The 55,194-nt window shown below is 68.0% G+C and carries 61 protein-coding genes (1 of these 61 only partly in view); 30 read left to right on the forward strand and 31 right to left on the reverse strand.

The features are described from left to right. Positions 1 to 35 precede the first annotated feature (35 nt). Positions 36 to 401 (reverse strand): hypothetical protein, encoded by a 366-nt coding sequence (locus CF15_RS07850; RefSeq protein WP_058371457.1) that lies wholly within the window; start codon positions 399 to 401, stop codon positions 36 to 38. A 163-nt stretch (positions 402 to 564) separates the two neighbouring features. Between CF15_RS07850 and CF15_RS08645 the strand changes: the two genes are divergently transcribed. Next, a complete protein-coding gene (locus tag CF15_RS08645) occupies positions 565 to 738 on the forward strand; it encodes an aCcr1 family cell cycle regulator (RefSeq protein ID WP_083494613.1) in 174 nt (57 codons plus the stop codon). A gap of 83 nt (positions 739 to 821) precedes the next feature. Here CF15_RS08645 and CF15_RS07855 read toward each other — a convergent pair whose 3' ends face one another. The 3 genes from CF15_RS07855 to CF15_RS07865 all read right to left on the reverse strand — a co-directional run bounded on the left by CF15_RS07855 (position 822) and on the right by CF15_RS07865 (position 2,371). Continuing rightward, on the reverse strand, positions 822 to 1,286 hold the full coding sequence (locus tag CF15_RS07855; protein ID WP_058371458.1) for a PD-(D/E)XK nuclease family protein: 465 nt from the start codon (positions 1,284 to 1,286) through the stop codon (positions 822 to 824). 35 nt (positions 1,287 to 1,321) lie between these two features. Next, positions 1,322 to 1,711, reverse strand: coding sequence for a hypothetical protein (locus tag CF15_RS07860; RefSeq protein WP_058371459.1), 390 nt, complete (start codon positions 1,709 to 1,711; stop codon positions 1,322 to 1,324). A gap of 198 nt (positions 1,712 to 1,909) precedes the next feature. After that, the gene (locus CF15_RS07865; protein WP_058371460.1) at positions 1,910 to 2,371 is read right to left on the reverse strand and encodes a universal stress protein; all 462 of its coding nucleotides are present in this window, start codon (positions 2,369 to 2,371) and stop codon (positions 1,910 to 1,912) included. A gap of 84 nt (positions 2,372 to 2,455) precedes the next feature. Between CF15_RS07865 and CF15_RS07870 the strand changes: the two genes are divergently transcribed. Beyond that, positions 2,456 to 3,418: a DHH family phosphoesterase gene (locus tag CF15_RS07870; RefSeq protein WP_058371461.1), complete on the forward strand. Its 963-nt coding sequence runs from the start codon at positions 2,456 to 2,458 to the stop codon at positions 3,416 to 3,418. 53 nt (positions 3,419 to 3,471) lie between these two features. Beyond that, on the forward strand, positions 3,472 to 3,990 hold the full coding sequence (locus CF15_RS07875) for a type 1 glutamine amidotransferase domain-containing protein (protein ID WP_058371462.1): 519 nt from the start codon (positions 3,472 to 3,474) through the stop codon (positions 3,988 to 3,990). Between the two features lie 8 nt (positions 3,991 to 3,998). On the opposite strand, the gene CF15_RS07880 is transcribed toward CF15_RS07875, so the two are convergent. Genes CF15_RS07880 through CF15_RS07900 form a run of 5 tightly spaced genes read right to left on the reverse strand, consistent with a single transcriptional unit; the run spans position 3,999 to position 9,584 of the window. Then, a complete protein-coding gene (locus tag CF15_RS07880) occupies positions 3,999 to 4,754 on the reverse strand; it encodes a hypothetical protein (protein WP_058371463.1) in 756 nt (251 codons plus the stop codon). A gap of 56 nt (positions 4,755 to 4,810) precedes the next feature. Further along, complete coding sequence (locus CF15_RS07885) at positions 4,811 to 5,926, reverse strand: ABC transporter ATP-binding protein (protein WP_058371464.1); 1,116 nt, start codon at positions 5,924 to 5,926, stop codon at positions 4,811 to 4,813. Continuing rightward, positions 5,927 to 6,874 carry a carbohydrate ABC transporter permease gene (locus CF15_RS07890; protein ID WP_201783117.1) on the reverse strand — a complete coding sequence of 316 codons (948 nt, stop codon included), beginning with the start codon at positions 6,872 to 6,874 and terminating at the stop codon, positions 5,927 to 5,929. A 2-nt stretch (positions 6,875 to 6,876) separates the two neighbouring features. Further along, positions 6,877 to 7,815, reverse strand: coding sequence for a carbohydrate ABC transporter permease (locus CF15_RS07895; RefSeq protein ID WP_236698207.1), 939 nt, complete (start codon positions 7,813 to 7,815; stop codon positions 6,877 to 6,879). 23 nt (positions 7,816 to 7,838) lie between these two features. Then, positions 7,839 to 9,584 (reverse strand): ABC transporter substrate-binding protein, encoded by a 1,746-nt coding sequence (locus tag CF15_RS07900; protein WP_058371465.1) that lies wholly within the window; start codon positions 9,582 to 9,584, stop codon positions 7,839 to 7,841. Positions 9,585 to 9,764: 180 nt separating this feature from the next. On the opposite strand from CF15_RS07900, the gene thrC reads away from it, so the two are divergent. Then, positions 9,765 to 11,039 (forward strand): threonine synthase, encoded by a 1,275-nt coding sequence (thrC, locus tag CF15_RS07905; protein WP_236698208.1) that lies wholly within the window; start codon positions 9,765 to 9,767, stop codon positions 11,037 to 11,039. Here the strand turns inward: thrC and CF15_RS07910 are convergent. Continuing rightward, entirely contained in the window at positions 11,036 to 11,863 is an 828-nt protein-coding gene (locus CF15_RS07910) for a tRNA (adenine-N1)-methyltransferase (RefSeq protein ID WP_058371466.1), read from the reverse strand. The two genes, thrC and CF15_RS07910, sit on opposite strands and share 4 nt — an antisense overlap. A 327-nt stretch (positions 11,864 to 12,190) precedes the next feature. Here CF15_RS07910 and CF15_RS07915 point away from each other — a divergent pair, with 327 nt between their 5' ends. Further along, positions 12,191 to 12,589: a hypothetical protein gene (locus CF15_RS07915; protein ID WP_058371467.1), complete on the forward strand. Its 399-nt coding sequence runs from the start codon at positions 12,191 to 12,193 to the stop codon at positions 12,587 to 12,589. Here the strand turns inward: CF15_RS07915 and CF15_RS07920 are convergent. Next, positions 12,569 to 13,438 (reverse strand): M48 family metalloprotease, encoded by an 870-nt coding sequence (locus CF15_RS07920; RefSeq protein WP_058371468.1) that lies wholly within the window; start codon positions 13,436 to 13,438, stop codon positions 12,569 to 12,571. The genes CF15_RS07915 and CF15_RS07920 overlap by 21 nt on opposite strands. A 122-nt stretch (positions 13,439 to 13,560) precedes the next feature. Here CF15_RS07920 and CF15_RS07925 point away from each other — a divergent pair, with 122 nt between their 5' ends. Further along, a complete protein-coding gene (locus CF15_RS07925) occupies positions 13,561 to 14,121 on the forward strand; it encodes a hypothetical protein (RefSeq protein ID WP_058371469.1) in 561 nt (186 codons plus the stop codon). Here the strand turns inward: CF15_RS07925 and CF15_RS07930 are convergent. After that, positions 14,118 to 14,972 (reverse strand): TIM barrel protein, encoded by an 855-nt coding sequence (locus tag CF15_RS07930; protein WP_058371470.1) that lies wholly within the window; start codon positions 14,970 to 14,972, stop codon positions 14,118 to 14,120. The two genes, CF15_RS07925 and CF15_RS07930, sit on opposite strands and share 4 nt — an antisense overlap. Positions 14,973 to 15,151: 179 nt before the next feature. After that, positions 15,152 to 16,732 carry a magnesium transporter gene (mgtE, locus tag CF15_RS07935; protein WP_058371471.1) on the reverse strand — a complete coding sequence of 527 codons (1,581 nt, stop codon included), beginning with the start codon at positions 16,730 to 16,732 and terminating at the stop codon, positions 15,152 to 15,154. Positions 16,733 to 17,029: 297 nt separating this feature from the next. Here mgtE and pyrH point away from each other — a divergent pair, with 297 nt between their 5' ends. Next, positions 17,030 to 17,710: a UMP kinase gene (gene pyrH, locus CF15_RS07940; protein WP_058371472.1), complete on the forward strand. Its 681-nt coding sequence runs from the start codon at positions 17,030 to 17,032 to the stop codon at positions 17,708 to 17,710. A gap of 381 nt (positions 17,711 to 18,091) precedes the next feature. On the opposite strand, the gene glmU is transcribed toward pyrH, so the two are convergent. Continuing rightward, positions 18,092 to 19,417 carry a bifunctional sugar-1-phosphate nucleotidylyltransferase/acetyltransferase gene (gene glmU / locus CF15_RS07945; RefSeq protein WP_058371473.1) on the reverse strand — a complete coding sequence of 442 codons (1,326 nt, stop codon included), beginning with the start codon at positions 19,415 to 19,417 and terminating at the stop codon, positions 18,092 to 18,094. 80 nt (positions 19,418 to 19,497) lie between these two features. Here glmU and CF15_RS07950 point away from each other — a divergent pair, with 80 nt between their 5' ends. Together CF15_RS07950 and CF15_RS07955 are read left to right on the forward strand one after the other, a co-directional pair. Then, a complete protein-coding gene (locus tag CF15_RS07950) occupies positions 19,498 to 19,731 on the forward strand; it encodes a hypothetical protein (protein ID WP_058371474.1) in 234 nt (77 codons plus the stop codon). Next, positions 19,686 to 20,339, forward strand: coding sequence for a hypothetical protein (locus CF15_RS07955; RefSeq protein ID WP_201783118.1), 654 nt, complete (start codon positions 19,686 to 19,688; stop codon positions 20,337 to 20,339). Before CF15_RS07950 ends, CF15_RS07955 begins: the two co-directional genes overlap by 46 nt. Here CF15_RS07955 and CF15_RS07960 read toward each other — a convergent pair. Further along, complete coding sequence (locus CF15_RS07960; RefSeq protein ID WP_058371475.1) at positions 20,317 to 20,979, reverse strand: hypothetical protein; 663 nt, start codon at positions 20,977 to 20,979, stop codon at positions 20,317 to 20,319. The two genes, CF15_RS07955 and CF15_RS07960, sit on opposite strands and share 23 nt — an antisense overlap. Positions 20,980 to 21,104: 125 nt before the next feature. Between CF15_RS07960 and CF15_RS07965 the strand changes: the two genes are divergently transcribed. Next, positions 21,105 to 21,785, forward strand: coding sequence for a Snf7 family protein (locus tag CF15_RS07965; RefSeq protein ID WP_058371476.1), 681 nt, complete (start codon positions 21,105 to 21,107; stop codon positions 21,783 to 21,785). An 82-nt stretch (positions 21,786 to 21,867) separates the two neighbouring features. Here the strand turns inward: CF15_RS07965 and CF15_RS07970 are convergent, their stop codons facing one another. From CF15_RS07970 to CF15_RS07980, 3 genes are all read right to left on the reverse strand, one after another. After that, the gene (locus tag CF15_RS07970) at positions 21,868 to 22,854 is read right to left on the reverse strand and encodes an ArsA family ATPase (protein ID WP_058371477.1); all 987 of its coding nucleotides are present in this window, start codon (positions 22,852 to 22,854) and stop codon (positions 21,868 to 21,870) included. Positions 22,855 to 22,858: 4 nt separating this feature from the next. Next, positions 22,859 to 23,152: a DUF7990 family protein gene (locus CF15_RS07975; protein WP_058371478.1), complete on the reverse strand. Its 294-nt coding sequence runs from the start codon at positions 23,150 to 23,152 to the stop codon at positions 22,859 to 22,861. An 87-nt stretch (positions 23,153 to 23,239) separates the two neighbouring features. Then, a complete protein-coding gene (locus CF15_RS07980) occupies positions 23,240 to 23,425 on the reverse strand; it encodes a hypothetical protein (protein WP_168371370.1) in 186 nt (61 codons plus the stop codon). Between the two features lie 40 nt (positions 23,426 to 23,465). Between CF15_RS07980 and CF15_RS07985 the strand changes: the two genes are divergently transcribed. After that, positions 23,466 to 24,839, forward strand: coding sequence for a M20 family metallopeptidase (locus tag CF15_RS07985; RefSeq protein ID WP_236698209.1), 1,374 nt, complete (start codon positions 23,466 to 23,468; stop codon positions 24,837 to 24,839). Positions 24,840 to 24,897: 58 nt separating this feature from the next. Here the strand turns inward: CF15_RS07985 and CF15_RS07990 are convergent, their stop codons facing one another. The 4 genes from CF15_RS07990 to CF15_RS08005 form a co-directional block, all read right to left on the reverse strand. Further along, positions 24,898 to 26,904, reverse strand: coding sequence for an MMPL family transporter (locus tag CF15_RS07990; RefSeq protein WP_058371480.1), 2,007 nt, complete (start codon positions 26,902 to 26,904; stop codon positions 24,898 to 24,900). A gap of 77 nt (positions 26,905 to 26,981) precedes the next feature. Next, positions 26,982 to 27,281, reverse strand: a complete 300-nt coding sequence (locus tag CF15_RS07995; protein WP_058371481.1) for a hypothetical protein — start codon at positions 27,279 to 27,281, stop codon at positions 26,982 to 26,984. A gap of 44 nt (positions 27,282 to 27,325) precedes the next feature. Beyond that, the gene (locus tag CF15_RS08000; RefSeq protein ID WP_058371482.1) at positions 27,326 to 28,114 is read right to left on the reverse strand and encodes a hypothetical protein; all 789 of its coding nucleotides are present in this window, start codon (positions 28,112 to 28,114) and stop codon (positions 27,326 to 27,328) included. After that, positions 28,107 to 29,060: a hypothetical protein gene (locus CF15_RS08005; protein ID WP_058371483.1), complete on the reverse strand. Its 954-nt coding sequence runs from the start codon at positions 29,058 to 29,060 to the stop codon at positions 28,107 to 28,109. The genes CF15_RS08000 and CF15_RS08005 overlap by 8 nt, the downstream gene beginning before the upstream one ends. Positions 29,061 to 29,201: 141 nt before the next feature. Between CF15_RS08005 and CF15_RS08010 the strand changes: the two genes are divergently transcribed. The 4 genes from CF15_RS08010 to CF15_RS08025 all read left to right on the forward strand — a co-directional run bounded on the left by CF15_RS08010 (position 29,202) and on the right by CF15_RS08025 (position 31,349). Next, complete coding sequence (locus CF15_RS08010; protein WP_058371484.1) at positions 29,202 to 29,669, forward strand: PadR family transcriptional regulator; 468 nt, start codon at positions 29,202 to 29,204, stop codon at positions 29,667 to 29,669. Between the two features lie 56 nt (positions 29,670 to 29,725). Further along, positions 29,726 to 30,166 carry a hydrogenase maturation nickel metallochaperone HypA/HybF gene (locus CF15_RS08015; protein ID WP_236698217.1) on the forward strand — a complete coding sequence of 147 codons (441 nt, stop codon included), beginning with the start codon at positions 29,726 to 29,728 and terminating at the stop codon, positions 30,164 to 30,166. A gap of 63 nt (positions 30,167 to 30,229) precedes the next feature. Next, on the forward strand, positions 30,230 to 30,508 hold the full coding sequence (locus CF15_RS08020) for a hypothetical protein (protein WP_058371486.1): 279 nt from the start codon (positions 30,230 to 30,232) through the stop codon (positions 30,506 to 30,508). A 277-nt stretch (positions 30,509 to 30,785) separates the two neighbouring features. Further along, the gene (locus CF15_RS08025) at positions 30,786 to 31,349 is read left to right on the forward strand and encodes an SIR2 family protein (protein WP_058371487.1); all 564 of its coding nucleotides are present in this window, start codon (positions 30,786 to 30,788) and stop codon (positions 31,347 to 31,349) included. Between the two features lie 13 nt (positions 31,350 to 31,362). On the opposite strand, the gene CF15_RS08030 is transcribed toward CF15_RS08025, so the two are convergent. After that, positions 31,363 to 33,006: a hypothetical protein gene (locus tag CF15_RS08030; RefSeq protein WP_168371371.1), complete on the reverse strand. Its 1,644-nt coding sequence runs from the start codon at positions 33,004 to 33,006 to the stop codon at positions 31,363 to 31,365. Between the two features lie 395 nt (positions 33,007 to 33,401). On the opposite strand from CF15_RS08030, the gene CF15_RS08035 reads away from it, so the two are divergent. The 3 genes from CF15_RS08035 to CF15_RS08045 all read left to right on the forward strand — a co-directional run bounded on the left by CF15_RS08035 (position 33,402) and on the right by CF15_RS08045 (position 36,834). Beyond that, complete coding sequence (locus tag CF15_RS08035) at positions 33,402 to 34,775, forward strand: serine hydrolase domain-containing protein (protein WP_058371489.1); 1,374 nt, start codon at positions 33,402 to 33,404, stop codon at positions 34,773 to 34,775. Between the two features lie 112 nt (positions 34,776 to 34,887). Further along, the gene (locus CF15_RS08040) at positions 34,888 to 35,613 is read left to right on the forward strand and encodes an ATP-binding cassette domain-containing protein (RefSeq protein WP_058371490.1); all 726 of its coding nucleotides are present in this window, start codon (positions 34,888 to 34,890) and stop codon (positions 35,611 to 35,613) included. 6 nt (positions 35,614 to 35,619) lie between these two features. Further along, a complete protein-coding gene (locus tag CF15_RS08045; RefSeq protein ID WP_058371491.1) occupies positions 35,620 to 36,834 on the forward strand; it encodes a SufB/SufD family protein in 1,215 nt (404 codons plus the stop codon). Here CF15_RS08045 and CF15_RS08050 read toward each other — a convergent pair. Both CF15_RS08050 and CF15_RS08055 read right to left on the reverse strand, forming a co-directional pair. Continuing rightward, positions 36,831 to 37,232 carry a hypothetical protein gene (locus CF15_RS08050; protein ID WP_058371492.1) on the reverse strand — a complete coding sequence of 134 codons (402 nt, stop codon included), beginning with the start codon at positions 37,230 to 37,232 and terminating at the stop codon, positions 36,831 to 36,833. The genes CF15_RS08045 and CF15_RS08050 overlap by 4 nt on opposite strands. A 47-nt stretch (positions 37,233 to 37,279) precedes the next feature. Further along, positions 37,280 to 38,095 carry a TrmB family transcriptional regulator gene (locus CF15_RS08055; RefSeq protein WP_083494615.1) on the reverse strand — a complete coding sequence of 272 codons (816 nt, stop codon included), beginning with the start codon at positions 38,093 to 38,095 and terminating at the stop codon, positions 37,280 to 37,282. 60 nt (positions 38,096 to 38,155) lie between these two features. Here CF15_RS08055 and CF15_RS08060 point away from each other — a divergent pair, with 60 nt between their 5' ends. Genes CF15_RS08060 through CF15_RS08080 form a run of 5 tightly spaced genes read left to right on the forward strand, consistent with a single transcriptional unit; the run spans position 38,156 to position 43,682 of the window. Beyond that, positions 38,156 to 39,346, forward strand: a complete 1,191-nt coding sequence (locus CF15_RS08060) for a CofH family radical SAM protein (RefSeq protein ID WP_083494616.1) — start codon at positions 38,156 to 38,158, stop codon at positions 39,344 to 39,346. Continuing rightward, the gene (locus CF15_RS08065; protein WP_058371494.1) at positions 39,343 to 40,506 is read left to right on the forward strand and encodes a radical SAM protein; all 1,164 of its coding nucleotides are present in this window, start codon (positions 39,343 to 39,345) and stop codon (positions 40,504 to 40,506) included. Before CF15_RS08060 ends, CF15_RS08065 begins: the two co-directional genes overlap by 4 nt. A gap of 15 nt (positions 40,507 to 40,521) precedes the next feature. After that, entirely contained in the window at positions 40,522 to 41,286 is a 765-nt protein-coding gene (locus CF15_RS09315; protein ID WP_058371495.1) for an MqnA/MqnD/SBP family protein, read from the forward strand. Further along, complete coding sequence (locus CF15_RS08075) at positions 41,283 to 43,235, forward strand: aldehyde ferredoxin oxidoreductase family protein (protein WP_236698210.1); 1,953 nt, start codon at positions 41,283 to 41,285, stop codon at positions 43,233 to 43,235. The genes CF15_RS09315 and CF15_RS08075 overlap by 4 nt, the downstream gene beginning before the upstream one ends. Before the next feature lie 57 nt (positions 43,236 to 43,292). Continuing rightward, positions 43,293 to 43,682, forward strand: coding sequence for a hypothetical protein (locus tag CF15_RS08080; RefSeq protein ID WP_058371497.1), 390 nt, complete (start codon positions 43,293 to 43,295; stop codon positions 43,680 to 43,682). Here CF15_RS08080 and CF15_RS08085 read toward each other — a convergent pair. Next, complete coding sequence (locus CF15_RS08085) at positions 43,679 to 44,746, reverse strand: pyridoxal phosphate-dependent aminotransferase (RefSeq protein ID WP_058371498.1); 1,068 nt, start codon at positions 44,744 to 44,746, stop codon at positions 43,679 to 43,681. The two genes, CF15_RS08080 and CF15_RS08085, sit on opposite strands and share 4 nt — an antisense overlap. An 88-nt stretch (positions 44,747 to 44,834) precedes the next feature. On the opposite strand from CF15_RS08085, the gene upp reads away from it, so the two are divergent. Beyond that, complete coding sequence (upp, locus tag CF15_RS08090; protein ID WP_058371499.1) at positions 44,835 to 45,497, forward strand: uracil phosphoribosyltransferase; 663 nt, start codon at positions 44,835 to 44,837, stop codon at positions 45,495 to 45,497. 122 nt (positions 45,498 to 45,619) lie between these two features. On the opposite strand, the gene CF15_RS08095 is transcribed toward upp, so the two are convergent. Further along, positions 45,620 to 45,979 carry a roadblock/LC7 domain-containing protein gene (locus tag CF15_RS08095; protein ID WP_058371500.1) on the reverse strand — a complete coding sequence of 120 codons (360 nt, stop codon included), beginning with the start codon at positions 45,977 to 45,979 and terminating at the stop codon, positions 45,620 to 45,622. 163 nt (positions 45,980 to 46,142) lie between these two features. Beyond that, the gene (locus tag CF15_RS08100) at positions 46,143 to 46,901 is read right to left on the reverse strand and encodes a slipin family protein (RefSeq protein WP_420820200.1); all 759 of its coding nucleotides are present in this window, start codon (positions 46,899 to 46,901) and stop codon (positions 46,143 to 46,145) included. A 234-nt stretch (positions 46,902 to 47,135) separates the two neighbouring features. Here CF15_RS08100 and CF15_RS08105 point away from each other — a divergent pair, with 234 nt between their 5' ends. From CF15_RS08105 to CF15_RS08120, 4 genes are all read left to right on the forward strand, one after another. Next, positions 47,136 to 48,089: an ARMT1-like domain-containing protein gene (locus tag CF15_RS08105; RefSeq protein WP_168371372.1), complete on the forward strand. Its 954-nt coding sequence runs from the start codon at positions 47,136 to 47,138 to the stop codon at positions 48,087 to 48,089. 50 nt (positions 48,090 to 48,139) lie between these two features. Continuing rightward, on the forward strand, positions 48,140 to 48,976 hold the full coding sequence (locus tag CF15_RS08110; protein ID WP_236698211.1) for a menaquinone biosynthesis family protein: 837 nt from the start codon (positions 48,140 to 48,142) through the stop codon (positions 48,974 to 48,976). Positions 48,977 to 49,175: 199 nt separating this feature from the next. Next, positions 49,176 to 50,636 carry a homocitrate synthase gene (gene lysS, locus CF15_RS08115; protein ID WP_058371563.1) on the forward strand — a complete coding sequence of 487 codons (1,461 nt, stop codon included), beginning with the start codon at positions 49,176 to 49,178 and terminating at the stop codon, positions 50,634 to 50,636. 142 nt (positions 50,637 to 50,778) lie between these two features. Beyond that, on the forward strand, positions 50,779 to 51,222 hold the full coding sequence (locus CF15_RS08120) for a DUF2153 domain-containing protein (protein ID WP_058371503.1): 444 nt from the start codon (positions 50,779 to 50,781) through the stop codon (positions 51,220 to 51,222). 103 nt (positions 51,223 to 51,325) lie between these two features. Here the strand turns inward: CF15_RS08120 and CF15_RS08125 are convergent, their stop codons facing one another. Then, entirely contained in the window at positions 51,326 to 51,958 is a 633-nt protein-coding gene (locus CF15_RS08125; protein WP_058371504.1) for a phosphate signaling complex PhoU family protein, read from the reverse strand. Positions 51,959 to 52,165: 207 nt separating this feature from the next. Between CF15_RS08125 and CF15_RS08130 the strand changes: the two genes are divergently transcribed. Next, positions 52,166 to 52,663 (forward strand): hypothetical protein, encoded by a 498-nt coding sequence (locus tag CF15_RS08130; protein WP_058371505.1) that lies wholly within the window; start codon positions 52,166 to 52,168, stop codon positions 52,661 to 52,663. Further along, complete coding sequence (locus CF15_RS08135) at positions 52,656 to 52,994, forward strand: MarR family transcriptional regulator (protein ID WP_058371506.1); 339 nt, start codon at positions 52,656 to 52,658, stop codon at positions 52,992 to 52,994. The genes CF15_RS08130 and CF15_RS08135 overlap by 8 nt, the downstream gene beginning before the upstream one ends. Here the strand turns inward: CF15_RS08135 and CF15_RS08140 are convergent. Beyond that, a complete protein-coding gene (locus CF15_RS08140) occupies positions 52,926 to 53,849 on the reverse strand; it encodes a UbiA-like polyprenyltransferase (RefSeq protein WP_236698213.1) in 924 nt (307 codons plus the stop codon). The genes CF15_RS08135 and CF15_RS08140 overlap by 69 nt on opposite strands. 8 nt (positions 53,850 to 53,857) lie before the next feature. Next, a protein-coding gene (locus CF15_RS08145; RefSeq protein WP_058371508.1) for a UbiD family decarboxylase crosses the window boundary here: on the reverse strand, positions 53,858 to 55,194 show its 3' portion. The gene runs 133 nt beyond the window's last position; 1,337 of the gene's 1,470 nt are visible here — the last part of the coding sequence; the start codon falls outside the window, past its right edge; the stop codon is at positions 53,858 to 53,860.

The following is a 55,194-nucleotide window of genomic DNA, read 5'->3' on the forward strand; positions in this document are numbered from 1 at the left end:
GCAGCGCGGGTGAACGTGAACCGGTAGGCAGGGCCTTAGGGGCTCACTATCTCCGCGTCCACGGGTATGAGGTGCTCCTCCACGGTGTCCTCTAGTTTAGAGACGCGGCGCTTGAGGCCGTGTATGCTGCTGTTCAGCCTGTAGAGCTCGCCCTCCACGTAGGCCCGGTACTCCTGGAACTCGCGGCGCAGCTCCTCAAGCTCGTGGAGCACCTGGAGGAGCGCCTGTGTCGTCTCCTCCTGCTGGCGGCGCCTCTTCTCCTCCTTCTCGCGGCGGTACCTCTCCAGCCCCTCCCGTATCATCATCTTTATCAAGTCCGTTATCTGTATCCCCATCTCGCTGGCATACTCCTTTAGCTCGCTGTAGACAGCCTCCGGCAGTGACAGATGTACTGTCGGCACTGTCTCGGCCCACGTATACTCGGTACAAGAGCCCTCTATTTAAGCCGAACGCGCCGTGTCCGGCTCTTGTGAGAGTTCTCTAGTAATACTCTCCACGGTAATCTTCTACTAGAGGCTTCCCCATACTAGGAGAAGCCTGGTGGGGGTTGGGGGCGGTCCCAGGATGCGTGTCGTGACCTTCAAGGTGGATGAGGAGCTGCTCGAGAAGCTGGATAGCTTTGCACGGCTGAAGGGCGTGACCCGGAGCGAAGTGATAAGGAAGGCGATAGAGCTGTACCTGAGGCTTGAGGACTACAAGGTGCAGCCGCAGCCCAAGATAGTGAAGCTGATGAGCTAGCGCCGCGGAGCAGCCGGGCTACTCCACGTGCCCCACAACTCTTTTTGGAGGCCCATCAAGCCTCTCCTCCGAGGGGCATCCCCCTAGGCCCCGGAGGCCGAGGGGTAGCGGGCCCCGTACTCGCAGCTCCTGCATGGCGGCCTTCGGGGCCTGGGTGGCGGGCTCTGGGAGGCCAGCCGGTCCGCCACGCCGGGGAGGATCTTCTCCTCGAACCAGGAGGCCAGCTCCCAGGGGTCCAGCCTCTCCCTCAGCGCAGTGGCGCCGGTGGCGTCGCGGACGAGGAGCACGGCCTCCTCCACGGGCCAGCGCTCGGAGAGGATCCAGGCGTAGGCTGCGAGCTGCGCCCTGGCGGCCCAGTAGCCGCGGCCCCTGCGGAGCATCGCCCGGGGCCTAGAGGTGGTCTTCACCTCGACCACCCGCAGCCCCGCGGGGCTCCACTCGAGGGCGTCGGGCACGCCTATCACCGTGTAGCCCCGGCTCCTCGGCCTGCGGGCCATGAGGGGCCACTCCTCCCTCCAGTAGTACTCGACGGGGTCCTCGGCCTCCATGTAGCGGTGGAGCTGCCTCTCGTAGGCCGCGGGGTCTATGAGCCCCAGGACCGGGATGACCCCTCGCGGTGGAGCCTCTGCATCTCCCCCGCGCCGCCCCTGGCCAGCCTCTTCGCCAGCACTGCGCCCCCCAGCGCCTCCCGAGCAACCTCCTCCAGGTCCTCGCCGTGGAGGAGCCTCCCGCGTATGATCCCGGCGAAGCTGTCCTTAGCCAGCTCAGCCGACCAGAGGATGGCTAGGCCCCTCCAGGCCTCCTCCGCTAGATCCCCGGGGCTCAGCCAGCCTGCGTTGAAGAGGCTTGTAGCATGCCAGGCCTTCAGGCTGCACCAGTACCAGGAGCCTATACTGCTAGCCGCCACCACCGGGGGCCCGCGGCTCCGGGCGAGCCTCCCCACCAGCACGAGCACCCTGTCGAGGCATATCAAGCCTCAGCCCAGGCTCGGCCTCTAGCCCCTCCCAGGGGTAGTAGTCTCTACGCCCCAGAAAGGGGGAGGGAGGCCCCGGGCCTCAGGCAGCCACCGGGGGCCGTGCCGGAGGCCTGGGGCCGCGGCTAGGGGGAGGGCTGCGAGGAGAACATGGGCTGGGCTAGCCGCGGGGCTGGAGGCAGGGCAGGGGCTCGGGGGCTACTTCTCCTTCTTGAGGCTTGATGTCTCTACCACTAGGACGTCCACCTTATGGCTTATGGACACTACCTTGTTGGAGACGCTGCCCATTATTAGCCTCCTAAGCCCGCTTAGGCCGCGGCGGCCGACCACTATCAGGTCGCAGTCATTGCTCTCGGCGAAACTTACAAGCTCGTCAGCGGGGTCGCCTATCAGTAGCACGGGCTCCACGTCCTCGAGGCCGGACGTCTCCTTTATCTCCTTGACGAGTTTCTCGAGGCTCTGCCTGGCTGGCTGCACCAGCTCCTCCACGACGGGCTGCTCCGGGATCACCATCTCGCCGAGGAACACCGCGGGCGGAGGCACCACGGTGGCTACGCGGAGCCTGGCGCCCAGCAGCTTGGCCAGCTTCACCGCCTTGTCCACGGCTAGCCGGCTGGCCGGGCTCCCGTCATAGCCCACCACTATGCACGTGTAGACCAAGCCCCTACACCATCATCCCTATAGGCGATAGGGGTTAAACAAGGCTATCCTCCGGGCACCCCTTAGCACCTTGGGGCGTACTGGTTGGCTGGCCTGGAGGAGGCGTGGCGGCTGCTCGACTCAGCGCGCAGGGTCCACGTGGTGAGCCATATAGACCTTGACGGCCTCGCCGCGGCTGCGCTGCTGCTACGCTGGGCCCGGCGCCGCGGGCTCGAGGCGGTCCACAGCGTTGCTGGCGCCCGGGGCCTCTACCGGGTCCTCCGCCGCGGGCTCCAGGAGGCGGCGGGGAGGCCCGGCACCCTGGTGGTCGTCGCCGACCTGTCCCCGAGAAGCCGCTCCGAGGCGGAGGCGGTGGCGGCGCTGCTCCGCTGGGGCCAGAGGCTGGCCTGGATAGACCACCATGAATGGCCCCCGGGCGCCCGGGAGGCGCTTGAGCGTGCTGGGGCTGTGGTGGTTCACGACCGGTCCCACGTGACGGCTGAGATAGCGTGCTGCGTCGCCCGCTGCGGCGGCGAGGACCTGGAGCTCGTGGAGATAGCCAGGGCCGATGACAGCTGCTCCGAGGACCCCCGCGGCCTGGCGGAGCGGTGGAGGCTCGTCCTCCGCCATCTGGACTGGGAGGGCCTCCGGAGGGCGGCGGAGGCGCTGGCGGAGGGCGACCTGTGGCCCGACTGGGCTAGGAGGATCTACGAGGCCGAGGCGCCCCGCTACTACGAGGAGATAAGGAGGAGCACCAGGGTGGACCGCTACGAGATCAGCGGCGTCCGGGTGGCGGTCGTCACTCCCCCGCCCAGGGCAAGTGGCTGCGACGTCCAGCGCCTGGGCCTCGTCCCCGGCCCTGGGGAGGTCGATGTCGCCGTGATCCTCTACCCCCGGGGGCTCAGCATAAGGACCTGGGGGAAACTGAGGGCCGACTGCATCGCCTCCAGGCTGGGCGGCGGAGGCCACAGCCACGTGGCGGGTGCCCCGAGGCCGAGCACCAGCATGGGCCCGGCCCAGGTGGCGAGGATGGTGGCCAACGCGGCCGCCGGGTGCAGGGGCCTTTGAAACGCTGAAATAGAGCCGGGGGCCTCGGCGAGCCTACCTCGGGGGCCTGGGCCTTGGCTAGGCGGATACTGTTCCTAGTCGGCCCCGAGTTCGAGGATATCGAGCTCTACTACCCGCTCTACAGGCTCCAGGAGGAGGGCTATGAGACCCTGGTCGCGGGGCCCAGCCGGGACACCCTGCCGGGGAAGAGGGGGTATAGCGTCAAGCCCGACCTGGTCTTCGAGGAGGTGGACCCCCGCGAGTACGTGGGCCTCGTCCTCCCCGGCGGTAGGGGCCCCGAGAGGATAAGGAACAACGAGCACGTGAAGAGGATAGCTAGGAGCTTCTTCGAGGACGAGAGGCCGGTCGCGGCCATATGCCACGGGCCGCAGATACTCATCAGCGCCGGCGTGCTCCGCGGCCGCCGGGCCACGAGCTACCCCGGGATAAAGGACGACGTGATAAACGCTGGCGCCGAGTGGCTGGACCAGCCCGTGGTGGTTGACGGAAACCTCGTCACCGCCAGGGTGCCGCCCGACATGCCTGCCTGGATGAGGGAGTACATCCGGCTGCTGAAGTCCCGGGGCTACTAGCGGCCTGGTCACGGGCCGCAGCGCCGCAGGGCCAGCAGGGCCCCGGCGCCCGCCAGCGCCAGGCCGGCGGCGAGGATGGCGAGGCCCCGGGCCTCGAGCTTCCCCGGCGGGTTCTCCTCTAGCCTCGCAAGCGCCTTGTCAGCCTCCTGCAGCGCTCCCAGGGCCTGGGCCAGGTCGCGCTCCAGCCTATCCGGCGGCAGCTCCTCGACGATCCTGCTCAGGGTGGCGAGGTACTTCTCCGCCTGCCGGTCCAGGCCCTGGAGAGCCTCTATGATCTTGGCCGCCTTGGCGGTGTCCTCCTGGGCCTCCGCCATGAGGGCTGCTAGGAGCCCGGCGGCCTGCGTGTCGAGCCCCAGCTTGGACCTCAGCAGCACGGCTAGAATGGGGTTCCCGGCGAGCCCGGCCAGCATCTTCATGGTCTTGTTGTACCAGCTGCTATGGGTCAGGTTGTAGAACTCCTCTATCGTCGCGGCAGCCTGAGACGCGTTGCCGAGAACCCGCCGGTAATCCTCGAGGGCGGCCCTGACCCGGGGGAGCTGGCGCGCGAGCTCCCGGTAGCCCTCGAGCAGCCCGCTCTGGTTGAGCTCCCGGAGTACGGCCTGGTACCTCTCTAGGAGGCCGCGGTACTCCACCGCCTCCTGGTAGAGGTGCTTGTAGCTGCCGGCGGCGTAGTGGTATAGGAGCAGCCCGGCTACCGCTAGCACAACCCCGGCGCCGATGGCCGCGCCGGCTAGGAGGCATGAGTAAGGCCTTCCCGTGGCCATCCCGGCGCCCTCTCTCCGGCCTGTGCCGGGAGATGTGTCCTGTGCGAGAGGCGGGGCTAGTCTAGGGACCGCCTGGCCTCCTCAGCGAGGTAGGCGAGGTTGAGCTCCGTCTCGGGGTCGAACAGCATAACCTTTTCCCTCGGCACGACCACGTAGAGTTTTTCCCCGGCCTCCGGCCTCACGTTCGGCGGTGTCACAACCTTCAGGGGGACCCCGGCGGCCGTCAGCGTCACGATGTTCTCCTTGCCGAGCGGCTCGACCACGTAGACCTCAGCCATGATGCTCAGCGTGTCCTTCACCGGTTCCTGGCTGAGCCTAGCATGCTCTGGCCGGAACGCCACCACTACCTCTCTCAGCCCCCTCTTCGCCATCACCCTGGAGTAGTCCTCCCTGGGCGTGAACCATGAGCCCGCGACCTCAACCCTGCCCTCTTCGGCCTTGCCTGGGAGTATGTTGGCGGGGGGAGAGCCGATGAACCCGGCCACGAACAAGTTGCGCGGCGCATTGTAGACCTCGTCGGGGCTCCCCACCTGCTGCACCCTGCCCCGGTTAAGCACAACTATCATGTCGGCCATGCTCATGGCCTCCGACTGGTCGTGGGTAACGTATATCGCTGTTATCCCCAGGCTCCTCTGCAGCCTCTTCAGCTCCGCCCTTATGCGGAGCCGCAGCAGGGCATCTAGGTTGCTGAGGGGCTCGTCTAGGAGCAGGACCTCAGGCTCCTTGACAAGCGCCCGGGCGAGGGCGACCCTCTGCTGCTGGCCCCCGCTCAGCTGCCCCGGGTACCGGTCGAGAAGCTCCTCTATATGGAGGAGCTTAGCGACCTCATGCACCTTAGCGTCTATCTTCTCCCGGGGGAGCTTGCGCAGCCTCAACGGGAAGGCTATGTTATCATACACGGTCATGTGTGGGTAGAGCGCATAGTTCTGGAACACCAGGCCCACGTTGCGCTCCTTCGGCGGCAGGTCGGTCACATCCCGGTCCCCGAAGAATATGCGGCCGCTCGTCGGCTTGTAGATCCCGGCTATCAGGTAGAGTAGCGTCGACTTCCCCGCGCCGCTCGGCGCCAACAGCGCGGAGAATCTTCCGTCGGGGAAGATCAGCGACACGTTATCTACCGCCACTACCCGGCCAAACTTCTTTGTCACGTTCTCGAGCCGGACCTCCACCATTCAGCCTTTCACCCCGCCGCTGGCAGCTTCGAGGAGGAGCCTCTGGGTGATGATGAAGAAGACTATGGTGGGTAGCAGGTAGAGAGTGCCCGCGGCTGCCGCCACGGGCAGGTAGGCTGTCTCTATGTTACCCACCACCTCTTCTATAAAGGTAGCGAGCGTCTTGATGCCCCCGGTGTAGAGGAACACGTGCACGTATATCAGGTCTTCCCAGCCCGCTAGGAAGGCGAAGATGGAGAGGGCTGCTATCCCCGGCTTGACCTGGGGCAGCACTATCTGCCAGAAGGCGCGGAGCCGGGAGGCCCCGTCCACAAGGGCGCTCCACTCGACCTCCCAGGGTATCTTGTCGAAGAACCCCTTCATCAGCCATATGCTCATGGGTATCTCCAGGGCCGCCCGGGCCAGGATGGTGTAGAGGAAGCGGTACCCCGTAACCGCGTCCCTTGGCACAGCCCCGAGGCTCCAGACGTAGATGGCGTAGACCGCTATGATAAGCGCCACTCCCGGGAAAGCGTGCAGCAGGATTATGAGCTCCATGAGCCTGCGCCTCCCCGGGAACCTCATCCTGGAGAACGCGTAGCCCGCCATGACGCTCGCCGCGACAACCACGGCGGTGACGCCGAGCGCCACTATGAAGGTGTTGAGCACTATCGCTGCAAGGTAGCGGGCCGTGTAGAGCCTGCCGGCGGCGGGCTCCAGCCGGCCCTCAAGGAGGAGCCTCCAGTTATCGAGGCTGTAGCGGGCGGTGAATATGTCGGGGCCCGAGAGCATGTGGTCGGCGAAGCTCGAGAGCACGAGGAGCAGGTAGAGCAGCACCAGGGGGAGGGTGGCCAGGCCCACCGCCAGGCCCAGCACCAGGGTGAGGCGGCGCCTGGGCAGGGTCTCCACATCCCTGAGCTGGGACCACTCGGCCCCGCTCCTCCGCAGCCTGGGGAGGCGGAGCTGCACGGCTAGATCTCACCCCGCGGCTCCTGCATCATCCTCTGGAAGCCTAGCAGCCGGAGCGCGGCCAGGCCGAGCACCACGCCCAAGGCCACGAGCAGGGTGGAGGCAGCGGCCGCTAGGCCCTGGTCGCCGGTGGAGAACGCAGTGTTGAACACGTAGAGGGCCCATGTGCTCCCCCACCACCTGTCCAGGGCACCCCACTCCACCAGCAGGAATATGTGGGCGTAGGTTGTGACGAGGCTGAGCAGCTGCCAGATGGTAACGTACACCAGGTGCCAGCGGAGCTGGGGAACCAGTATGTGCCTAACCAGCTGCCAGGTGGAGGCCCCGTCCACCCTCGCGGCTATGATGTGTTCCCTGGGTATGCTGCGGAGCGCGCTGTAGAACACCACCATGCCGAAGCTCACGCCCACCAGGCCGTTGACGAGGACCAGTATGGCCCAGTCGCTGTAGGGGAGCAGCGCGGGGTTGGTGCCCCAGTCCACAGGCTTGTCTATAACGCCTAGCCGGAGGAGGATGCTGTTGAGCGTCCCGGTGCGGTCACCGAGGAAGAAGTAGTACCATATCAGCGAGTACACTGCTATAGGCGTCATGCGGGGAAGCATCCAGGCGAGCCTCGTCGGCAGGGAGATGCTCTCCTCCATTAGGAAGGCCGCCAGAGCCAGGGCGAGGCCGCCCAGCACGTTGACCAGGAGCGTGAGCGAGACGAACACTATGGTTGTGCGTATGATCTTGCCAACGTCCGGGTCGTGGAGGAGCAGGTGGAGGAGCCTCTCGTAGTTGTAGGTAGTGACGCTTCCGAGGTAGCGGTGCAGGTTCCAATCCCTAAGAGGCGTGAACCCGATGTAGATGGAGAGCATGAGGGGGGCTATGTAGAACACGGCTATGAGGAAGAGGGCGGGCATGAGGAAAAACGCTGCCGGGCCGAGCCTAGGCCTGGGCACAGCTTCACACCCCTAGGGGGATGCTAGGGGAAGCTCCAGTCCCTCGGGATCTCGCCGACAATCTCCACCGTCTTGGAGAGCTCGGGGTCCGCCTTGATCTTCGATATTATGTAGTTCACGGCCTCCTCGGGGGTCATCTCGCCCCGGAGCACCTTGTCCACGGCGCTGGCGAATATGTCGGCCAGCCTCGGGTAGTCGGGGTGCATCGGGGTCAGGTGGGTGTACTTCAGCATATTGCTCGCGTTGGCGAGGAACGCCACGTTTATGTCGTTGACGGTAGCCTTGACTATATCGGCTATGGAGTTCTTCACCTCGGGGCTCAGGTCTACCTGCAGCTTGGCCAGCTTCTCCACCCACGCCTTGTCTGCTATCAGCTCGGCCGCTGCCTTCCTCACCGGCAGGTGGGCGCTTATGATGCTGTGTATCGCCACCAGGTCAGGGTCGTCAGCCTTGACTACCAGGAGGAACGCCAGCATGTGGTACACGTCCTTGAGCTCGCTGTACCTGGGGTTGTCCTTGCCCGCGTTGCTCGCTATCATCCAGACGAAGGGCTGGCTAAGGGTCACCGGCTTATCACCGGGGTCGCCGGCTGCGAAGAGGGTATAGTAGAAGTACTTCTTCACCTCCTCGGTGGTCAGCGGCCTCTTCTCGCCGGTCTTCGGGTCCAGGTAGTAGGGCTTAGTCTGCCACTCCGTCCAGTGCCAGGTGCCGCCTATCCACACCAGCGTCTGGCCGCTGACCACCGCGGGGTGTATCTGCTTGGCCCAGTCCCAGCTCATCATGTCCTCCGGCAGCAGGTGGTCGCGAGCCATCCGCCACTCGACGTAGAGCCACTTGTAGACGGCCGGCACGTCGAGGACCAGCATGTTCTTCTCGGGGTCGTAGAGCCTGCCCCCGAAGGCGTAGATGAACTGTATTAGGTCTGGGTGGGCGCTGCCCTTACGGTGCAGCACACCCCACTTGCTGCACCCGCTCTCCACCGCCAGCTTGGCGTAGCGGTAGATGTCGTGCCAGGTTACCTCGCCCCTCTCTATCTTCTCCGCGAGGCCGGCGAGTATGTCGTTGCCGGTCTTCTCCTTGATGCATGCTGCTACGTCGGTGCGCCAGTAGAGGGGCCTAGCCTCGGTGTCCTGCGGCAGGCCGTAGTACCTGCCCTTGTACTGGACGGCTGCGAGCAGGCTGGGGTAGAAGTCGCCTAGGAGGCTCTTGTACTTCTCCAGGTAGGGGGTTATGTCGAGCAGGTAGCCCTGCTCGGCGAACCTCGCTATGTGCTTGTAGCTGTTAGCCATTATGTCGGGGTTGGCGTTGCTCTGGAAGGCTGCGGCGAAGTCCTCTGCCAGCTTGTCCCCGCCGCCGCGGCGGAAGTTCTGCTTAACCTCTATCCTGAAGTCTACGCCGTTCTTCTCTAGTATCTTGTTGAGCCTGTACGCGGCCTCGGCGACGGCGAGGGTCCTCATCACGCTGTTGGGGTCGCCGGCGCCCCAGACGGTGAAGGTGGCCTTGTGTATGCCCTGAGCCGCTAGGTAGCGGCCTATAGCTACTATGTCCTCCTCGATGTTGCCGGTGAGTGTTGGCTTGGAGGGCTTGGCCTGGCCTGCCGTTGCTGCTGGGGAGGATGCGGCGGCTGTAGTCGTGGTGGCCGCGGTGGCCGGCGGCGCTGTGGTGGTTGCCGCGGGCTTGCCTCCACGCTGGAGGGTTATGGCGGCTGCTATAGCTATGATAACTATTATTACGACCGCGGCGGCTATGAGGCCTGTGCGCTGAGCCATGGCACCACCACTCCTCCTGGGCACGTGAAAACCTCTTCAATTATTTACTATATACTGCGTAACAGTTGTTAGCTAAAAGTCTTGCCATTATAGGATGCTGCGGTCTATTGCGGGGGCTTGGTGGGCGTGGAGAGGGATTAGCCGCTATGCTTATATCGCGGCCCCGGGTTAGCCGTGGGCTTGGCGTGGGAGATTGGATACGAGGCGGGCGATGCGCTTGGATTCGAGAATGAAGTAGAGCTGCAGTGCGTGGCGTGCGGCGCCAGGTACCCGCCGCACCCGAGGCTGGTCCGCTGCCCCCGCTGCGGCGGCCTCCTCGATGTCAAGGTCGAGCCCGCGAGGCCTCCATCCTGGAGGCTCTGGGAGCAGCGGAGGCCCGGGGTCTGGAGGTACCGGGAGCTTCTGCCGGCGGTAAGCGGCGTCAAGCCCGTGAGCATCGGCGAGGGGGCTACCCCGCTGGTGGAGCTCGAGAACATAGGGAGGATGCTGGGCTTCCGGAGGCTCTACGCTAAGAACGAGGGCCAGAACCCGACGGGGAGCTTCAAGGACCGCGGCATGACCGTGGCGGTGACGCTGGCTAAGGCGGCCGGCGCCAGGGCTCTCGTGGTGGCGAGCACGGGCAACACTGCTGCAAGCGTCTCCGCCTACGGCGCCAGGGCGGGGCTCCGGAGGATAGTGGTGGTGCCCCGCGGGAAGACGGCGCTGGGCAAGCTGGCTCAGAGCGTGCTCTACGGCGCCGATATAGTGGAGATAGAGGGGAGCTTCGACGACGCGCTGAGGGCCGTGATGGAGGCGGTGGGGAGGGATGCGAGGCTCTACCCTCTGAACAGCTTCAACCCCTGGAGGCTGGAGGGCCAGAAGACCCTCGCCTACGAGGTTGTCGAGGCGCTTGGAGGGGAGCCGCCCGACTGGGTGGTGGTCCCAGTGGGCAACGCGGGCAACATATCCGCTATATGGAAGGGGTTCCGGGAGCTCCACCGCCACGGGCTGATAGACAGGCTGCCGAGGATGGCGGGGGTGCAGGCTGAGGGCGCGGCGCCGCTAGCCAGGGCCTGGAGGAAGGGGCTGAACGAGCCGCTCTTCGTAGACAAGCCGGAGACGAGGGCGACAGCGATAAGGATAGGGCACCCGGTCAACTGGCCCAAGGCTATGAGGGCAGTGCGGGAGAGCAACGGCGTCTTCACGATGGTGAGTGATAGGGAGATACTCCGGGCCCAGGCGATGCTGGCGAGGCTGGAGGGCGTCGCCGTGGAGCCTGCCAGCGCGGCGAGCCTGGCGGGCCTCATAAAGCTCGTCGAGGAGGGGGTCATATCAAGCGACGAGACAGTGGTGATAGTGCTGACGGGCCACGGGCTGAAGGACCCCCAGGCTATGCTGGAGGCGGGGGCCAGGAGGTACGTGGCGGCCGGCGTGGAGGACGCGGTGAAGCTGGTCACCAGCCTGGCCGGCGGCTAGCCCCTATTTCTATCCCCTACCTGAGCCGGCCTCTCCTCCACCCTCCTCGCGTAGACGAGGTAGCCCGTGTGGGCTATCATAGTCGTCTTCGGCCTGAGCGCGTCGCCCCGGGGCTCGTACTCGCGGAGCAGGACCTCGTAGACCCGGGTCTCCGCCCAGCCGCCGCGGAGATCCATCGCGGATAGGAGCCTCGAGACCTGGTTGACCGCCGGGAGGAAGAAGACGGCGCCGGCGCCGGGGCGGAGGGCGCGGTGTAGCACCGGTAGCACCGCCCAGGGGTCGGGCATGTCCACCACGGCCGCGTCCAGCCCCTCCTCGTCCACCCCCAGCCTCGCGTCCCGGTGCTTCAGCTCCACGCGGTCCAGAAGCCCCACCGTCTCCAGGTTCTTTCTGGCGGTCTCCAGCATGTCGCTGCGGACCTCGTAGCTGTAGACCCTGCCGGTGGCTCCCACAGCCTGAGCGAGGACTATTGTAGTGTAGCCGCTGCCCACCCCTATCTCGAGCACCCGGGCCCCCGGCTTGAGGTCGAGCAGCATGAGTATGAGGCCGTGGTCCTTCGGGTATATCACCTGGCTCCTCCTGCGCAGCCCCCTTTCCATGTAGTCGACCAGCCGGGGCTGGAGCACCAGCGCCAGGGCCCCGCTGCTCAGCCTCACCCAGGAGCCGTAGCGGAGCCCCACCAGGTCGTCGTGCCTCACCACGCCCCGGTCGCTGCCCTGCACCCTGCCCCTCTCGACCCGGAACAGGAACCTCCTCCTCTCATCCAGGACGAGGAGCACTGGGCAGCCCTCGCACACCACGTCGCGGCAGCACTCGCCCCCCACGGGGATGCACTCCCCGGGGGAGGGCCGCGGGGCTGTAGAGCCCGCCTATAACGATGTCACGCCGCAGCCCCCGGCCGCCTGGAGGCTATCAGGCTATAGGGCTCCGGGCCCCGGGTAGCCCCCGGGGACGTGATGAACGCGCCGGAAGCGAACCCCGGGCCGAGGCGCCACCACGGCGGCGCTGATGGCGTAAGCCGGGTTGGCTGAGGCCCTCCTCCCCGGAGCTCTCGCAGCTGGAGAAGAGGCGGCGGTGATACATGGTTCTCTACAGCCCCCTAAGCCCCTAGCCCTCCCGCGCGCCTAGTCCCTCCCAGCGGTGAGCTGGCCGTGAGCCTCGGCGTCGAGAAGACCGCCTGCCACAGCCTCGCCCAGGCCGGGCTCCCCCTCGACGGGGCGGCGGAGGCCGCGTGCATACTAGCCTCCAGCGCCGAGGCCGCCGAGATGGAGGGCGACGTGTGGCTCCGGCTGGGCGAGGAGCTCGTAGCGGAGAGGTTCACCGGCCTGGTCTGCGTAGAGTATGAGAGCGGCCACAGCCTCGGCCTGGCGGTGGTCGACGGGGTGGTCTTCGGAGCCCACCTGGCGGACCCGGGGGAGGGCCACGCCTGGGGCGAGGCAGCGCTCGACACTGCTGAGGGGCTCTGGGGCCCCGCCCTCGTGCGCCGCCTCCCCCTCAGCCTGGGGGAGCTGGAGAACCTCACCCCGCGGCTACAGCAGCCCCCGGCCTAGCCAGGCAAGCCTCTCCATGAGGTATAGGCGGTGCCCCGGCCTCGGGTGAGGGTTGACCAGGAAGACCACCCCGGGGCCCCTCCTGGGCCTCAGGCCCAGGAGCGCGTCGAGGTAGGCCCGGGCCACCACTGGCTCCTCTGGAAGCGCGCCCGTCATCCGGTAGAGGGCTGAGATGCTCCAGGCCCCCGCCGCCCGGAGCGAGTATATGTCAGCCAGGTGCTCCCAGGCCCAGCTGAAGCTCACCCACGCCAGCCCCGCCGCCAGCAGCATAGCCGCCGCCTCGGCGGCCCCCAGAGGCCCCGCCCCGGCCAGCCTCATAGCGGCCGCTACCAGCCAGGAGGCGAGGAGGGCCACGAGGCCGGCGAGCACCAGCGGGGGGAGGGGCCGAAGGGCCTCCAGGTGCCCAGCCTCGTGTGCCACCACGGCCCCCGCCTCCTCCGGCCTCAGCCTCTCGTAGAGGCCCCTCGACACGTAGATCCTCCCCAGGGCCGCCACGGTGAAGGCTGTGGGCAGGCCGGAGGATAGCAGGAAGACCCTGTAGAGCCGGCCGCCAACCCTGTAGACGAGGCTGCCCAGCGTCCTCCTGCCAAGCCTCCAGCTGATAGCCAGGTACACAAGGCCCAGGGCCGGCCCAACCATGGCCGCCGCCAGGGGGTCGACACCGCCACCCCCCGCGGCCATGAGCGCCCCCGCCGCCAGCGCGGCGGCCATGAGCGCGCGGAGCCTGGCCCACGCCTTCTCGGGGTCGCCGCGGAGCACCAGCACGTATAGCCCGGGGAGGGCTGTGGCGAGCACGATGCCGGCGTAGAACGCCGCCCCCGGCAGGGAGGCGTGAGAAGCCCCCGTCATGGCTGATACTCCCGCTGAGGCCTCCTCCCATCCCCCGGCGTGGACGCCCGGGGGCCTCTATAGTGGCTGCGGCCCAGCCCCCGGCAGCGGGTGAAACCCCTAATAGCCCTCGGCATAGCCCCTTGAGGCGGCAGGGTGAGGCCCTCTCTAGGCGGTGGGGCGCCGTGGCGAGCGAGGGAGCCGGCAGGCTCGAGCAGCGGCTAGAGCGGCTGCTGGCGTCCCTGGACAGGATGAAGAAGCTCCTAGAGGACATAGCCCTGGACGAGATGAGTGAGGCAAGGGCCTATGGCGACCTGGCGAGGCTCTGCCACGACGAGGACAGTAGGTGGAACCTCCTCCTAATAGCCATGGATAGCATCGTGCACAAGGAGATAGCCTGGGCGCTGATACGCGCAGCAAGCGAGATAGAGGTTACGGTGAAGGAGGTGCTGAGCTACAAGCCCAGGCCAGAGGACATGGGCAGGCTCCTCGGCCTCCTGGAGGCGCACGCTACCATAGAGGACCTGGCCCGCAGCAACTATGAGGGCATAGTGCCGCTGGCCGAGCCGGGCACAACGCTCCGGAAGCTCGCCGAGCTGCTCACCGAGGAGGAGGCGAAGCACCAGAGGCTGGTAGCGTCCGCCCTCCAGAGGCTCCAGAGGCTGGTAGAGGAGGGCAGGGGGGCCGGGGAGGCCAGGGGCTAGATGTAGCCCTCCTCGACGCACATCTTCTTCATTACAAGCGCGTCCTGGTCTAGCAGGGGGCTCTCGGAGATCACCACGCCCTCTATCCCGGTCTCCTTGTAGGCCCTGCAGACTATCCTCCACTCCGGCCCGTACTCGGTCTCGCTCAGCGTGTGGTGCTCCCTCTCGCCGCCCCGCCCGTACTCTATCCTGCTGAAGTGGGTGTGGAGGGGCTTCACAGCCCAGCTTCCAAGCTCCCTCTCTATCCTCTCTATAACCTCTATGACGTGGTCCAGGCTGGTTATGTACTTGCCCTCGCTCCTGGCGTATAGGTGGGCCCAGTCGACGGCCGGCCTGCTGAACTCTACCTCCCTGCATATCTCTATCACGTCGTCCAGGCTCCCCACCTGGCTTGTCTTGCCAGTCGTCTCGGGGGCTAGCCACACCCCCCGGATACCCTCCTGCTTCATCCACTCGACGAGGGGCCGGAGGCTCTCGATGGTCTTGCGGAGCGCATCCCTCGGGCTAGGATTGTCCCGGTAGTAGCCAGGGTGGTAGACGACCGCGTAGGCGCCCATCCAGCTCGCCGCCCTCACAGCAGCCCTAAGCCTCTCAATACTCTTCCTTATGGTCTCCTCGCTGCCAGCGAGGTTTATGTAGTAGGGTGCGTGCATGGACAGTGTTGTCCCGTACTTCTCTGCCGCCTCCCGTATAGCCCTCGCCTTCTTCTCGCTGATCCGTACCCCGCGCACCGCCTCGTACTCTATAGCCTCGAGCCCCTCCTTGGCCACGTACTCTATGGCCTTCACGTAGTCCCCGCTCTTCATGCCCACAGGCTTGCCGGCTGGCCCAAACCTCATCCTACGGCTCATCCCGGCGACCCTCCACCCCAGGGGCTCCCACAGGGCTGGTTGAAGAGGCCCGCGGCAGGGAGGCCCTGCGCGGGTCAGCAGAGGGCTCAGCGGGTCCACTCTCTGCATCCCCCGGGGGCAGGCCCCCCGGGGCTTGAGCCCGCCACACTCTTCACAGCCCTCTCTTCCCGCCTGCCCCTCTACCTCCCGAGTATAAGGTAGGATGCGAGACCCATGTAGATAACCGTGACCCCTATGTCGGTTATAGTGGTGAGCAGCGGTGACGACAAGGTTGCGGGGTCTATGCCCAGCCTCCTGGCCAGTATGGGGAGGCTTGCGCCTATAACATCGGCCATCATGATAACTATGAAGAGTGTGAGCGCTACTACTAGCGAGAGCTTCACCTCGCCCCCGCTCAGGAGGAGCGCGAAGACGAACCCCACGGCCGACATAGCTGCTCCTATGAGGGCTGCGGTGGCCACCTCCTTTAGGAGAACATATACTATGTCATGGCGGCTCTTCTCCGATATCTCCCCGAGGGCCAGCGCCCTGACTATCATCGAGCTGGCCTGGCTCCCGACGTTGCCGCCGGTATCCATCACCAGAGGTATGAAGGCTGCGAGCAGGGCTATGCGGCGTATAACGTCCTCGTAGCCCTTAATTATGTTGGCTGTCACGCTCTCCACGAGGAATATCATGAGGAGCCACAGTATGCGGCGGCGGAAGAGGTCAAGCACCCTGGCCTTCAGGTACCTCTCCTTCGGCGCCTCCACGCCTCCGAGCAGGGCTATGTCCTCCGCCGCCTCCTCGGTGAGCACGCCGGCCATGTCCTCTATGGTGATTAGCCCGAGGAACCTGCCCTCCTGGTCCACCACGGGGAGCCTGCTGATATCGTAGCGGAGCATTATCCTGGCAGCCTCCTCCCTGTCGGCCTCGGGTTCCACAGTTGCCCTCGGCTTCAGCGCCAGGCTCCCCAGCCTCTCCCCGGGGCCCGCGCGGAGGAGCTGGTCTACGGTGACCAGCCCGAGGAGCCTGCCCTGGCTGTCCACAACCACCACTGTGTCCCGCACATCGTGCTCCCCGCTCCGCAGCTCCTGGAGAGCCCGCTGCACGGTGTCGTCGGCCCGGAGCACCGGTACGCTGGTGGTCATCACGCCGCCAGCGGTGTCGGGGGGATAGCGGAGCAGCCTCTGCGCCTCCTCGCGGAGGGGCTCCGGGAGCCTCCCGAGGAGCTGGCGGCGCAGCTTCTCCGGGAGCTTCTGCAGCACATCCACCGTCTCGTCGGGCTCCAGGGCGGCCAGCGCCCTGGCGAGATGGTCGGGGTCCAGGCTCCCAGCTATCTCCTGCGCCGTGGCCTCGTCGGCCAGCAGCATTATCCTCGCGAGGCTGCTGTGGGAGAGCACGCGGTATATGCGGCGCCGGGCCTCCTCAGGGAGGCGGAGCAGCGCGTCCAGGAGATCCGGGGGGTCGAGATAGAGCTCCAGAAGGTTCACAAGCCCCGGCTTGTCCTCGAGAAACTCCGCCAGCAGCTCGGCGCCCTCGGGGCCCAGGTAGGCGGCCTCCACCCGTGCCTCGCCGCCGAGCTGCTCCCTGATCCGCTCAGCCAGCTCCCCGGGCTCAAGCCTCGCATCCACCATGAAGAGTATCCTCGCCCTCCCGTCCACCCTGTAGCCCAGGCTGGTAGCCACGTTGGCGCCTAGGCTGTGGAGGAGCCCGGATACCCTGGACAGCAGCCCAGGCCTATCCTGGGTCTCGACGAGCACCAGCAGCCTCCTAGTCACGGTCCCCGACCCCTCCTACCAGCGCCTGCCCCCTTCCCGGCAGCGGCCGGCGGCCCTGGGTAGGCCGCCGAGGACGCCCCCGACGCCGGAGACCATGGCGCCCGCGAGCCCCCTGGATACCAGCATGGCGCCGGCGGCGCCGCGAACAGCGCTAGCCTAGCCGGGATCCACGCCACGACGGCCAGCGCTACACCCAAGCGCTCCCCCTCGCCACCCTCACTAGCCCCGGGGCCGCAGGGCCGAGGTTAATGACTTAACTCGGCCCCCGGGCCGCCATGGACCCCAGGGAGCGCAGCCGTGGCGCCGACGGTGGTGGTGAAGATCAGCGGGAAGCACGTGAACCCGGAGAAGCCGGGCATGGTGCGGCGCTACGCCGAGGTGCTCCGGCTCCTCAGCCGGGAGGGCTACCGGCTCGCCGTAGTGGTGGGCGGGGGCCCCGTGGCCCGGGCCTACATAGCCGCGGCGGAGGAGGCTGGCGCCGGCAAGGCCTTCCAGGACATGCTGGGGATAGAGGCGGCGCGGCTGAACGCCCGGCTCCTCGCCGCCGTGCTGCAGCCGGAGGCCTACCCGGAGCCCCCGAGGAGCCTCTGGGAGGCGCTCGAGGCCGCGGCCACGGGGAGGATACTGGTCGCCGGGGGCTTCCAGCCCGGCCAGAGCACCGCGGGGGTGGCTGCGCTGCTGGCCGAGGCCCTCGGCGCCGAGCTGCTCGTGCTGGCCACGACAGTTGAAGGCGTCTACACCGCGGACCCGAGGAGGAGCCCCGAGGCCAGGCTCATACCCAGGCTGAGCTACGGGGAGCTGCGCCGGGTCCTCGAGCAGAGCCTTGAGCCCGGCCGCTACGAGCTCCTCGACCCCCTCGCCCTCTCCATAGTAGAGCGGAGCAGGATACCCGTCCGCGTGGTGGACGGCTCAGACCCCTGGAACGTGGCCAGAGCCGTCCGGGGCGAGCAGGTGGGGAGCCTCATAGAGGCCTCCTAGCGCACCCCGGCGCTACGTCAAACTGCTGACTAGAGGCTGCTGCGGAGAAGAGTGGTGCTGGGAACGGTACCTCCACCCTACTCTCCACAGGCCTCGACTGCATGAAGAAATGGGGAGGGGCGAGGGCGGCAGCCGGGGCACCCTCGGGGCCGCCGGGCGCGGCTACTATAGTGAACCCGGCGGCCCCATTAGTATGCTCTCACTTATCTGGTAGAAGCTCCCTCTTACTTATGCGTAACGCTCTAAGTTATAAGCTAAGTTTATATAAGAAAGTGGGGAGAGCAGGGAATAAGGGCGGGAACCCTCCATCTAGCTGAGGTTGTCGTAGTGTAGAGCTTCATGCAGCAATACTGCTCCCTAAGCCCTAGCCTCGGAGACCCCCTAGCTTTTTACCCGCCTGTCGAGGTGCCTCGGGCACTCTATCCTCCCCGCTAGGTCCTCTACCACGTACTCCTGGCCGCGTGGGGCCAGGAAGCTGCAGTCGGGCACGTCCCTCGAGACCACGGCGCCGGGGTAGATCCAGCTGTAGGCTCCCACCCTCACCCCGGGGAGGAGGGAGACGTTGACCCCGGTCTGCGCGTAGCCGCCTATGAAGGCGCCCAGCTTCCTCCTACCGGTGTCGACGCGGCGGCCCTTCAGCGTCATCTTTACAGTGGAGTGGTCGAAGCGCAGGTTGGCCGTGACCGTGCCGGCGCCGAGGTTGGCGTGCTCCCCCACCACGCTGTCGCCCACGTAGCTGAGGTGGGGGGCCTTAGCGCCTTCCATCAGAATGCTCGCCTTCACCTCCGTGTGGGCCCCTGCCCTGCTCCCCCGGAGGAGGAAGCTCCAGGGCCGGAGCCTCGCCAGGGGCCCCGCCTCGCCCTCGATCCAGGCGGGGCCCTCGACCACGGTGCCGCTCCGGACCACGGCCCCGGGCGCCACGTAGACGGGGCCGCGGAGCACGGCGCCGGGCTCGGCCTCCCCCTCCACCAGGGGCTCCCTCCTCGGGCCCATCCTCTCCCTGAACACCGCCTTGTAGGCTTCTATGACCTCCCAGGGCCTCCCCACGTCCATCCACAGCCAGTCCCCGGTGACGATCCTCACGCACTCCTCGGCCGCGAGGGCGGTGAGCGCGTCGGTGACCTCCAGCTCTCCCCGGGGGCTCGGCTTCAGCCCCCGGAGCAGCTCCTCGAGCCTCCCGCGGGGGAGGAGCATCACCCCCGTGCTGACCAGGCTCCCCGGCCTGGCGTCCGCGGGCTTCTCCCGGATCCCCCGCAGGCAGCCCCTCTCGTCGATGTCCACCACCCCGTACTCCCAGGACCTCTCGCTCGGCACGGCCGCGAGGGCGGGGGCGCCGGCCCCGGCCACAGCCTCGAGCAGGCCGCGGGAGACGAGGAGGTCCCCGTTGACCAGCAGCACCTCGTCGACGCCCCGTGGGAGGGCCTCAACCCCCACCCTGGCGGCGTCACCGGTGCCCCGCTGCTCCCGCTGCACAGCGTAGCTGGCGGCGAGCCCCTTCTCCTCCAGGTGCCTCCTCACCGCCTCACCCGCCCAGCCACCGGCCACGACAACCACTACGCCGTCTACGAGGCCCTGGAGCTGGCGTAGGAGGCGGCTGAGCAGCGTCTCCCCGCCAGGCAGGGGGAGCAGCGGCTTGGGCCTGGTGGAGGTGAGCGGCCAGAGCCTCTCCCCCCTCCCCGCCGCCAGGACGACGGCATACCGAGCCAAGGCCTCCCCCAGCCCCGCCCCCGGGGCGCCACGGTATTAGGGCCTGCCAGCCCCTCCCAGAGCCCGGGGGCCGGGGGGCCGTGGAGAGGGTGCTTGACTACGCCTACGTGGAGGAGCTTGCCCGGCGCCGGCGCCGCGAGGCCGCCCGCCTCTCCGCAGCGCTTCGGCAGCGGGGGGAGGCGCGCAGGGGCCGCAGGAGCCTCCAGGACAGCCTGCGCCTGGCCATGCTGGCGGTAGAGTCCTCCCAGCTGCTAGTGGAGGTGGTCGAGTGGGGGAGGGCAGGGGAGAGGCGGGTGCTGAGGCTGAGGAGCTAGCGGCGAGGCTCCTCGAGGAGCTGGCCGGGGAGCTGCTGCCCCGCCTTCGCCTCCAACGGGACGAGACGAGGCGCTTCCTCCTCCTCCTGGCCTGGCTCAACACGAGGCTGGAGGAGGAGGGGCTCGGCAGGATAATAGTGACAGGGGGCTTCGCGGCCGAGGTCTACACGGGCAGGGTCTACCGCACCATGGATGTGGACGTGATAGTGGAGGGCAGGGCGGCCCTCCTGGTCCTGGAGGCCCTCCTGCGCCGCGTGGCGGAGCCCCTGGCCAGGGGCTACCTGCCCCGCGACGAGGCGCTCGCGGTCAAGTCGGTAGACATCGTGTCGACGGTCTATAGCCGGCCCGCGCCCCCGGTGAAGCTGGTGGTGGACGGCTACCACGTCTACATCGAGCCGCCGGAGGAGATACTGGTACGCTACCTGGCCGGCTGGAAGCACTGGGGCTCTACGGAGGACCGGGACAAGGCCCTCTGGATCTACACCGTGTGGAGGGATAGGCTCGACTGGGGCTACCTCGTGAGGCGGGCCCGAGAGGAGGGCGTGGAGGATAAGCTGAGGGAGCTTGCCGGGCTCGTGGAGCGGGCTAGGAGCCGGCGAGAAGCCTAGCAGACCTCTTCACGGTCTCCAGCGCCTCCCGCAGCGTGTCGAGGCTGGGGGCCAGGGATACGTGGAGGGCTCGGCGCCCATCGTCGAGCGTGACCCGGCGCACGTCCACGCCCCTGGCGAGGAGCTCCTGGGCCAGCCTCTCCGCCTTGGATAACGCCTCCTCGCCGCTGTAGAGGGCCCGGTACCTCTTGCCGGCCAGCTCCAGCTCCCGCTCGCGGAGCCTCCCCCGCGACTCGGCGGTGTCGCGGGCCACGAGCCTCCTGGCCCACCGGTCTCCCGGGTCGTAGACGTGGGCCTCCCCGGGGAGCGGCGAGGCCAGGCGGAGGGTCACCTCCAGCCGGTCCCTCCGCCGCTGGAGGACTACCACCGGCAGGTAGAGGAAGACGTGGCTGGGCGGCATGGTGTAGAGGATCCAGGCCCTGCCGGCCCAGGGCCAGTCGAGCCGGTAGACGGCGCGGAACCCCACCAGGTAGCCTAGAAGGGTGTAGGTCTTATCCCTCGGCCGGAACACGTCCTCGAGTATGCCTACGACAGCCCTCATACGCATCAACATGCTCCGGCGGACCTGGAAGAACCAGACCACAGAGGCCGAAGAGAGCGCTATCAGCGTGTAGACTGCCAGCCACCCGGCCGGGCCCACTGGCGGGCCACCGCGGCCCCGGCGCCCGCGGACCCCCTCTTATAAGACATGAGGCCCGGTGCCACCGGGGCGCCGGGCTTACCCGGTTACTGGGGGCTAGAAGCTATCAACCGGCGCTGAGAGCCATGGCTAGGGTAGAGGACTTCGCAAAGGCCTGGAACCCGCAGCCCAAGGGCCCCGGCGTCATAGAGAGGATTAAGAACACGATAAACCCCCCGCCCCCCATGAGGCACAAGCTCGCCCTAGCGCTGTACAAGCTGCGCGTGCAGAACAACAAGCTGGAGTACATCATAGCTAAGATGAAGGAGCGGGACCAGGCGCTGTTCGAGAAGGTGGTCCAGGCACAGATGGAGAAGGACACCACTAGGGCAGCGATGTACGCCGGCGAGGTAGCAGAGCTGAGGAAGATGATAAAGAGCCTGCTGGTCGCCAAGTACGCCATAGAGAGGGTGGCCCTGAGGCTAGAGACTGTCATGACTATGGGCGACGTGCTGGTGGGCCTGGCCCCAGTGGTGGGCGTGATAAGGGACCTGCGCCGCCACCTCACCGGCCTGGTGCCGGAGATAGGCCTGGAGATGGCCGAGATAGGCGAGATGCTCGAGGGCGTGGTGACAGAGGCAGGAGAGTTCACCAGCTTCACGGGCGCGCCCACGGTGTACAGCGAGGAGGCCAAGAAGATAATGGAGGAGGCTGCGGCCGTAGCCGAGCAGAGGATGCGGGCCGAGTTCCCGGAGCTGCCCAGCGCCTTTCCCAGCCCCACCCAGCAGGGCAGCCAGAACCGGAACCAGGACGGTGGCACCAAGTAAGCCACTCCAGCCCCCGGGGGCCCGGGGCGCCGCGGGGGCCCGGGCAAGGATTTTTGCTGCCCATTCTACCCGCGCCGGCCTCCTACCCGCTGCAGCCCCGCCTTACCTCGAGGATGTAGTCGCCGAGCTTCTCCACGTCCCCGAGGCTGCTGGGCGCTCTCCCCATGTGGGCTACCAGCGCCATGCTTGGCGGCGGGTCCGCCCGGCACCTTGCCTCCTCCAGGCGGCTGAGGCTCCTCTCCTCCACCTCCGAGAAGCCTAGGCCCCGGGCCCGCTCCCCCAGCACCCTATTGGCCACGATCATCTTGAGCGCTATGCCCAGGCTGGCGAGCTTCCCGGCTATCACCTCCACCTCGTAGACTGGGAGGGGCTCCGGCGTCGCCACAGCTACCACGCTGGTGCGGGCGGGGTCGGTCATCTCCCTCCGGAGCGCCTCGTAGCGCCCCCTCAGCTCCTCCAGCTTCTTCAGCACCGGGTCGTCGGCCTCCACGGGCCTACCCATGGCGTTTGCTATAGCGTATTTTATGGAGACTATCTTCTCCCGCAGCTCCCTCAGCCTCTCAACCCAGAAGAGGTGGAGCCCCGGGAGCGAGACCACGCGCAGCGCTATGCCGGTGGGCGGGGTGTCCACTATGACGATGTCCACGTCCCGGCGCTGATAGAGCTGGCTCAGTATCCGGAGGAAGACCTCCTCCTCGAAACCCGGCGCCTCCCGGATAACCTCCACAGCCCTCTCGATGCTCAGCGCCTGCAGCCCCGGCATGAGCCTGCGGAGGAGCATCGAGTACTCCTCCGCAACCTTCCTCGCAACCCCCTCGACCTCGTACTGGACCGCCCTAAGCCCAGGGGCCTTCTCCACCTCCCGGAGCGGCCCGGGGAGCCTGAGGTACTCGAGCAAGTGGCCGGCCGGGTCCAGGCTCGCCACAAGCACCCGGCGGCCCTGCCTGGACAGCTCGTAGGCCAGCCGTAGCCCTACAGTGGTCTTCCCCACCCCGCCCTTACCCATAACCATTACCACGTGGGGGAGCCTCCAGCCCTCCGTATCGAGGCCCTCCACCAGCCAGGGCAAGGCTCTACCACTCACCCCCCATCCTGCTGAACAGGTCGGCTATCGCGTCGGCGCCGCGCCAGGTCCTCTCGAAGAGTATGCGCGTCTCCCCCTCAAGCAGGGGAGCCAGCTCGGCGGCGACCCCCATGGGGGCCAGAGGGAGGCCTACGAGGCTGCCGAGAACGAGGCTTAGGAAGGCGTGCTCGAGCTCCAGCAGCTCGAGCTCAAGGACCTCCACGCTCTGCTCGATTAGGGCCTCCTGCATCCCGGTTATGAATGCTTTAGCCTCGCCCAGGAGCCTGCGGAGGAATCTTAGCAAGCCGCATCCCCTAGGAGACAGGGGTACGCCGAGAGGGGAGGAAAAAGGGGGAGTGGGTAGGCTCCCCCAGCCGCCGGGATGTACTGGCTAGGCTCTCCTCGCAGCGGCCTCGACCGCCGCCTTCCTGGCCCTCTGCAGCCCCACCACGTAGAGGTAGATCAGCAGGAAGTCGGCGGCCAGCGATACCAGCACCATGCTGCCGGCGCCAACCTTCTGTATCCACGGGTAATGCGGCAGCACCGCCGCAGTCCACCATATAAGGGCGGCCGTCACAGTTATCCACAGGAACCAGGCAGGCGCTTGTATCAGCAAGTTGGTCCTGGCATCCCGCTTCCTCAGCACGGCGTATACCCACAGCGCGCTGGTGAGCAGCGCCAGGGCCGCGCAGCAGAGCCTCGGACATATTACCGCCGGCGCCCGCGGCCCTAGGGACTTCCCGGCGGCGCCTGCAAGGGTGACCCCCGGGGTGCCTGAGAACAGCTACGTGGTGTACCTCCTCCAGCGCCTCATAGCCGTGCCCACGGTGAATCCTCCCGGCGAGCACTACGCGGAGATGGCCGGGCTTCTCCGCGAGGAGCTGGAGGCCCTGGGGCTCGAGACCCGGGTGGTCCGCGTCCCGGACGAGGTGGTGGAGAAGCATTACCCCTGGGCCAGGGGCTACCCCCGCTTCATAGTGCTGGCCAGGCTGGGCGAGGGCAGGCCTGTGCTGCACCTCAACGGCCACTACGACGTGGTGCCGCCGGGGCAGGGGTGGGCCAGGGACCCCTTCAACCCGGTGGTCGAGAACGGGAGGGTCTACGGCCGCGGCGCCACGGACATGAAGGGCGGGATAGCGGCTGTAATAGCAGCTATCCGGGGCCTCGTCGAGGAGGGCTGGAGGCCCCGGCGGGGCAGCATAGAGCTGAGCTTCACCCCCGACGAGGAGACCGGGGGAGAGACCGGCGTGAAATACATGCTCGACGAGGGCCTGACGCTCCCGGACTACGCCCTGGTGGCTGAGCCGAGCACCACGTCGAGGATATGGATAGGCAGCCGGGGCGCGGTCTGGATGAACGTCCACGTCTACGGCAGGCAGGCCCACGGCTCAACCCCCTGGCTCGGCCTCAACGCCTTCGAGGCAATGGTGGAGATAGCCTACAGGCTTATCCATGGCTACAAGCCCAGGCTGGCGGAGAGGAGAACAGACCTGCCCATGGACGATCCCAGGGCGGCGCACCCGACGATCACGATCGGAGGGGAGATCGAGGGGGGAGCCAAGACCAATGTCGTGCCCGGCTACTACCGGTTCAGCATAGACCGCCGCCTCATACCCGGCGAGGACCCCGACGAGGTGGAGAGGGAACTACGGGACTTCATCATGGAGTCCGCGGCGCCGCTTCTCGAGAAGGGCTACCGGGTAGAGGTCGAGACCACGGGGAAGGCGCCGGCAACCTGGATACCCCCGGACAACCCCTTCGTGGAGACCGTGGCGGAGGCTGTCCGGGAGGCGCTGGGCCTGGAGCCCCTCCGCACCATCTGCACTGGCGGCCTCGACACCAGGTACTTCCAGCAGCGCGGAATCCCCGCCGTGACCTACGGGCCCGGGGCCCCCGGGGCAGCGCACAAGCCGGACGAGTACGTGCCCCTGGAGGAGCTCGAGAACGCTGTGAAGGTGTACAGGGCCCTTATACGCAGAATACTGGGCTAGCAGGCCCCCGGGAAGGAGAAAAGGGAAGGAGAAAAAGCGGAGGCAGGGCCCCGCTGCCCTAGTGCTCTATCCTCTTCTTCATCCCCCACGGCCACCACGCGGCCCTGCCCAGCAGCGATATAGCCAGCGGCGTCAGCAGGTAGGACGCCATCAGCCCCGCCAGGAGCACCGTCGAGGCCAGCGTAAAGCCCATCTCCCTCATACCAGTGTTGCTTGCGGTCATCATCGAGGCGTAGGCGACTGTTACCACCAGCGAGAGGCCTATTATGAAGAGGCTCACCGCGCCCGCCGCCCTAGCCACCGACTTCTTGGGGTCGCAGCCGGTTAGGTGGCACTCCTCGAGCGCCCTCGCCAGGAAGAAGCTGTTATAGTCCATGCCTACGCCGAGCACAGCCATCATAGCCACTATGTTGAGGAACCATAGCACGGGCTTCCCGAGCAGGTCCTGGAAAAGCAGTATGCTCGCCGCTATCCCCATAACCGCGGCGCCTATTATCACCGTGAGCGCTACTACTGCAGCCACGAGGCTGCCGAACACCACTGTGAAGACTAGTATCATTAGCAGCGCCGCCGCGGGGAGGATGCGGTGGTAGTACAGCTTGTGGAGAAGCTCATCCATCTCCAGTACGCCGTAGGGCGCGCCGCCCACGTAGACGGTGAAGCCGTGGCTGCTGGCGTAGCTGTGGGCCACCCGGTGTATCTCCTCCACCGCTTCCTGGCCCTCCCGGCTGTAGGGGTCCACGCCGAGTATGACCTGGATAACCGCCACCCTGCCGCCGCTGCTTGTGAGCCTCCTGCCGCCGCTGCGCGCTGCCTCCCCGATGCTGACCTTCACTCCGTGGGGCCTGGTGGGGGCTAGGACCTTGTAGACGCCGGGCACCTCCGCTATCTTGTCCACCAGTCCATCCAGCATAGCAGCGGTAGAGTTGTCCTCCCACACGCTGTGGGGGAGCACCGCGGCCACGTAGACCGGGTCCGTTATGCCTGGGGCGAACTCCTCGCTTAGCACGTTGAACGCCTGGAGGGCTGGCGCGCTCTCCGGCAGCATCAGCTTCATGTCATGGGTGCCCTTGAAGCTTACGTAGTAGTGGCCGGAAACGATTATCAGCAGGGCGAGGACCGCGAACAGGGGCGCCTCGTAGCGGGTCAGCAGCCTCATCACCCTGCTCTCGCGTCCCACGCGCCTCTCCCTGCTCGGCCTCCTCGGCCACCAGAACCAGCGGCGGCCGCCGAGCAGTGCTAGGAGGGCAGGCACCAGGGTCAGGCTGGCGGCGGCGACGGTTACCGGTATATTCTCGCCCATTCTGCGTAGGAAGCCTACCTCCCAGCCTAGCAGCAGGCTGCCAAAGCCTATGATCACGGTGAGCGCGCTGGCAACTATGGCGGGGCCGGCACGCCTGAGAGCCCTCCTAGCCGCCTCCCGGGCGTCCTCGAGCTTAGCGTACTCCTCGCGGAACCGGTGCACCAGGTAGGCGGCGTAGTCCGCGCCCAGGCCCAGCGCCGTGGTTATCATCAGCGCGTGGGTCTGGGAGTCGAGGCTCACTATCCCGTGGCTGGCCGCCAGGTAGATGATGGCGCCGCCGACCAGGAGGCCCAGGAAGATGCCTACATAGGGCAGTATGACGGCGAACACGCTCTCCAGGATGACCAGCAGCACTATGAAGGTGCCGATCCCGCTGAACCTGCTAGTCTTCTCGACATCCTCCCTCGCATACTTCTTCACCTGGCTCAGGAGCAGGTCGCTTCCACTAACATATACCTTGCCATGGGCTATATGCATGCTGTCCAGCAGCTCCTCGACTAGCCTCCCGGCAGCCTCGGTGTTGCCCGCCCTCTCGTCCTGCGTAGAGCCCAGCGGCTCGCCCATCACGGTGAAGGCGTGGTGGTCCCCGGATACTAGGAGGCCCTCACTACTCCTCAGCAGCTTCGGGTACACGCTGCCGAGCAGCAGCCTCTCCGCCAGCAGGCGTGCCGCCCCCACCACGCTCGTCTCGTTCCTAGCCGCCTCAACCGCTAGCCTGGCCAGCTCGCCCGGCAGCCAGCTCGGAGGCTTCAGCCCATCCACGCTGATCCTGCCTATGTTCTCCCTTACCCCTTTCTCCAGCAGCTCCTCGACCAGGCTCCACTTCCTCTCCGCGGGGATCAGGGGCCCTCCCTGATCACTGTGTCGAGCATCCCCTCCACGGTGCCCGTCATGTTCTCCGGGGTGCGGGCTAGCACCTGGCGGCGCAGCTCCCCGGCCACTATCCTCTTCAACGCCTCCCTGCTGTGGAGCATCTCCACCAGCTGCTCCGGGGTGAAGGGCAGCCGCTTGCCCTGCTTCTCGACCATCCAGGCCACGGCCTCGGCTGCAAGGGTCTCGTTGGACGCCAGCAGCCCCTGGGCCCCGGGGTCGTAGCGCCTGAGCGCCTCCACAACCAGCTGGGCCTTCTCGGCGCCCATTCGCCCCGCTGCCTGGCGCTCCACAAGCTCCAGGGCCAGCTCTCTCAGCCGGCTAGGCCCCGCCTCGCCCCCGCAACCAGCCTGGCCAGCTCCTTGGGGCTCTTGGCCAGCAGCCCCCGGGCCTCGGGGTCAGCCTGGAGAACCAGGGGCACTAGGCCGCGGGCCTCAGCGGGGAGCCGCTGCTGGAGCAGCTCCGCCGCCAGCCTGGCTGCCTCCCTGCGGCCTCCATGCCCCCGGAGCAGCTTCTCCGCGGCCTCCACGGCCCCGGCTGGGGCGCCCAGCTGCTCCAGAAGCCTGGCCGCGGCCTCCATGCTCCTCTCCGGGCTAGCTGCCAGGGTGCCGTTGGCACCGGGGTCCTCCTCCACGAGGAGCCTTGCCAGTGTGCTGGTGGCGTTGCCGGGGAGCCTCATCCTGGCAGCGGCCCCGGCCGCCACCGCCTCAGCAGCGTCGAGGGGACGGAGCCTGCCCTCGACCGCTAGCCTTGCCAGCTTCTCGGCGGCGTCTCTCGGCAGGCCTTCCTCCTCCAGGCTCCCGGCTAGTATGCCCGTGGCGATCTCGTCGGCGTGGCTCGCCACGCTCTCGGCGGCCCGGCTGGCTGCCTCCTGGGCGAGCTGGAGCAGCCTGAGCTGGCTCTTCACGTGCATGGGCGGGGGCTGGAGGAGGAGCAGGGCCTCGCTAATGTTCATCCCCCTCTTCTCTCTGCTGAGCTCCTCGGCCCAGTGGCCCGCGAGGACGGGGAGCAGGCTGCGGAGCGTGCCCGGTGTCTGGTTGGCGAGGGCCTCCACTGCCGCCTTCAGCGCGGCCGTGTCGGGGTCGGCTCCCCCTCTAACCATATCTGGCTATCCCGCGCCAGGCCTGGATGGCCTCCTTCCTGGGGAGCGGGGCCAACCTCGGGCTCACCTGGGTGAGGTTGGCTACCCTGGCGTAGGCCTGGTAGCTGCCGTTGTAGAGCTCCAGGTAGTAGTAGGCCCTGCCCAGCTGCCACCACGTGTAGGCTATTAGCTGCATAGTCTGGTTAACGGCCGTCCTATTGGAGAGGAGTAGTCTGAGCCTCGAGGCGCTCCGGGACAGGTTATGGTAGAGACTGCTGTACGCCTGGTCCAGCCCGGCCAGCCCCGTAGCGGTCCCGTTGAGCCTGGCCGCTACCTCTAGCAGGGAGTCTGTGGCGTTCTCAAGGGCGAGGTCTACCCGGGCGAGCCCCTCCATGGTCCGGTTTAGGGCTGCTGCGAGGCTCAACAGGCTCCTGTAGGCCTCTACATAACCTTTATCGGCCTCCATTAGCCCCCTTACGCTCTGGTTAAGCATTCTCACCTGCCTGCTAGCGTTCTCCAGCGCCGAGGCGTACGCCTGGTCCAGCTGCTCCAGCATCGCGTAGAGCCTCGCCGCGTTGCCGGCCGACATGTTGACCGCCTGGAGCATCGCTTTGTACAGGGACTCGTTCACAGCGGCAAGCATTAGGGGGAGGCTACTGACACCCCTCATGTAGCTGCTTACGCTCTCGTTGAACCTTCTGCCCCACTCCACAAGCTTCAGCACAGTCCCGTTATCGTCGAGGTTGACCCCGGTGACAACTATGACCCCGATGCCTCCATGACCGCTCAGAACCCTGCTCATGAGCTGCTCAGCCTGCCTGGTCTCGCTGCTCGGCGGGAGGCTGTACTGCTGCTCCTTAACCACGCTGCTCAGCCTGGCGAACAGAGGCGCCGCCGCCACGGCCACGATTATCCAGATGGCTACAACCGCGAGGGGCCTCCTCGTTATCGCCTCAGCCAGACCCACACTACACACCCACGAGGTATCGGGGCCCGACACATCTCCGGGGGATAAATCGCTTTCCATAGACGCTCATAGCCGGGGCCCCGCCCTATCTAGATTAGAGCAGGGGAGCCCCTGCAAGAGTGGAGGGGTGCAGCAAGTAGGATGGCCAGCCAGGCTCTGGAGATGAGGGCGCGCTACATGGTGTTGCTCCTCCTCGCCGAGGGGCCGAAGACGGGGTACGAGCTGATAAAGAGGATAAGGAGCGCCCTGGGGGAGGTTGGTGCAGCCGCCAGCCCCGGCACCGTGTACCCGGTGCTCCGCAGCCTGGAGGAGGAGGGCTTCATAGAGGCGAGCGAGGAGCCCCATGGGGCCAGGCAGAGGAAGGTCTACAGGATAACGAGGAGAGGCCTCGAGCAGCTCCTACGCATGGTCAACCGGGGCCTCCACGTGATAGAGGCGGCGATAAGGCTCCACATAGACGCCGCCCGGGGCCTAGCCCGGGTCGAGCCGGGCGGGGAGCTGCGGCCGCTCCTAGAGGAGACCGTCGAGAGGCTTGAGAGGATAGAGGAGCTCACCGAGAGCCTCATAGAGGCCCTCCGCGGCATCCTGGCCGCTGTGCCTACAGCCTAGGCCCCGGGGCGCCCCCAGGGAAGGGCGTGCATGGAGGCGCAGCCTCATTGCACGAGATGAGTATAGCCCTGGGCATACTCGCGGCGGTCGAGGACGCGTTCCGCAGCACACCCGGGGCGAAGCGGGTGACCAGGATAAGGCTCCGGGTCGGCGTGCTCAGCCTCATAGACGTCGAGGCCCTCCGCTTCGCGCTCCGCGTAGCCTCCCGCGGCACCCCCGCCGAGGACGCGGAGATAGAGGTGGAGATGGCTGAGCCCCGGTTCCGCTGCAGGGTCTGCGGCTACGAGTGGAAGCCGAGCAGGGAGGAGACGGAGAGGCTCACGGGCAACCCAGAGATAAGCACCCTGGTCCACATAGACCCCGACGTCCTGCCCCGGTTCCTCCAGTGCCCCCGCTGCGGGGCCAGGGACGTGGAGGTGGTCCAGGGCACCGGTGTAATGCTCCACAGCGTCGACATAGAGACCGGGGAGGACGAGGAGCGCGGGGTACAGCTGTAATACGGGTTGCGCCCACCGCGACGGGGAGAGCAGCTTACCCACGCCCAGAGCACAGGCTGGACCATGGAAGGCCTGGAGAAGAGGCGGGCCACAGTCATGAGGACGTCCTCCCGCCCGAGAAGCCGCGCAGGTAAACCCACACCCTGGGAGCGCATGGTGGAGGCGGCTGCGGAGAAGCTCCACGCCTCCACCAGGGTCGAGCTGGAGGAGATAGAGCAGAGTATAATAAGCCATGGGCCCGGGGCTGAGGCCCCTGCCGCACCCTGGACGCGGGACAGGAGAAGGCGGAGGAGAAGGAGGCTCATCGACGCCGTCCGGGCAGCGGTCCGGCTAGGCCACTAGGAGGCCGCGCCGAAGCTGCGGGGCTCAGCACGGAGCACGGGCTCCCCATCCCCGGCCGTCGGCCCCAATCGCCCTCCTCACAGCCCCGCGGGGGTGGCCGCCTCAAGCCTCATTAACGCGGCGGCCCCGGGCCGCCACCGCCCCTGGGGCGGCGCCAGGGGCTGTGAATGGACGCCTGGGCCTTAGCTCTTCCACGGGGTGCTGAGCCTGTGCAACAACGAGCCCCTCGCGCCGCCCGCCGGCACGCCTCTAGCGGCTGGGAGCGGGGAGCACCTGCTTGGCGGGAGAGGGCTACGTCCTACTACTAGGGGCCCAGAGCACGGTGGAGCTGCTCGGCCTCCGCGGGGATCCCGGGGAGCCGCTGGAGCTGTATCGTGCAGCGCTCCGCCGCGGGGGAGGACGGCTGCTGGAGAGGCTGCGCCGCGGCCTAGAGAGCGGCGCTGTGAGGAGCATAGTCTACCTCGGCGCCGACGGCGCGTTGTCGAGGCTGCTGAGCCGGGGCGTGGTGGAGGTGTATGGCGCCGTCTCTAGGCTCCGCTGCCCCCGGTGCGGGAGGAGGTGGTGGATAGACGAGGGTGAGCGCTGCCCCCGCTGCGGCGGGCCAGGCGAGCCGGACTACAGCGAGACGCCGCGCCGCAGGCAGCTGGAGGAGGCCATATACGAGCTGACCACGGCCGAGGCTGTGGCCGTCCACGGGCTCGGCGAGCCCCCTCCAGTCCTCGGCTCGGTGCTCGCGCTCGCAGCCTCGAGGTTCACCCGGGTCAGCTCCTCGAGCCGGCACCGGCCCAGCTCAGGGGCCTGGGGCTCGAGGAGACGGGCGAGACCCTGGAGGAGCTCCTAGCAGGGCTAGCCCCCTAGCCCCGGGGAGCCGCGGCCCCTCTCCGGTAGACCAGGAGGCCTGCCGCCAGAACCACCGCCGCCACGGCTGCGAAGCCCAGGGTGAGCGCCGCCGGGCTCATACCCCCGGGGCTCCTGCTGCCCGTAGGGGGCGGCGCCGCTGCGCTGCCGGCTCCGGCGCTGCTGGCAGCGGCGGGCGGGGTCGCGGACGCCGTACCCGCCCCGGCTGCTGTGGCTGCGCTGCCGGTGCTCCCCCCGGCCGCTGGCGCGGTGGGGGACGTGGAGGCCATCCCTGCGGTGGTTGCTGTGGCTGTGCCCGTCGTGGTGGTCCCCGTGGGGCTTGCCGTGGCCGCCCCGGGGCCAGTGCTGCTAGACGCCTGGCCGAACTTCACCGCCGCCAGCTGCCCGGGGGAGGCGAGCCTGACCACGTAGGCCTCTGAGCCTCCAATCCTCTCCCTGGACGTGTTGACTCCCTGGGGCGCCTCCAGGGGGAGCCGGGAGACGAGGGTTATGTTCAGCCTCTCTAGGCCCAGCCGGCTCCCGAGCAACTCCGCTACCGCGTGCACCGCCGCCTCGGCCGACTCGGCGGGGCTGGCGCCAGGCTTGTAGATGCCCAGCCCCTGCACGCGGTAAGCCACAGTCCCGTTGCCGGCCCAGGAGGATATAGTAGCGTTGCCCCTGGCCCTGGCCGCTAGCCCCTCCGCCGCGAGCCCCGCCACGGGCAGCACGCCCCCGGCGCCGGGGACGGCCGTGATCGATGCCGCGCTGCCCAGGAGCGTGTAGGCCAGCATCCTCTCCAGGGCCTCCCTCGGCCCCGTCATCGTGGAGTTGCTCCTCGCCTCGATCTCCAGGAGCCCGTTTCCTGTATAGTTGAGGACCAGCTCCATGCTCCGGCTGGTGTCGATCATAGAGGAGAGCCTGCCGGCCTCGCGCAGCAGGCTTAGCAGCTTATCGGCCTCCTCCGGGCTCAACGCGCCGGCGGCCGCGAGCCCGGAGACAGCCTTCTCCACGTACTTCCAGTAGTCGAAGAATGCCGTGAAGGATCCTCCCACCACCACGGTGCTGCCGGAGGCCTCCACGCTTGCGTTGAGGCTATCCACCCTAACGCCGAAGCCCTGGAGGGCGGCGGTGGCCACTACGGGGTTGAGGAGCCGCCGGATCCTCTCCGCCAGAGACCGCGCGGCCGTCTCGTTACCCGCGTCTATAGAGGCGGAGAACACGCCGTCCACCCTGTAGACGTGGCCCGTCTTGTTGTACACCCCCGACGCGCCGGCGCTCATGCCCGGGAGGGAGAGGTTGAACGCGAAGACCCCGCTACCCCCGCGCCCGGCTAGGCGGAGCCTCATACCGGTGGCCGCGAGCCCTGCTACCGCGGCCTCCCTCGTAGCAGCCGAGACCCGGGAGATCACGGTGTAGCTGGCGTTGCCCCCCGCGGCCTGCCGGGGGGCTACCGTAGTGGTTGAGTTCATCCACTCGAGCCCCTTGAGCCCCTCCAGCGGGGCGGAGAGGGACGCGTTAACCCACACCACCCCCTCGCCGTCGACGAGGAGCGTGACCGAGCCATGCCCGCCGCCAGAGGCGCGGGCCACGGGGGGAGGCAGGAGCAGCAGCGCGAGCAGCAATAGTGTAGGCAGGCGTGAACGGCGTGAGCGCCTAGCCAAGGCTGTCCACGCTCCACCCCCTGGTTAGGCACCTTGATCCACATAAACCTGGGGGCCCAGGGGGCGCGCCTATTAACGCTCGGGATGGTCCCGCTAGAGAGGCCCTCGGGGCTGTGAGGAGTGAGCCCCGCGAGCACCCAGAGGCGGTCCCGAGGAGCCCCGGCGGTGACGCCCCTAGGGGTGGGCCGAGCCCCTCTACCTGGGCCCAGGGGGTGATGAGGCCTGCATCGGGGAACCCCGCGGGTCCTGGGGGAGGCCCGGGGTCTTCCCTGCGGCTGACCCCCCGGGGGCTCCATGGGCCTGTCACCCTTGGGGCCGGGGCTGCCCAGCCGCCCCGCCGGGGAAGCGTTGAGTAGCCGCGGGCGCATGCACCCTTCCTGGGTGCTGGGGGCGCCGTGGAGGGTCTTGAGAGCCTCGCCTGGGAGTACATCCACGGGAGGATGAGGGCCACCCGTACCCCCGGGGTTAGCGTCTCGCTGAAGCGCGGCGGCGAGCTGCTCCTTCAGAGGGGCTACGGCTACCGTTCCCTAGAGAAGGGGCTCCCCGCGACGGCGGAGACGGTTTACGGCATAGCCTCGATATCAAAGACAATCACGGCTGTGGCTGTAATGCAGCTCGTCGAGAAGGGCGTGCTCAGCCTCGACGACCCGGTGGACAAGCATCTCCCCGTGGAGCTCCGCGTCCAGGGGGAGCCGGTTAGGGTGTGGCACCTGCTAAGCCATACCAGCGGGATACCGGCTCTAGGGTACGCGGAGGCCCTCCTCACCGGCTACGCGGGGCTCGGCCGCGGCTGGCTACCCTTCTCGGACCCCCGGGACGTGCTGGAGTGGCTGGAGCGGGGCGCCCGCCACTGGGCGCTGGCTCCCCCGGGTGAGAGGTTCCTCTACCTAAACGAGGGGTACGTCGCCCTGGGGCTTCTCGTCGAGAGGCTCTCGGGGCTAAGCTTCCCCGAGTACGTGAAGCGCTTCATAGCCGGGCCGCTGGGGATGCGGAGCACCACCTTCGACTACGGGGAGGCATGGGGCTCGAGCCTCCTGGCAACCCCCTACGACTCCTCCAAGACCCCGCCCCGCCCGGCCGCAATACCCCCGGGGCTAGCCGCGGATGGAGGCGGCTGGAGCAGCGTCGTGGACCTGGGCAAGCTGATGGCGGCGCTCTCCAGCGGCGGCAGCCTGGGCGGCGTAGAGATACTGTCCAAGAGGAGCGTCGAGGAGATGGAGAAGCCCCGAGCCAGGCTCCCGGCACAGCTCTTCGGGGACGACAGCTACGGGCTCGGCGTCATGGTGTACCCGGGCTTCCCCGGCGGCAGGCTGGTGGGGCACAGCGGGAACATACTCTTCTACACGGGGTTCGCCGGCCATATAAGGGAGAAGGGGCTCACGGTGGCCGTGCTGGCAAACGCCGACCCCGGCTCGCCCCAGATAGCTATGACGCTGGCCGCGGCGGCTGCAGGGGCGGATCCCTGGAGCCTGCCCTTCAACACAGCCGACCGGGTGCTCGGGGCCCTGGAGGGCGTCTACACGGGCTACAGGGGCACTGTGAGGGTTAGGCTGGAGAGGGTTGGGGATGCACTGCTCCTGGAGAGTCTGGAGCCCCCGGGGAGGAGGGAGGTGCTCTTCCCCGAGCGGCTCGACCCGGCCGAGCCGGTGTTCCTCACGGCGAGGGCAGGGAAGAGGATGAGAGTAAGCTTCCGTATCGACCTGGAGGAGGGGGTAGTTGAGATGCTCTACGACCGGTACAGACTGGTGAAGGCTCAGGCCGGCGAGTAGCCCGCCACCCCCCGGGGCCGGGAAAAGTTTATAGCTATAGATGCGATTTTTTCACCAGTAACAATGGTTGCAAGCGTTGCGAGAGCCGGGGAGGCCTGGGCGGCGGGCCACGATGCTGAGTGCTGAGAACCTCCACGTGGACGTGGGAGCCAGGACCGTGCTGCGAGGCGTGAGCCTGGAGGCTGGACCGGGCGAGCTGCACGTGATAGTGGGCCCCAACGGGGCCGGGAAGTCGACCCTACTGAACACCCTGATGGGGCTCTCCCGCTGCCATGTTAGGAAGGGCCGGATAATCTTCAAGGGTAGGGACGTGACCCGCGAGCCCCTCTACCGCAGGGCGCGGATGGGCCTAGCGTTGGCCCACCAGATCCCGCCGGGGCTGAGAGGGCTGACCCTCCGCGAGCTGGTCTCCGCCATGGAGAGGCTCTATGGCAGCGCCCGGGAGGTGGAGTGGGCGGCCGAGATACTCGATGTCAAGGAGTTTATGGACAGGCCTCTCTTCACCGGCATGAGCGGCGGCGAGCGTAAGCGCGTAGAACTGTACCTCACAGTGCTCCAGAGGCCCCAGGTGGCGCTTCTCGACGAGCCCGACAGCGGTGTAGACATAGACACTCTTGAGCGGATCGAGAGGCTCCTCATAGAGCTCCGGAGGAGAGGAGTGACGGTGATACTCGTGAGCCACACGCTCTACATGCTCGAGAAGCTCGCAGGCCACGGAGCCATAGACAGGGTACACGTGCTGCTGGAAGGGCGGGTCGCCGCCTCGGGGCCCCCGGGCCCGCTGCTCCACGCCCTGAGGGAGGGGGGCTTCCACGGCCTGGCAGCCACTGCGGGGTGAGCAGGGGTGGCCGAGGTAGCCGAGCTGCGGGAGAGGGCCCTCCGCGCCCTACAGAGCCCAGCCCCCTACGGGCCCGACGTGGACCTCGAGCGCTACCTCTCCTCCCGCAGAGGCGCGGCGGCCGGCACCGTAGAGGACGCTCTGGAGAAGCTTGGGCTCGGCAGGAGCGTGCTGGGGAGGGCCGGCTACGTCCAGGTTAACGAGGAGATACTCCGCAGCATTGTAGCGCGCAGGCTTGAACAACAGGGCGTGCTGGTTATGCCCCTCCACGAGGCGCTGGAGAAGCTGCCCTGGGCCAGGGGCTACTACTGGCGCGCCGTCCCGGTGGACGCGGACAAGTACACAGCCGCGGTGGAGCTTTACGGCGGGAGGAAGGGCTACTTCATCTACGTGCCTCCCGGCGCCAGGGTGGAGCAGCCTATCTACACCTGCCTGCTCATAACCGAGGAGCTGGAGGCCCAGCTAGTCCACAACATAGTAGTGGTTGACGAGGGGGCTGAGGCGAACCTGGTAAGCGGGTGCGGTGTCTCCCACGGGGTCACCGGCGCGCTCCACGTGGGGGTCTCAGAGTTCTACGTCAAGAAGGGTGCCACGTTGAGGTACGCTATGATCCACTCCTGGGTCCCGGGGGTCCACGTGAGGCCCCGCACCGGCGTCGTGGTCGAGGAGGATGGTAGCTACGTGAACTACTACCTGATTCACGGCCCCGTCGCGAGCGTGCAGAGCTACCCGGTGGTGGAGCTGCAGCGGGGGGCGAGGCTCTACAGCGCCTCGATAATAGTCGCTGAAGGCGATGCGGTCTACGATATAGGGGCCCTCGCGAGGCTCCGCGGGCAGGGCGCCTCGGCGGAGCTGGTCTCGAGGGTGCTGGCGAGGGGCAGTGCGAGGGTGTATGCTAGGTCCCGGATCGAGGCCCACGCTCCCGACACACGGGGCCATATAGAGTGCCTGGGGCTCCCCCTCTCGGGCGACGCGGTGATAGAGTCTATCCCGGAGCTCCACAGCAGCGTCGAGGGGGCCGAGCTGACCCACGAGGCCGCGATAGGCCGGATAGCGGAGGAGGAGCTTGAGTACCTGATGTCGAGGGGCTTCACAGAGGATGAGGCGAGGGGGCTGCTGCTCCGCGGCCTCCTCCACGTGGAGGTGCCGGGGCTCCCGGCGCCGCTGCGGAGCCTGATACGCTACGTAGAGCGCACCCTCGCAGAGAAGGCGACGGGCTAGCCCCTCCTCTCCCAGCCCCTGCGGAGCCTCAGCATACCCCACTCTGTGGCGGCCTCGACCAGCCAGCCGGCGAGTATCCCCGCTATCCTCTCTGCGGCCTCTCCCTCGGGGATCTCCGTGCCGTAGTAGCGGGTGAGAGCCCTCCTCGCTGCGGCCGGGTCGACGCGGGGAAGGAAGCGCTGCTTAAGCCTCTCGAGGAGCTGGTCGAGCCTGTTGACCCCCTCCTCCGCCACCAGCCTCTGCACCTCCCGGAAGTCCTCGTTGCTGAGCACGCTCCTCTCCGCCCGGTCCCCGGCCTCCTGCCAGTAGAGGTAGAGGGGCTCGTAGTCGCCCACGATCTCCCCGGTGGCGAACATGGGGAGCCTACGGCGCCTGCCTCCACCCTCCTCCCGGGACATGCTCCGTGTCCCCGCCAGAGTCTAGCCTAGAGCCCCCGGGGCCTGGATTAGGGCTTAGCCGGCCCGCCGGGCGGGGGCTCGGAGTCCCTCCATATAGCCTCGATCCTCCTCTTCAGCGCGTCCGCGAACCCCTGGTTGACAGCCACGACGGCCACCACGCTCCCAGCCCTGCCGGGGGCGCCTATCACCACCGTGTCGCAGGCCACCATCATGTCTAGGAGGACGGCGTCGGAGACCCTGACCTCGACCCCCGGCAGCCTCCCGACCTGCTGGAGCGCCTCCTCGGGGACCCGGGCGCCCCGGTAGACTATGACCCGGGCGCCCCTCCCCGCCAGCAGGCTGAGCAGGGGCTGGAGGACCGGCAGCAGCTCCACAGCCTTCTCGGCCGCCTTGTACGCCATTATCCAGGGCTTCTCCCCGCACTCCTCGAGCGCGGCAGAGGCGGCCGCGACGGCCCGGTGGACGCCCTCCTCGACGGCCACGTACTCCCTGGCCGCGTGGGCGACGCGTCTCTCAAGCTCCCGGGCCAGCCTCCTGAGCTCCTCCGCCTTCTCGGAGGCCTCGGCTAGTAGCCTCTCGGCCTCGACGAGGAGCGAGCGGGAGGGAGGGACCGCCTGGTAGCCGTCGCCCGTCTGGGCCACCAGGCCTCGGCGCTGGAGGCTGCGGAGCACGTCGTAGATCCTCTGGGGAGGCACGTTGGCCTCCTCCGCTATCTCCCTGGGCCGCGTGGCTCCCTGGAGGACGGCGAGGTATACCCTGGCCTCGTAGCCGCTTAGGCCTAGGAGCCTCCTGAGCCTCTCCTCGAGGTCCCTCAAGCCCCGCCTTACCCGCGGCTGTGCCGCCGAGCGCTGCACCCGGGCCACGGGTTATAAGGCCGCTGCATTGGAACCACCGCCGGGTGGTGGTTCACGGCCAGGCCCTGGATGCCCCATAGGCCCCGCGGCTACCTGGAGCTGCCCGGGGTTGCCAGGCTCCTCAGGGTGGCCGAGGAGCTGGGCTACGCGGCGCCGGTGGAGAGGGTGCTGGAGGGCAGGGCTGGCCCGGGGGACGTGGTGGAGCTCTACCGTATGCCCCTCTGGCTCCTGGGCGGCCTGGCCCGCGCGGTGACCGACGCTATCACCGGGAGGAGGGTGGGCTACATAGTGAACATGATACTCAACTACACTAATGTCTGCGTGGTGGGCTGCAGGTTCTGCGCCTTCTACCGGAGGCCCGGGAGCCCCGACGCCTACCGCATCCCCCCGCGCCGCGCCGCCGCCATGGTGGAGGAGCACTGGAGGAGGTACCGGATACGCCAGGTGCTTTTCCAGGGCGGCGTGGATCCCTCGATACCGCTGGAGTACTACGAGGAGGCCTTCCGCGGCATCAAGGCGGCCACCCGGGGGGAGGTGGCCATCCATGGGCTCAGCGCGGTGGAGCTGGAATGGCTCGCCAGGTCCAGCAGGATGAGCCTCCGGGAGCTGGTCTCCAGGCTGCGGGAGGCCGGGCTGGACAGCGTGCCGGGCGCGGGAGCGGAGATACTGAGCGAGAGGGTCCGGGGGCTCATCTCGCCGAGGAAGATAACAGGGGAGCGCTGGATCCAGGTCATGGACACCGTGATGGCCATGGGCGTCCCGGTGAGCGCCACCATGGTGTACGGGCACGTGGAGACCCTCTGGGAGAGGGCCGAGCACCTCCTCAGGCTGCTCGAGCTGCAGAGGCGCCGCGGCCTGGTAATGGCCTTCATAGCCTGGAACTTCGAGCCGGGGAACACCGAGCTGGGCAGGGAGATCCCTTACCCCGCCGGCGGCACCGAGCTGCTCCGCAGCGTGGCTGTGGCGAGGCTGGTGTTCCGCCACGAGATCCCCTGGATCCAGGCCGGCTGGCTCACCGCCGGGGAGAGGCTGGGCCAGGTCTCGCTCGACTACGGCGCTAACGACTGGGGAGGCACCCTCTACGGGGAGCGCGTCCTCCCTGCGGCCGGCGTGCCCCTACCCCTCCTGGTGAGGAGGAGCATCGAGCGGGTCATACGGGGCGCCGGCTACGAGCCCTACGAGCGCGACAACTGGTACCGGCCCATAGCAGGGCGGGAGGCCGCCGAGGCCGAGCCGCGGGCGGGGGGTGCGGCGGCGTGAGCCTCGAGCCCCCGAGGTGGCTGGAGAGGCTGGCCCAGGAGGAGGGCTCCCCAGCGCTGGAGAAGGCGATCCACGGAGACAGGCTAGAGCCCCCGGAGATAGAGGAGCTGGTGGCCAAGACGCCGCTCCACGCGCTGGCAGCCGCGGCCGACTACTACGCCCGGAGGCTGAAGAGGGGCCGGGGCAGCTTCACCAAGAACCTCTACATAACCTACACCAACGTCTGCGTCACCAGGTGCAGCTTCTGCGCCTTCTACAGGCTCCCCGGCAGCCCGGAGGCCTACACCAGGAGCCCGGGGGAGATAGCCGGGGCTGTGCGCCGGGCGGCGGAGGAGCTGGGCATAGTCGAGGTACACATGGTCGGCGGCAACAACCCGGAGCTGCCCTTCAGCTACTACGAGGAGCTGGTATCCTCCGTGAAGAGGGCTGCCCCCAGGGTGGCGCTGAAGGCCTTCACCGCGGAGGAGATACTTTTCATAGCCAGGAGCACGGGGCACCGTGTCCGCGAGGTGCTGGAGAGGCTGCGGGAGCTGGGCCTCGACGCGCTCAGCGGCGGGGGCGCAGAGATACTCGACGAGGGGGTGCAGAGGCTGATAGCGCCACTGAAGCCGGGCCCGGAGGAGTACCTCAGGGTGCACGAGGAGGCCCACAGGCTCGGGATAAGGAGCAACGTGATAATGATGTATGGCCACGTGGAGGAGCCTATACACGTGGCCCGCCACATCTACCGGGTGCGGCTGCTCGAGGAGAAGGCGCCGGGCTTCATATCCTTCATACCCGTCCGCTTCAACCCGGGGAGCACCCCGCTGGGGAGGAGCAGGCTTTACAGGGAGCGGGCCAGGCTGGACGGCCAGTACGACCTAAGGATAGTGGCCGCCGCCCGGCTCGCCCTGCTGGGGGCGGTGGACAATATTGTAGCCTACTGGGTGAGCATGGGGGACAAGCTGGCGCAGGCCGCCCTGGCCCACGGCGCCAACGACCTCGGCGGCACGTTCTACCGGGAGGCGGTGATAACCGCTGCCGGCGGCGGCCCCGGGGGGAAGGAGCCCGGGGAGCTCGCCTACATGCTGCGCCAGGCGGGATGGGAGCCCTGGCTCCGTGACACCTTCTACAACTACCTGGAGAGGGTGAATACCCTGGAGCTCCCGTGGCTCGCCTAGGGAGGGCCGGAGGGCTTGCCTGTCTACGCCGCCCCGCAGCACCGCTACGCCGCGCCCCTGCGCCGCTGGCTGCTGGGCAGGGGCTATGCCGTCTACATCGCCGCGCCCCCGGAGGCCGCTGAGCTGCTCCGCCGAGGAGCCGCGGACGCCGGCATGGCGCCGCTCGGGCTCCTCGCCTCTGGGGAGGGGCTCCGCTGCTGCCCCGGCCCCATGGTGTACAGCAAGGCAGAGACCATGAGCGTCGCCGTCTTCTCCAGGGGGCCCAGGAGGCTGGGGGGCTGCGATAGGATAGCCGTGACGGGGGAGACCAGGACGAGCATCCTCTACCTCCAGCTCGCCCTGGAGAACATGGGGCTCCGGCCCCGGCTGCTGCGCCTCAGCGCGACGAGCGCCTACCGGCTGCTCCGGGCAGCCCCCTGCGCCCTGGTGATAGGCGACGAGGCCCTCGCCGCCCGGGCCCGGGGCCTCCACGTGGTGGCCGATCTCGGGGAGCTGGTCCGCGACGTGCTCGGGATCAGCCCCGTCTACGCCGCCACCGCTGTCGCCCGGGGCCGGGGGTGCCCCGGGGTCCTCGGCTCCCCGCCCTGGCCCCGGCCCGGGAGGGGCGACGCGGAGGCCACCGCCCGGGTCACCGGGCTGCCGCCCCGGGAGGCGGAGAGGTACCACCGGCTGGTCCGGCTCGACTACAACCCCGGGGCGCTGGCCGGGGCGCTCCGTCTCCTGAGGGAGGCCCTCCACAAGGCCCAGGGTGGAAGGGTCTACAGTCTCTCTAACCATTGATAGTTATTGATTGCGGCGAGAAGGATAGAAATACCTCCGCCGCGCGGCGTAACCCGCCGGTGCAGCCCTCCTTGGAGTTCAAGCTCCTCCGTGTAAACCTCTGGAGCCAGAAGGCCAGGGAGGAGCGCGTCGACGAGAAGACCCTCCGCCGGTTCCTCGGCGGCCGCGGCCTCGGGGCCTACCTGGCCCTCCGGGAGATCCCCCGGGGAGCCGACCCGCTGGGCCCGGATAACAGGCTCTACATCCTCACCGGGCCCCTGACCGGCATGGCCGTGGGCGACACCAGGATAGGGAACGGCCGCTACCACGCGGTCGGCAAGAGCCCGCTCACCGGGATCCTCGGAGACTCCAACGCCGGAGGCAAGTTCGGGCCCTGGCTCCGCTTCTCCGGCTACGACGGCATAGTACTCGAGGGGGTCAGCGAGGAGCCAGTCTGGATAAGCATCGTTGACGGGGAGGTGGAGTTCCACGACGCCCGGCCCCTCTGGGGCAAGGGCGTGGTCTACACGGAGAAGAGGATACGCGAGTTCATGAAGATGGAGGACACGAGCCAGGGCAGCGTGCTCGCGATAGGCCCGGCCGGGGAGAACCTGGCCAGGATAGCGGCGCTGATAAACGATAGCCGCCGCGCCGCCGGCCGCACCGGGCTCGGCGCGGTTATGGGGAGCAAGAGGGTCAAGGCCATATTTGCCTACGGGAGCAGGAAGATAGAGCCGGTCGACCCCCAGGGATTCCTCAAGGCCGCCAAGAAGTTCATGGAGAAGGTTGAGGCCAACCCGGTCAGCCAGGGCCTGAGGAAGTACGGCACAGCCGTCCTGGTCAACATAATCAATGAGCACGGCGCCCTGCCCACCAAGAACTGGACCCGCGGCACCTTCGAGAAGGCCTACGAGATAAGCGGCGAGTACATGGCCGAGAAGTATCTCAAGAAGAACAGCGGCTGCTGGGGCTGCATGATACGCTGCTCCCGCATCACCGAGGTGAAGGAGGGCCCCTACTACACGCCGGTCGGCAAGGGCCCCGAGTACGAGACCATCTGGGCCAACGGGGCCAACCCGATGATAGGCAACATGGAGGCCCTGATAAAGATAAACTACCTGCTCAACGACATGGGCATAGACACTATCAGCTTCGGCAACGCCGTCGCAGCCCTCATGGAGCTCTACGAGAAGGCGCTTAACGGCGCCCTGCCCAAGGACAAGGCCGAGAAGCTCCTCAGCCTGCTCGGCGACATAAAGCCCACCTGGGGCAACGCGGACGCCGTGATAGAGCTGGTCTGGAGGACCGCGTACCGGGACGGGATAGGCGACTACCTGGCCGAGGGGACGGCGAGGTTCACCGAGGCCTTCGGCAGCCCCGACTCCGCGGTCCACGTTAGGGGGCTCGAGCTCCCGGCCTACGACCCGAGGGCTATCAACGGCATGGCCCTGGCGTACGCCACCTCAAACCGCGGCGGCTGCCACCTCCGCGCCTACGCTGTGAGCTTCGAAGTGCTGGGCATACCGAAGAAGACCGACCCGCTGAAGATAGACTTGGAGAAGGTGCAGCTGGTCAAGTTCCAGCAGGACTTCTTCGCCGCCATAGACAGCATGGTGGTGTGCAAGTTCTACACCTTCTCCACCGGGCCCGAGGACTATGTGCCGCTGATACGCGCCGCCACCGGCTGGGAGGACTTCACGGCCGAGGAGCTGCTAACCATAGGCGAGAGGATATACAACGTGGAGAGGCTCTTCGCCGTCAGGGAGGGCCAGGGCTACAGGGACTACCTGCCCAAGAGGCTCCTCGAGCAGCCGCTGCCCGACGGCCCCGCCCGGGGCAAGACCGCGAAGGAGGCCCTGGAGGCCTACCTGCCGGAGTACTACAAGCTCAGGGGCTGGGAGGACGGCAAGCCGCTGCCCGAGACCCTGCAGAGGCTCGGCCTCAACGAGTTCCTCTACATAGTCTCCTAGGCGGCTGTTTTAAGTCCCTGGCCCCCGCCCTCCCCCGGCCCCGGGGCGGCAAGGGCATTGCAGGGGGGCGGGCTGAGCCAGTGCATCGAGGCGCTGGCCGCGGGCTGCGGCGCTGCCCTCGCGGCGCTGGAGGAGGCGTCTGAGGCGCTCGGCAAGGGCCGGGGCAAGGGCGGGGGGCTCGCCAGGATTCTCCGGAGGGCTGCTGGGGCCCTCTCGGGGGCCGTGGAGCCCTGCATAGGGGGCTGCGGGGAGTCGGGGTGGAGCGGCCGCTGCGTGGCGGGGGAGGTGCTGGAGAGGCTCCAGCGGAGCCTCTACGGGCTCTCGCTCCGGCTGGAGGGGCTCCCGAGGTTGGAGGGGGAGGCCGGCGAGCTGGCGGCCATGCTGGTTGACCTGGCCTACAGCATGGTGGAGGCCGTCTGCTACGCCGGCTCCCGGGCCGGGGGCTAGCCCTGGCCCTGGAGGAGCCGGGAGAGGGCCTCTAGGAAGACCCTGTTCTCCCCGGGCGTCCCCACGGTCACCCGCAGCCAGTTGCTGCCGAGGGGGACGCGGCGCACCGCCACCCCCTGCTCGGCCAGCCGCTCTACCACGTCCTCCACGGGGGTCTCCACGAGCAGGAAGTTCGTGTAGGAGCAGTACACCCTGACCCCGGGGAGCCTGCGGAGCATGGAGGCTAGCCACTCCCTCTCCCCGCGCACCGTGTCGGCCACCCTCCTGGCGTAGCCCGGGTCCTCGAGCGCCGCTATCGCCGCCGCTACGCTGGTGCGGGGGAGGAAGGGGGGCATGATGCTCCGGAGCCTCTCGGCCAGCCTGGGGTGGGCTATGGCGTAGCCGATGCGGAGCCCGGCGAGGCTGAATGCCTTGCTCAGCGTCCTCACTACGAGCAGGTTATCGTAGGCCTCTGTGAGCCCAGCGTAGGTTACCCCGCTGAACTCGTAGTAGGCCTCGTCCAGGATGAGGAGCGCGCCCCTCGCCGAGAGCCTCTCGAGCAGCTCGGCCAGCTCGCCCTCCCCAGGGGCCAGGAGGCTGCCCGTCGGGTTGTTGGGGTTGTCCAGCGCGGCCAGCGAGGAGCCCGCCGCAGCCTCGGAGAAGCGGCTCCAGTCCAGCCTCCAGCAGCCGCCGGCGGGCTCCAGCTCCACCCAGATGGGCTCGCCGCCCTGGAGCCGGGTGTAGACCTCGTACATGCTGAAGGAGGGCCGGGGCGCCGCCATCCTGCCGCCGGGCGCGAGCACGAGGTGGAAAGCCTTCTCCAGCACCATGTCGCCGCCGAGGCCGACCACTATCTGCTCGGGCCTGGCCCCGGTGTAGCTGGATAGGAGCCCCGCCAGCCTCTCAAGCATCTCTGCCTCCGGGTACCTGTTCCCCCGGGCCGCCTCCCTCGCCACCGCCTCCACAACCCTCTCGGGCGGGGGGTAGGGGGACTCGTTGAGGTCGAGGCGGGCCCTTACGCCCCGGTAGCTGCGGGGGCTGTAGCCCCGGAACTCCTCCAGCCAGGGCTTCACGCGGACCGGCACCGCTCCCAGCACCCTCCCGCCACACGCCCCGGGGCCATCGGTTAATAACCCGCTCAGCGGCCTGGGCACCGGCCCCCTGGGCAGCAGCGTGTCCCGGCAGGAGAGGCTCCACGTGGTGGATAACCCGGCGCTCCAGGGGGTCCTGCTGGAGCTGCGGGACAGGAGGACCCCGAGGCACAGGTTCAGGGAGCTGCTGGAGACAGCCGGGCTGCTCCTGGGCTACGAGGCAGGCAGGCTCCTCCAGACCAGGGTCGAGGAGGTGGAGACCCCGCTCGGCGCCCGCGCCGCCGGCGCCAGGGTGGCGGACGAGGAGCTAGTCATAGTCGCGGTGCTCCGCGCCGCTGTGCCGATGGCCCTGGGAGCGGCCAGGCTCTACCCGAGGGCCCAGCTGGGCTTCGTGGCGGCCTCGAGGCTGGAGGAGACAGGCAGGATGGAGGGCGGCAGAATGATATTCGACGTGGACACCCCCTACTGGCGGCTGCCGAGGCTCACGGGCCGGGACGTGATGATCGTAGACCCCATGCTGGCCACGGGGAGCACCCTGGCGCGCATAGCCTCGAGGATAGCCAGGGAGGAGCCGCGCCGGATAGTAGCGGTCACCCTCATAGCCACGAGGCAGGGCGTGGAGAGGCTCCTCGAGGCCGCGCCCAGAGCCCAGGTGGTGGCCGCAGCGGTGGACCCGGAGCTGAACGAGAAGGGGTTCATCGTGCCGGGGCTGGGCGACGCGGGGGACCGGTGCTTCGGCGAGTAATCCCCCGAGGGCAGGGCTCAAAAACGCTGGGCAGGGAGGGGATGAGGATCTTTTCGGGGAGCGCGACCCGGCGGGCCGCCGGGGATGGCCTGGCGGTTACCCAGCCGACCCTGCCTCCCCTGCTAGAGCGCGCTCCTTATCCTCTCCCTCTGCTTCTTCAGCTCGTAGCGGAGCCTGCCGAGTATGGCGCGGCGGTCGGCCACCAGTACTGTCAGGGCCTCGCCCACGTCGTCGAATAGGACGTAGTTGTTCCGATACTCTATTATCACGTCCGTTATGTCGCCCAGGTTCAGCTCCTCGCCCAGCCTCGTGGCGGCGCCGTAGAGCGTCGTGACCATGGCGGCGAGCGAGTCCGGGTCTATGCTGGCCTCCCCCGTATGCACATAGTCTATCACGAAGCCGTCCTTGGACACTATAGCCGCGGCTGTTACACCCTCTATCCTGGTGAAGTCTGTGAGCACCACCCTCATAGGGGAGGACATAGGCCGCCACCGGGTGGGTAGGGAGGCAAGCAGGCTAGGATAAAAAGTAGAGACCAAATAGGATACAGCCGCGCCAAATTAAGCGTATCCACGGGCAGGCCATCCGCCAGCCTTAACAGCGGTCTTACGGAGCCACGCCGGCACGCCGCGGGCACCCGGGGGGCTAGCCCTCCTCCCGCCTCTCCCTCGCCCTCCTCCCCGCCTCGAGGCCCAGGGCCGCCAGGGAGGCCGCCTCGGCGCCGAGCGTTATGGGGTAGAATACGACCGTGTTCTTCTCCTTGGCGACCTCTATGAGCGCCTGGAGCTCCCTGAGCCGGAGGGCGGCGGGGTGCCTCTCGTAGGTCTGGGCGGCCTCCTCCAGTATCTTGGCCGCCTGGCGCTCGCCCTCAGCCTCTATTATCTTGGCGCGGCGCCACCTCTCCGCCTCCGCCTGCCTGGCCATGGCCCTGACCATGCCCTCTGGGAGCACCACCTCCTTGAGGGTCACAGCTGTGACCTTTATCCCCCAGGGGTCTGTGAGCTCGTCGAGTATCCTCTGCAGCTCCTTGTTCAGCTCCTCCCTCCTGGAGAGGAGGTCGTCCAGCTCGCTCTTCCCTATCACGTCCCGCAGCACTGTCTGGGAGAGGAGGGTGACGGCGACGTTGTAGTTGCGCACCGTGAGCACGGCTTTCAGCGGGTCCTGGACCCGGTAGTAGACCACCGCGTCCACTGAGACCTCCACGTTGTCCTTGGTTATTATCCTCTGGCGGGGCACGTCGACGGTGTGTATGCGCAGGTCTATCACCGTCACCCTGTCTATGAAGGGCACCACTATGATGAGCCCGGGCCCCTTCACCCCCACGACTCTTCCGAGCCTGAACACGACGGCGCGCTCGTACTCCCTCACCACCCGTATGCTGTAGGCGATTATTATGAGGGCTATGAGTCCTCCGAGGAGGAGGGCTACGAGCTCCCCGAGGCCCGCCGGGGCGGGCTGGGCTTGCGGCAAGGCACTGCATCCTGATATATTGCTCCGATTGCCCGGCTATAAGCACGTGCCCCTCCTAGGGCGGGCCGCCGGCTCCGCGGCTAGCTTTATTAACTGGGTCTACGGTGGGCGCCCTCCCGGCTCTCCCTGCAGGGGCTTGGACTGTCCACAGGGCCCTCCTGAGGCTAGGTGCTGCAGGCGGAGGTGGTCTGGTTAGTTGGATTCGGGGTCCGTGTGAGGAGGAGGGAGCCCCTGGACCCCCTGGAGTGTGTCGCCTGCCTCGTTTACGAGAGGCTGCAGGCCGTCGCGGGCGACCGGGCCAGGGAGGCCAGGGTCCTGGCTAAGGCCGCTGAGCTGGTGGCCAGGTGGCCGAGCAGGACCAGCGTGTTCGTGGAGAGCTACGACTATGTGGAGAGGCTGCTGGGCGTCCACGACTTGTACCGTGAGAAGAGGGAGGAGCTGAGCCACGCCGTCCTCGAGGCCCTCGGGGCCCTGGACCTGGCGGGCATGGAGGACTGGGAGATCTTCTCCCTCATGGCCGCTGCTAACGGCGTCGACATACCGATGCCGGGGTACCGGCCGGGGCTGGAGAAGCTGCTCCGGGGGCTGCGGGACCGCGCGGCATGGCTGGGGCTCGGGGAGGGCGACGTCGAGAAGCTGCTGGGGGCTTCGGAGAGGATAGTGGTTGTGCTCGACAACGCGGGAGAGGCGGTGCTAGACATAGCCGCGGCGGGCGAGCTCGCCAGGAGGGCCGGCAAACCCCTCTACCTGGTCGCCAGGGGCGAGCCCTACGAGGTGGACGTGACCGCCAGGGAGGCCGTGGAGCTGGCCGCGAGGCTCGAGCCGGGGGCGAGGGTGGTGAGCACCGGGGGCAGGTACCCCGTCTTCCATCCCAGGGCGTCCCAGGAGTCCAGGAGCCTGCTCGCCGACGGGAGCCTGGTGCTGGTTAAGGGGATAGCCAACCTGGAGGCGTTCCTAGACTACCCCGACGCCGCGGGGCCCGGGGCCAGCCTGGTGTTCATGCTCAGGGCGAAGTGCGGGCCCCTCTCCAGGTTCTTCAGGGTGGGCCACGCGGAGCCCGTGGTGGCATCGGCCGAGTGGCTGCTGGAGAGGCTCCGGGAGTGGAGGAGCCCCGGGGGCTAGAGGCCTCAATACCCCCTGGGCCCCGGGCTGCCCGCGGGGCGTGCGCCGCTGTGGCTGTCCTCCGTGTAGCCCACACCCCGGACCCCGACGACGCCTACATGTTCTACGGTATCGTCAAGGGGGCGGTGCGGCTGCCGGGCTACGAACGGGTCGAGCACCTGGTGGAGGATATCGAGACCCTGAACCGCCGGCTGGTGGAGGAGGGCTGTGAGGTCGAGGTAACGGCTGCCAGCGCCCACGCCTACGCCTACCTGGCGGACCGCTACTACCTGATGACCGCGGGGGCGAGCATGGGCGAGGGCTACGGCCCCATACTGGTCGCCCGGGGTAGGCTGCAGGGGCTCCGCGGCGCCAGGGTGGCGGTGCCAGGCCGCTACACCACCGCCCGGCTCCTCCTGCGGCTCGCCACGGGCGGCGGCTACCGGGAGGTCTACGCCAGGTTCGACAGGATCCCCGGCATGGTTCTCCGGGGCGAGGCTGACGCCGGCCTACTGATACACGAGGCCCAGCTGACCTACAGTGAGATGGGGCTGGTCAAGGTGCTCGACCTCTGGGAGTGGTGGAGCAGCGTCGCCCGCGGGCTCCCGATGCCGCTGGGCGTGGACCTGGCCTCCAGGAGGCTTGGCCGGGAGGAGGCAGCGAGGCTGCGGGGGGCGCTGCAGGAGAGCATCAGGTACGCGTGGAGCCACCACCGGGAGGCCCTGGAGTACGCAGCCGGCTTCGCTAGGAGCGGGAGCCTGGAGCAGATAGACAGGTTCGTGCGGATGTATGTGAACGAGCGCACCCTGGACATGGGCGTGGAGGGGAGGAGGGCCCACCGCCTCCTCTACGAGATGGCCTGGGACGAGCGCCTCATACCTGAGCCTGTGGAGCCCGAGTTCGTGTAGCCCCCGGGCCCCGTGGTCCTCCGGGGGCCTTTTTCCGGGAGCCCCGGGCCCTCCCTCGGTGCGGGTTCCGCCCCCCTCTTCTCCGTAGCTCCTTTCACCCCGGCACCATGAACCCGTTACTGCCGGGTCTATGGGTCCGCACCTGGTTCCGGGGGGCTGTGCAGAGTTGGCTGGTGGCGGCTGCACCGGGGTATCCTGCCTGGGCGGTGTCGGCGGGGAGAGGCCCGGCAGCCTCCGGGTGGGGCTGCTGGACTCCACGCTCCGGGAGGGCGAGCAGACGCCGGGCGTGAGCTTCACTGTGGAGCAGAAGCTGGAGATAGCCAGGCTCCTCGACCAGGCAGGTGTCGCTATGATTGAGGCCGGCCACCCCAGCGTCGCGCCCGATGTCAGGGAGGCGGTGCGGAGGATCATAGGGCTGAAGAGGGAGGGGATTATACGCGGGGCCGAGATAGTGGCCCACAGCAGGGCGGCGCGGAGCGACATAGAGGAGGCTGCCTCGCTGGAGCCGGACAGGGTGGCGATATTCTACGGGGTGAGCGACATACATCTCCGCTACAAGCACCGGGTGAGCAGGGAGGAGGCCCTCTCCATTATAGGCGAGATGGTGGAGTACGCCAGGGAGCACGGCGTGAAGGTGAGGTTCACGGCTGAGGACGCCACCAGGGCTGACTACGGCTTCCTCGTGGAGGCTGTGAGGGCTGCTAGGGACGCTGGAGCGGACAGGGTGTCCATAGCCGACACGGTGGGCATAGCCACGCCCTACGCTATGAGGAGGCTGTTCGAGAGCCTCCGCCGCGACGTGCCGGGGGTGGAGTACGATGTCCACGCCCACAACGACCTGGGCCTAGCGGTTGCCAACAGCCTGGCGGCGGCGGAGGGGGGAGCCACGATCATCCACGTGACGGTCAACGGGCTGGGGGAGAGGGCTGGGATAGCCCCGCTCGAGCAGGTCGCGGTGGCGCTGAAGCGCCACTACGGGGTCGAGGTGGTGGACCTCAAGCTCATCCCCCAGCTCTCCAGGCTCGTGGAGCGCTACAGCGGCGTCCCGGTGCCCCCCAACGCGCCGGTGGTGGGGGAGAACGCGTTCATCCACAAGGCGGGCGTCCACGTGGCCGGGGTGCTGCGGAACCCCGAGACCTATGAGCCCTACCCGCCCGAGTGGCTGGGGAGGACGAGGGACTACACGATAGACAAGTACACCGGCCGCCGCGGGCTCCAGGCCAGGCTGGAGAGGCTGGGTGTGCGGGTCTCCGAGGAGGAGCTGCAGAAGATCCTCCAGGAGGTTAAGAGGAGGAGCGGCGCCAGGTGGCTCCGCGACGAGGACCTGCTGGAGATAGCCGAGGAGGTTACTGGCCGCGCCCTGAGGCCCAGGCCCCCGGAGGAGATAGAGGCGCTCGTCACCGTGAAGTGCGAGGCAAACGTGTACACGACCAGCGTGGCTAGGAGGCTGAGCGTGATCCCCGGCGTGGAGGAGGTGGCAGAGGTGACGGGGGAGAACGACATCCTCCTGCGGGTCCGCGCCCGGAGCCCGGTGGAGCTCAACCAGGTGGTGGAGGCTATAAGAGGGACCCGGGGCGTCCGGGAGACCTACACAATGCTGGTCCTCCGCCGCATCCCCCTCAGCGACGGCGCGCGGCCCCAGGCCGCCGGCCGGGGCTAGCCCCTGGGGGCCCGTGGAAGGGTTTATGAAACGCCCTGCATGGTGCCTCCATCCTCTCCCGGAGAATGTAGCGGCTACATGCACGGCAGTGTCCTTCTAAAGGGGGCGCCGCAGCCTAATACTAAAAGAGAGGTGTCCACGTATGAGCAGGCCTGGTGAGATACGTGTGGTAGACTACGCGTTCCTCAAGCAGCTGGACGAGTGGGTGAAGATGCAGAGGAAGCTGCTGGACACATTCAGGGAGACCGCTGGGAGGGTTGAGGAGGGGGACAGGCTCGACATAATAGTGGCTACCAGGGCGGCGTTCCAGCACATGATGAGGACCATCAAGGCTTTCGACAACTGGCTCCAGGACCCCATTATAATAGCCCATGTGCCCAGGGAGATGCTGCTGGAGGTGTGGAAGGTTATGTACAACGTGCTGCAGCAGCTGCTGGAGATAGACATCAAGCACACCAGCGACGTGAGGAACCTGCTGGAGGAGCTGGCGCGGGAGGGCAAGCTGAACCCGCTGGTGGCCACGGTTAAGCAGGTGGGCGAGGAGGAGGAGATGGGCGGCAGGCGTCCACCGACAATGATGATATAAGGGATGGTGTAGGCTGCTGCGGCTCCGCGGGGCGCCGCCCGCCCCCCAGCCCCTCAGGGTTCTTCTCCCCGGCAGCCCTCCCGGAGAGCGCCCCACGGGGCCTCTAGGAGGGCTCCAGCCTCTCCCCGGTGGCCACGTAGTGGGCCGCCGAGGCTATGTAGACGGCGTGGTCCGCTATCCTCTCGAGGTGGCGTAGGAGGAGCACCCTGGCGACCTCGCAGCGGGGGAGCTGCTCGCTCGCCGCGAGCCGGTCGAGGGCCTCCACGTACGCCCTGTCTACCTCCTCGTCGAGGAGGATCACGGAGCGGGCCTTCTCCGGGTCCTCGGCCTGCAGCGCCACGTAGGCGGTGGAGAGCATCTCCTCCACCTTGCCGCGGAGCCCCGGGGCCTCGTGGGCGACCTCCTGGCAGTTGCGGGGGAGCCTCCCGTAGAGCCGGGCTATCTCGAGCGCATACCGGGAGACCCGGAAGAGGTCGTAGGACGCCTCCATGTAGGCTGTAAGGCGGCGCAGGTCGCTCGCCACCGGCTGGAAGCGCGCCAGCGCCTCCACGGTCTTCTCAATAACCTCCTGGCGGAGGCGTGCAGCCTCCCTGCTGTAGCTCTCCACCTTCCCCGCGTCGCTCTCCTCGCCGGAGACCAGCTTCATAGCGGTGTCTAGGGATGCAAGCGCGGTGTCGAATAGCCGGTCGAGCAGCTCGCCTATCTCGGAGAGCGCCAGCTCTATGGGGCGCGTCAACCCTGGGGCCACCCTCCCGCCGGGTGTCCTCCTGCTCCGCTCTCTTCCCCGAACCCGGGCCCTGGAGGCCTTTACATAAGTTTCCCACCGGGGCTTGAAGGTGTATAAATCACGTCATTGATGCTGGATCGTGGCGAATCCCCGAGAGGCACGACGCTAGCCTCATAGCCTCCCCGGGGAGGGTCTCCCCGGGGAGGCTGAGCAGCCATGGCCGGCCACGCAAGAGTTCTACGCGCGCCCCCGAGGATCAAGGTGCTCGAGGCCCTCGGCGCGATAGCCGACGGGAGGGTCGAGAGGCTCGGCCCTAGGGTCTACAGGGTTGCTAGCAGCGAGGGGGACCGGAGCTACCGGGTCTACGTGGACCCCGGCAGGGGCCTCGCCTACAGCGACGACAACGGCACCAGGCTCCGCGGCTACGTGGGCTACCCCATAATAGCCGCGCTGATGCTGGAGGGCCTGCTCCCCCTCGACGAGAGGCTTGCGGAGGCGCTGCGCGGGGTGTCGTGGAGGAGGCTCAATGAGAGGCTGAAGCGGTACGCGCTGGTGGAGAGGGAGGTGAAGCGGCTGGCCCGGGAGCGGGGCGTGGACCCCGGGGAGCTGGACGGCTTCGTCGAGAAGGTCATGGAGAGGCTTAGGGGGCTCCGGCTCCGCTACACGGGGTCTCCGCCCCTCGAGGCGCTCGGCGGGGGCGGCTCTGGTGGCTGAGCCCCGGGGAGGCGAGGTCTGCCGGGTGCTGGAGGCGCTCGCCAGGACCGGGGCCGCGGCGCCCGAGTACCTGGCGGCGGTCACGGGGCTGCCGAGGGGCAGGGTTGAGGCTATACTGGCGCTCCTCGAGGCCTCCGGGGTCGTCGAGAGAGCCGGGTCCGCGGCGGCCGCGTGCCCCTGCAGCCGCTGCCCCCTGGCGAGGGTGTGCGGGGTCCCTCGAGGCGGGGCCAGGGTCAGGCTCTACCGGGTGAGGCGCGGGGCGCTAGAGGCCTGCAAGCGCCAGCAGCCTGTCGGCGAGCACCCCCAGGCCGGCGGCGAGGCCCAGGGCTAGGTTGGTGTTGAAGGCGCGGGGCACCGCCTCGAGGCCCCGGCGGGCTAGGAGGAGGTGCTGGTAGGCCAGGAGCAGCGCCGCCGCCGCCAGGCCGGCCGCCGCTGCCGGCCCCAGCCCGTAGGCCGGCACCGAGGCCAGCATGAGGACCGCTGCCGCGGCGTGCATCAGCCTGGAGGCCCATAGGGCGCCCCGGGGGCCTAGCCGGGCGGGTATGCTGCCGAGCCCCATGCTCCTGTCGAACTCCATGTCCATTATGGCGTAGTACGTGTCGAAGCCCGCGACCCAGAGCGCCACCGCCGCCACGTAGAGCCACGGCACGTGGTGGAGCAGGTCCCAGGCGCCCCGGGCGCGGCCCCCGTAGGCGGCCACCGCGCCGCCGAAGACCACGGAGCCCAGCACGAGGCCCAGGTGGAGGTGGGGGAGCCAGTGGAGCCTCTTAGCGTGCGGGTAGGTAATTGCCGCCAGCCAGAGCAGGGGGGAGAGGAGGAGCGCGTAGCGGTTCAGCAGGGCGGCTGAGGCGTAGTAGAGGAGGGAGCCCGCCGCCACCAGCGCCCAGGCGTCCCGGAGCCCCACGGCCCCGGCCACCAGGGGCCTGCTCCTCGTCCTCGGGTTCAGCCTGTCGATGTCCAGGTCGGCTATGTTGTTGTACGCCATGGCCGCGGTGCGGAGCCCCAGCACGGCGAGGGCTATGAGCGCGGCCTCCCTGGGCCCCAGGCAGCGGGGGCAGGCCAGCACAGCCCCGGCGTAGGCGAAGGGGAGGCTGAAGAGGGTGTGCTCTATCCTCACGAGCCTCATGAGCGCGTGGAGCCGGGAGCGGCGGGAGAGCCTCCCCGGGTCCCAGGCGGCCCTGGCCAATGGGCATGTCAGCCCCCCGCGTCTATGCCTAGGCTGCTCCATATCCGGTCTATCTTCCTGGCGGTCTCGGGGTCGGGCTCCACCTCCTCCGGCCATGGCCTCCCGTTGTTCTCCTCCAGCAGCTTCCTGGTAGCGTCTATGCCGAGCTTGCTCCCGTAGCCGGGGTAGGGGGCCGCGGGGTCCAGCTCGTCGGTGTGGGTGCCCGGCACCACCACCACGTCGCGCTGCGGGTCCACGTGGGCGGCTACGGCCCAGAGCACCTGGTTCAGGTCGTGCACATCCACGTCGTGGTCGACCACTATGAGTATCTTTGTCAGCGCCATCTGGCCCAGGCCCCAGAGGGCCATCATTACCTTCTTCGCTTGGCCGGGGTAGCGCTTCCTTATCGAGACTATCCCTATGCCCTGGAACACCCCGTGCTCCGGCAGGTTCATGTCAACCACCTCGGGGAGGAGGAGCCTCACGATGGGGAGGAAGATCCTCTCCACAGCCTTGCCTATAGCGGCGTCCTCCATCGGGGGCTTCCCGACCACCGTGCCGACGTAGACGGGGCCGCGGCGGAGCCAGATCCTCTCGACGGTGAGGACGGGGAAGCGGCGGGCCGGCCTATCGTAGTAGCCCCAGTGGTCGCCGAAGGGGCCCTCGGGGGCCTCGCGGCCGGGCTCCACGTAGCCCTCTATCACCAGCTCAGCGCTGGCAGGGACCGGCACCCCGGAGGGGAGCCGGTACACCTCCACCCCCCGGCCCGCCATCACGCCGGCGAAGAGGAGCTTGTCCAGCGGGTAGGGGACCGGCATCACCCCGGCCAGCATCGTCGCCGGGTCGGAGCCCACGACCACCGCTACTGGGAGCCTCTCCCAGGCCCTCTCCCCGGCCTCCCGGTAGGCCTGCTGGCCCCTCTTGTGGAGCTGCCAGTGGACCACTGCCTCCCTCGGCCCCCTCACCATGACGCGGTAGACGCCTATGTTGGTGACCCCGGTGGCGGGGTCCACGGTGTACACCTGGCCGAAGGTTATGTAGCGGCCCCCGTCCCGGGGCCAGGTCTTGAAGGCCGGTATCCTCTCCAGGCTCGCCTCCCCGCCCTCCAGCACCGTGTCCTCGAAGGCCGCCCTGCGGGCCTGCCTGGGGGCGTAGCGGGCGAGGTCGAGGGCCTCCCGGAGGCCCCGGAGCTTCTCCAGGAGCCCCATGGGCGGGGGGCCCGCCAGGGCCCTGGTGAGCCTCTCCCCTATCTCCTCGAGCCTCTCTGCGCCCAGCGCGAGCTTTATCCTCTCGAGCGTGCCGAAGAGGTTGCCCGCCACCCTCCAGCCCGGGTAGCCCCGGACCCTCTCGAAGAGGAGGGCGGGGC

Origin of the sequence: Pyrodictium occultum (genome assembly GCF_001462395.1) — an archaeon.
GTDB lineage: Archaea > Thermoproteota > Thermoprotei_A > Sulfolobales > Pyrodictiaceae > Pyrodictium > Pyrodictium occultum.

Excerpts from the sequence above, each read along its gene's own strand:
- CF15_RS07900 (WP_058371465.1), bottom strand. The coding sequence starts at position 9,584 with ATGGCTCAGCGCACAGGCCTCATAGCCGCCGCGGTCGTAATAATAGTT.
- CF15_RS07855 (WP_058371458.1), bottom strand. The coding sequence starts at position 1,286 with ATGGAGGCCGAGGACCCCGTCGAGTACTACTGGAGGGAGGAGTGGCCC.
- CF15_RS07930 (WP_058371470.1), bottom strand. The coding sequence starts at position 14,972 with ATGAGCCGTAGGATGAGGTTTGGGCCAGCCGGCAAGCCTGTGGGCATG.
- CF15_RS07995 (WP_058371481.1), bottom strand. The coding sequence starts at position 27,281 with ATGGGCGCCGAGAAGGCCCAGCTGGTTGTGGAGGCGCTCAGGCGCTAC.
- CF15_RS08645 (WP_083494613.1), top strand. The coding sequence starts at position 565 with ATGCGTGTCGTGACCTTCAAGGTGGATGAGGAGCTGCTCGAGAAGCTG.
- CF15_RS08050 (WP_058371492.1), bottom strand. The coding sequence starts at position 37,232 with ATGTCCCGGGAGGAGGGTGGAGGCAGGCGCCGTAGGCTCCCCATGTTC.
- CF15_RS08130 (WP_058371505.1), top strand. The coding sequence starts at position 52,166 with ATGGCCGGCCACGCAAGAGTTCTACGCGCGCCCCCGAGGATCAAGGTG.
- CF15_RS07880 (WP_058371463.1), bottom strand. The coding sequence starts at position 4,754 with ATGGCCACGGGAAGGCCTTACTCATGCCTCCTAGCCGGCGCGGCCATC.
- CF15_RS08000 (WP_058371482.1), bottom strand. The coding sequence starts at position 28,114 with ATGGTTAGAGGGGGAGCCGACCCCGACACGGCCGCGCTGAAGGCGGCA.
- CF15_RS07885 (WP_058371464.1), bottom strand. The coding sequence starts at position 5,926 with ATGGTGGAGGTCCGGCTCGAGAACGTGACAAAGAAGTTTGGCCGGGTA.
- CF15_RS07920 (WP_058371468.1), bottom strand. The coding sequence starts at position 13,438 with ATGACGGGGGCTTCTCACGCCTCCCTGCCGGGGGCGGCGTTCTACGCC.
- CF15_RS08015 (WP_236698217.1), top strand. The coding sequence starts at position 29,726 with ATGAGTATAGCCCTGGGCATACTCGCGGCGGTCGAGGACGCGTTCCGC.
- CF15_RS08020 (WP_058371486.1), top strand. The coding sequence starts at position 30,230 with ATGGAAGGCCTGGAGAAGAGGCGGGCCACAGTCATGAGGACGTCCTCC.
- CF15_RS07965 (WP_058371476.1), top strand. The coding sequence starts at position 21,105 with ATGGCTAGGGTAGAGGACTTCGCAAAGGCCTGGAACCCGCAGCCCAAG.
- CF15_RS08095 (WP_058371500.1), bottom strand. The coding sequence starts at position 45,979 with ATGTCCTCCCCTATGAGGGTGGTGCTCACAGACTTCACCAGGATAGAG.
- CF15_RS08060 (WP_083494616.1), top strand. The coding sequence starts at position 38,156 with ATGCCCCATAGGCCCCGCGGCTACCTGGAGCTGCCCGGGGTTGCCAGG.
- CF15_RS08010 (WP_058371484.1), top strand. The coding sequence starts at position 29,202 with ATGGCCAGCCAGGCTCTGGAGATGAGGGCGCGCTACATGGTGTTGCTC.
- CF15_RS08120 (WP_058371503.1), top strand. The coding sequence starts at position 50,779 with ATGAGCAGGCCTGGTGAGATACGTGTGGTAGACTACGCGTTCCTCAAG.
- CF15_RS08040 (WP_058371490.1), top strand. The coding sequence starts at position 34,888 with ATGCTGAGTGCTGAGAACCTCCACGTGGACGTGGGAGCCAGGACCGTG.